General features: G+C 33.6%; 52 protein-coding genes and 1 tRNA gene (2 of these 53 only partly in view). 27 read left to right on the top strand and 26 right to left on the bottom strand.

Annotated features, from left to right (window positions below):
- The 5 genes in view from ACJJV4_RS13730 to ACJJV4_RS13710 are tightly spaced (at most 11 nt apart) and all read left to right on the top strand, a layout consistent with a single transcriptional unit that may run on beyond the window.
- Positions 1 to 468, top strand: the 3' end of a protein-coding gene (locus ACJJV4_RS13730; protein ID WP_405295356.1) for an ABC1 kinase family protein. 843 nt of this gene lie to the left of the window's left edge; 468 of the gene's 1,311 nt are visible here — the last part of the coding sequence; its start codon lies beyond the left edge, outside the window; it ends in the stop codon at positions 466 to 468.
- Positions 469 to 1,083 (top strand): flavin reductase family protein, encoded by a 615-nt coding sequence (locus tag ACJJV4_RS13725; protein WP_405295354.1) that lies wholly within the window; start codon positions 469 to 471, stop codon positions 1,081 to 1,083.
- A 2-nt stretch (positions 1,084 to 1,085) separates the two neighbouring features.
- Positions 1,086 to 1,763, top strand: coding sequence for an SDR family NAD(P)-dependent oxidoreductase (locus ACJJV4_RS13720; RefSeq protein WP_405295352.1), 678 nt, complete (start codon positions 1,086 to 1,088; stop codon positions 1,761 to 1,763).
- A gap of 11 nt (positions 1,764 to 1,774) precedes the next feature.
- Positions 1,775 to 2,260: a hypothetical protein gene (locus tag ACJJV4_RS13715; protein ID WP_405295350.1), complete on the top strand. Its 486-nt coding sequence runs from the start codon at positions 1,775 to 1,777 to the stop codon at positions 2,258 to 2,260.
- On the top strand, positions 2,250 to 3,539 hold the full coding sequence (locus ACJJV4_RS13710) for a cryptochrome/photolyase family protein (protein ID WP_405295348.1): 1,290 nt from the start codon (positions 2,250 to 2,252) through the stop codon (positions 3,537 to 3,539). The genes ACJJV4_RS13715 and ACJJV4_RS13710 overlap by 11 nt, the downstream gene beginning before the upstream one ends.
- 51 nt (positions 3,540 to 3,590) lie before the next feature.
- Here the strand turns inward: ACJJV4_RS13710 and alaS are convergent, their stop codons facing one another.
- Positions 3,591 to 6,206 carry an alanine--tRNA ligase gene (gene alaS, locus ACJJV4_RS13705; protein WP_405295346.1) on the bottom strand — a complete coding sequence of 872 codons (2,616 nt, stop codon included), beginning with the start codon at positions 6,204 to 6,206 and terminating at the stop codon, positions 3,591 to 3,593.
- 194 nt (positions 6,207 to 6,400) lie between these two features.
- On the opposite strand from alaS, the gene ACJJV4_RS13700 reads away from it, so the two are divergent.
- The 5 genes from ACJJV4_RS13700 (at position 6,401) to ACJJV4_RS13680 (ending at position 9,766) form a co-directional block, all read left to right on the top strand.
- A complete protein-coding gene (locus ACJJV4_RS13700; protein ID WP_405295344.1) occupies positions 6,401 to 7,372 on the top strand; it encodes a M23 family metallopeptidase in 972 nt (323 codons plus the stop codon).
- Positions 7,372 to 7,701 (top strand): MerR family transcriptional regulator, encoded by a 330-nt coding sequence (locus tag ACJJV4_RS13695; protein ID WP_405295342.1) that lies wholly within the window; start codon positions 7,372 to 7,374, stop codon positions 7,699 to 7,701. The genes ACJJV4_RS13700 and ACJJV4_RS13695 overlap by 1 nt, the downstream gene beginning before the upstream one ends.
- Before the next feature lie 119 nt (positions 7,702 to 7,820).
- Positions 7,821 to 8,414 carry a LemA family protein gene (locus ACJJV4_RS13690; RefSeq protein WP_405295340.1) on the top strand — a complete coding sequence of 198 codons (594 nt, stop codon included), beginning with the start codon at positions 7,821 to 7,823 and terminating at the stop codon, positions 8,412 to 8,414.
- 47 nt (positions 8,415 to 8,461) lie between these two features.
- Positions 8,462 to 8,902 (top strand): TPM domain-containing protein, encoded by a 441-nt coding sequence (locus ACJJV4_RS13685; protein ID WP_405295338.1) that lies wholly within the window; start codon positions 8,462 to 8,464, stop codon positions 8,900 to 8,902.
- A 9-nt stretch (positions 8,903 to 8,911) separates the two neighbouring features.
- Positions 8,912 to 9,766 (top strand): TPM domain-containing protein, encoded by an 855-nt coding sequence (locus ACJJV4_RS13680; protein WP_405295336.1) that lies wholly within the window; start codon positions 8,912 to 8,914, stop codon positions 9,764 to 9,766.
- A 79-nt stretch (positions 9,767 to 9,845) separates the two neighbouring features.
- Here ACJJV4_RS13680 and ACJJV4_RS13675 read toward each other — a convergent pair whose 3' ends face one another.
- Positions 9,846 to 11,966 (bottom strand): M3 family metallopeptidase, encoded by a 2,121-nt coding sequence (locus ACJJV4_RS13675; RefSeq protein ID WP_405295334.1) that lies wholly within the window; start codon positions 11,964 to 11,966, stop codon positions 9,846 to 9,848.
- A 77-nt stretch (positions 11,967 to 12,043) separates the two neighbouring features.
- Positions 12,044 to 13,351: a ribosome biogenesis GTPase Der gene (gene der / locus ACJJV4_RS13670; protein ID WP_405295332.1), complete on the bottom strand. Its 1,308-nt coding sequence runs from the start codon at positions 13,349 to 13,351 to the stop codon at positions 12,044 to 12,046.
- Positions 13,352 to 13,448: 97 nt separating this feature from the next.
- On the opposite strand from der, the gene ACJJV4_RS13665 reads away from it, so the two are divergent.
- Positions 13,449 to 13,946: a GTP-binding protein gene (locus ACJJV4_RS13665; RefSeq protein WP_405295330.1), complete on the top strand. Its 498-nt coding sequence runs from the start codon at positions 13,449 to 13,451 to the stop codon at positions 13,944 to 13,946.
- Between the two features lie 140 nt (positions 13,947 to 14,086).
- Here the strand turns inward: ACJJV4_RS13665 and era are convergent, their stop codons facing one another.
- Both era and ACJJV4_RS13655 read right to left on the bottom strand, forming a co-directional pair.
- Entirely contained in the window at positions 14,087 to 14,968 is an 882-nt protein-coding gene (era, locus tag ACJJV4_RS13660; RefSeq protein WP_405295328.1) for a GTPase Era, read from the bottom strand.
- Between the two features lie 163 nt (positions 14,969 to 15,131).
- Complete coding sequence (locus ACJJV4_RS13655) at positions 15,132 to 15,857, bottom strand: FKBP-type peptidyl-prolyl cis-trans isomerase (protein WP_405295326.1); 726 nt, start codon at positions 15,855 to 15,857, stop codon at positions 15,132 to 15,134.
- Positions 15,858 to 16,063: 206 nt separating this feature from the next.
- On the opposite strand from ACJJV4_RS13655, the gene ACJJV4_RS13650 reads away from it, so the two are divergent.
- Complete coding sequence (locus ACJJV4_RS13650) at positions 16,064 to 17,344, top strand: D-alanyl-D-alanine carboxypeptidase/D-alanyl-D-alanine-endopeptidase (protein ID WP_405295324.1); 1,281 nt, start codon at positions 16,064 to 16,066, stop codon at positions 17,342 to 17,344.
- 51 nt (positions 17,345 to 17,395) lie between these two features.
- Here the strand turns inward: ACJJV4_RS13650 and ACJJV4_RS13645 are convergent.
- From ACJJV4_RS13645 to ACJJV4_RS13635, 3 genes are all read right to left on the bottom strand, one after another.
- Positions 17,396 to 17,477 (bottom strand) — tRNA-Tyr (locus tag ACJJV4_RS13645).
- A gap of 60 nt (positions 17,478 to 17,537) precedes the next feature.
- The gene (locus ACJJV4_RS13640) at positions 17,538 to 20,288 is read right to left on the bottom strand and encodes a carboxypeptidase regulatory-like domain-containing protein (RefSeq protein ID WP_405295322.1); all 2,751 of its coding nucleotides are present in this window, start codon (positions 20,286 to 20,288) and stop codon (positions 17,538 to 17,540) included.
- A 45-nt stretch (positions 20,289 to 20,333) separates the two neighbouring features.
- Positions 20,334 to 21,185, bottom strand: a complete 852-nt coding sequence (locus ACJJV4_RS13635) for a GLPGLI family protein (protein WP_405295320.1) — start codon at positions 21,183 to 21,185, stop codon at positions 20,334 to 20,336.
- A 164-nt stretch (positions 21,186 to 21,349) separates the two neighbouring features.
- On the opposite strand from ACJJV4_RS13635, the gene ACJJV4_RS13630 reads away from it, so the two are divergent.
- Positions 21,350 to 22,129 carry a hypothetical protein gene (locus ACJJV4_RS13630; RefSeq protein ID WP_405295318.1) on the top strand — a complete coding sequence of 260 codons (780 nt, stop codon included), beginning with the start codon at positions 21,350 to 21,352 and terminating at the stop codon, positions 22,127 to 22,129.
- Positions 22,130 to 22,133: 4 nt separating this feature from the next.
- Entirely contained in the window at positions 22,134 to 22,748 is a 615-nt protein-coding gene (locus tag ACJJV4_RS13625; protein WP_405295316.1) for a deoxynucleoside kinase, read from the top strand.
- Positions 22,749 to 22,798: 50 nt separating this feature from the next.
- Here ACJJV4_RS13625 and ACJJV4_RS13620 read toward each other — a convergent pair whose 3' ends face one another.
- The 3 genes from ACJJV4_RS13620 to ACJJV4_RS13610 form a co-directional block, all read right to left on the bottom strand.
- Positions 22,799 to 23,797 carry an App1 family protein gene (locus ACJJV4_RS13620; RefSeq protein WP_405295314.1) on the bottom strand — a complete coding sequence of 333 codons (999 nt, stop codon included), beginning with the start codon at positions 23,795 to 23,797 and terminating at the stop codon, positions 22,799 to 22,801.
- 72 nt (positions 23,798 to 23,869) lie between these two features.
- Positions 23,870 to 26,278 (bottom strand): sodium-translocating pyrophosphatase, encoded by a 2,409-nt coding sequence (locus ACJJV4_RS13615; RefSeq protein WP_405295312.1) that lies wholly within the window; start codon positions 26,276 to 26,278, stop codon positions 23,870 to 23,872.
- A gap of 127 nt (positions 26,279 to 26,405) precedes the next feature.
- A complete protein-coding gene (locus tag ACJJV4_RS13610; RefSeq protein WP_405295310.1) occupies positions 26,406 to 26,933 on the bottom strand; it encodes an inorganic diphosphatase in 528 nt (175 codons plus the stop codon).
- Between the two features lie 283 nt (positions 26,934 to 27,216).
- On the opposite strand from ACJJV4_RS13610, the gene ACJJV4_RS13605 reads away from it, so the two are divergent.
- Positions 27,217 to 29,454, top strand: a complete 2,238-nt coding sequence (locus ACJJV4_RS13605; RefSeq protein ID WP_405295308.1) for a M1 family metallopeptidase — start codon at positions 27,217 to 27,219, stop codon at positions 29,452 to 29,454.
- Between the two features lie 8 nt (positions 29,455 to 29,462).
- Here the strand turns inward: ACJJV4_RS13605 and ACJJV4_RS13600 are convergent, their stop codons facing one another.
- Both ACJJV4_RS13600 and ACJJV4_RS13595 read right to left on the bottom strand, forming a co-directional pair.
- Positions 29,463 to 30,143, bottom strand: a complete 681-nt coding sequence (locus tag ACJJV4_RS13600) for a response regulator (RefSeq protein ID WP_405295306.1) — start codon at positions 30,141 to 30,143, stop codon at positions 29,463 to 29,465.
- The gene (locus ACJJV4_RS13595) at positions 30,133 to 30,936 is read right to left on the bottom strand and encodes a sensor histidine kinase (protein WP_405295304.1); all 804 of its coding nucleotides are present in this window, start codon (positions 30,934 to 30,936) and stop codon (positions 30,133 to 30,135) included. The genes ACJJV4_RS13600 and ACJJV4_RS13595 overlap by 11 nt, the downstream gene beginning before the upstream one ends.
- 54 nt (positions 30,937 to 30,990) lie before the next feature.
- Between ACJJV4_RS13595 and ACJJV4_RS13590 the strand changes: the two genes are divergently transcribed.
- Positions 30,991 to 31,194, top strand: coding sequence for a hypothetical protein (locus ACJJV4_RS13590; RefSeq protein WP_405295302.1), 204 nt, complete (start codon positions 30,991 to 30,993; stop codon positions 31,192 to 31,194).
- 375 nt (positions 31,195 to 31,569) lie between these two features.
- Here ACJJV4_RS13590 and ACJJV4_RS13585 read toward each other — a convergent pair whose 3' ends face one another.
- The 5 genes from ACJJV4_RS13585 to ACJJV4_RS13565 all read right to left on the bottom strand — a co-directional run bounded on the left by ACJJV4_RS13585 (position 31,570) and on the right by ACJJV4_RS13565 (position 36,253).
- Positions 31,570 to 32,055 (bottom strand): hypothetical protein, encoded by a 486-nt coding sequence (locus tag ACJJV4_RS13585; RefSeq protein ID WP_405295300.1) that lies wholly within the window; start codon positions 32,053 to 32,055, stop codon positions 31,570 to 31,572.
- Positions 32,056 to 32,217: 162 nt separating this feature from the next.
- Positions 32,218 to 32,730 carry a signal peptidase II gene (gene lspA, locus ACJJV4_RS13580; protein WP_405295298.1) on the bottom strand — a complete coding sequence of 171 codons (513 nt, stop codon included), beginning with the start codon at positions 32,728 to 32,730 and terminating at the stop codon, positions 32,218 to 32,220.
- Entirely contained in the window at positions 32,731 to 33,624 is an 894-nt protein-coding gene (gene fabD / locus ACJJV4_RS13575) for an ACP S-malonyltransferase (protein ID WP_405295296.1), read from the bottom strand.
- Positions 33,625 to 33,728: 104 nt separating this feature from the next.
- Positions 33,729 to 35,285 carry an NAD(P)/FAD-dependent oxidoreductase gene (locus tag ACJJV4_RS13570; protein ID WP_405295294.1) on the bottom strand — a complete coding sequence of 519 codons (1,557 nt, stop codon included), beginning with the start codon at positions 35,283 to 35,285 and terminating at the stop codon, positions 33,729 to 33,731.
- A gap of 41 nt (positions 35,286 to 35,326) precedes the next feature.
- Positions 35,327 to 36,253: a dihydrofolate reductase gene (locus ACJJV4_RS13565; RefSeq protein ID WP_405295292.1), complete on the bottom strand. Its 927-nt coding sequence runs from the start codon at positions 36,251 to 36,253 to the stop codon at positions 35,327 to 35,329.
- Positions 36,254 to 36,548: 295 nt separating this feature from the next.
- On the opposite strand from ACJJV4_RS13565, the gene ACJJV4_RS13560 reads away from it, so the two are divergent.
- Complete coding sequence (locus tag ACJJV4_RS13560; RefSeq protein WP_405295290.1) at positions 36,549 to 36,845, top strand: isoamylase early set domain-containing protein; 297 nt, start codon at positions 36,549 to 36,551, stop codon at positions 36,843 to 36,845.
- A 78-nt stretch (positions 36,846 to 36,923) separates the two neighbouring features.
- On the opposite strand, the gene ACJJV4_RS13555 is transcribed toward ACJJV4_RS13560, so the two are convergent.
- From ACJJV4_RS13555 to ACJJV4_RS13535, 5 genes are all read right to left on the bottom strand, one after another.
- Complete coding sequence (locus ACJJV4_RS13555; protein ID WP_405295288.1) at positions 36,924 to 37,748, bottom strand: thymidylate synthase; 825 nt, start codon at positions 37,746 to 37,748, stop codon at positions 36,924 to 36,926.
- 190 nt (positions 37,749 to 37,938) lie between these two features.
- On the bottom strand, positions 37,939 to 39,474 hold the full coding sequence (locus ACJJV4_RS13550; RefSeq protein WP_405295286.1) for a NupC/NupG family nucleoside CNT transporter: 1,536 nt from the start codon (positions 39,472 to 39,474) through the stop codon (positions 37,939 to 37,941).
- Between the two features lie 16 nt (positions 39,475 to 39,490).
- The gene (locus ACJJV4_RS13545) at positions 39,491 to 40,108 is read right to left on the bottom strand and encodes a bifunctional nuclease domain-containing protein (protein ID WP_405295284.1); all 618 of its coding nucleotides are present in this window, start codon (positions 40,106 to 40,108) and stop codon (positions 39,491 to 39,493) included.
- Between the two features lie 110 nt (positions 40,109 to 40,218).
- Positions 40,219 to 41,178: an electron transfer flavoprotein subunit alpha/FixB family protein gene (locus tag ACJJV4_RS13540; protein ID WP_405295282.1), complete on the bottom strand. Its 960-nt coding sequence runs from the start codon at positions 41,176 to 41,178 to the stop codon at positions 40,219 to 40,221.
- 104 nt (positions 41,179 to 41,282) lie between these two features.
- Positions 41,283 to 42,029, bottom strand: coding sequence for an electron transfer flavoprotein subunit beta/FixA family protein (locus tag ACJJV4_RS13535; protein ID WP_405295280.1), 747 nt, complete (start codon positions 42,027 to 42,029; stop codon positions 41,283 to 41,285).
- A gap of 546 nt (positions 42,030 to 42,575) precedes the next feature.
- On the opposite strand from ACJJV4_RS13535, the gene ACJJV4_RS13530 reads away from it, so the two are divergent.
- Positions 42,576 to 43,553: a pyruvate dehydrogenase complex E1 component subunit beta gene (locus ACJJV4_RS13530; RefSeq protein ID WP_304405693.1), complete on the top strand. Its 978-nt coding sequence runs from the start codon at positions 42,576 to 42,578 to the stop codon at positions 43,551 to 43,553.
- Positions 43,554 to 43,703: 150 nt separating this feature from the next.
- On the top strand, positions 43,704 to 46,208 hold the full coding sequence (locus tag ACJJV4_RS13525) for a DUF5686 family protein (protein WP_405295278.1): 2,505 nt from the start codon (positions 43,704 to 43,706) through the stop codon (positions 46,206 to 46,208).
- 87 nt (positions 46,209 to 46,295) lie between these two features.
- Here the strand turns inward: ACJJV4_RS13525 and ACJJV4_RS13520 are convergent, their stop codons facing one another.
- Both ACJJV4_RS13520 and ACJJV4_RS13515 read right to left on the bottom strand, forming a co-directional pair.
- Complete coding sequence (locus ACJJV4_RS13520) at positions 46,296 to 47,546, bottom strand: hypothetical protein (RefSeq protein ID WP_405295276.1); 1,251 nt, start codon at positions 47,544 to 47,546, stop codon at positions 46,296 to 46,298.
- Complete coding sequence (locus ACJJV4_RS13515) at positions 47,536 to 48,837, bottom strand: DUF4270 family protein (protein WP_405295274.1); 1,302 nt, start codon at positions 48,835 to 48,837, stop codon at positions 47,536 to 47,538. The genes ACJJV4_RS13520 and ACJJV4_RS13515 overlap by 11 nt, the downstream gene beginning before the upstream one ends.
- A gap of 248 nt (positions 48,838 to 49,085) precedes the next feature.
- Between ACJJV4_RS13515 and ACJJV4_RS13510 the strand changes: the two genes are divergently transcribed.
- The 8 genes from ACJJV4_RS13510 to ACJJV4_RS13475 all read left to right on the top strand — a co-directional run bounded on the left by ACJJV4_RS13510 (position 49,086) and on the right by ACJJV4_RS13475 (position 56,886).
- Positions 49,086 to 50,072 carry a Kelch repeat-containing protein gene (locus ACJJV4_RS13510; RefSeq protein WP_405295272.1) on the top strand — a complete coding sequence of 329 codons (987 nt, stop codon included), beginning with the start codon at positions 49,086 to 49,088 and terminating at the stop codon, positions 50,070 to 50,072.
- Positions 50,073 to 50,172: 100 nt separating this feature from the next.
- Positions 50,173 to 50,514, top strand: coding sequence for a DUF4907 domain-containing protein (locus tag ACJJV4_RS13505; protein ID WP_405295270.1), 342 nt, complete (start codon positions 50,173 to 50,175; stop codon positions 50,512 to 50,514).
- The gene (locus ACJJV4_RS13500) at positions 50,515 to 51,582 is read left to right on the top strand and encodes a sensor histidine kinase (RefSeq protein ID WP_405295268.1); all 1,068 of its coding nucleotides are present in this window, start codon (positions 50,515 to 50,517) and stop codon (positions 51,580 to 51,582) included.
- Positions 51,583 to 51,593: 11 nt separating this feature from the next.
- Entirely contained in the window at positions 51,594 to 52,319 is a 726-nt protein-coding gene (locus ACJJV4_RS13495) for a LytR/AlgR family response regulator transcription factor (protein WP_405295266.1), read from the top strand.
- A gap of 491 nt (positions 52,320 to 52,810) precedes the next feature.
- Entirely contained in the window at positions 52,811 to 53,935 is a 1,125-nt protein-coding gene (locus ACJJV4_RS13490; RefSeq protein ID WP_405295264.1) for an endo-1,4-beta-xylanase, read from the top strand.
- 10 nt (positions 53,936 to 53,945) lie between these two features.
- On the top strand, positions 53,946 to 55,382 hold the full coding sequence (locus ACJJV4_RS13485) for an MFS transporter (protein WP_405295262.1): 1,437 nt from the start codon (positions 53,946 to 53,948) through the stop codon (positions 55,380 to 55,382).
- 20 nt (positions 55,383 to 55,402) lie between these two features.
- A complete protein-coding gene (locus ACJJV4_RS13480) occupies positions 55,403 to 56,443 on the top strand; it encodes a glycoside hydrolase family 43 protein (RefSeq protein ID WP_405295260.1) in 1,041 nt (346 codons plus the stop codon).
- Positions 56,444 to 56,481: 38 nt separating this feature from the next.
- Positions 56,482 to 56,886, top strand: a complete 405-nt coding sequence (locus ACJJV4_RS13475; protein ID WP_405295258.1) for a hypothetical protein — start codon at positions 56,482 to 56,484, stop codon at positions 56,884 to 56,886.
- Positions 56,887 to 57,336: 450 nt separating this feature from the next.
- On the opposite strand, the gene ACJJV4_RS13470 is transcribed toward ACJJV4_RS13475, so the two are convergent.
- Positions 57,337 to 57,671: the 3' portion of a ThuA domain-containing protein gene (locus ACJJV4_RS13470; RefSeq protein ID WP_405295256.1), read on the bottom strand. 418 nt of this gene lie beyond the right edge of the window; only the last 335 of its 753 coding nucleotides appear in the window; the start codon falls outside the window, past its right edge; its stop codon occupies positions 57,337 to 57,339.

Below are 57,671 nucleotides of genomic sequence, written 5' to 3'. Positions count from 1 at the left end.
CATCCAGGAAATTTTTTGGTATCTCCAGACAACCAACTAATTGCCATCGATTTTGGATGTATGAAAGAAGTACCCCTAGATTTTTATGTGCCTTATTTTGAATTAGCTGAAAAAGAAAATATTGAAAACCCAGTGTTTTTTGAGAAGAAATTATACGAATTAGAAATTTTAAAAGCTACCGACACACCAGAAGAAATAGTGTTCTTTAAAAACCTGTTCCATGAAATGCTATCGCTTTTCACGACGCCACTGCAGCAAGAGATATTCGATTTTTCTAATCCAACATTTTTCAACAAAATAGCAGAACTAAGCACTAAATATGCGCAAAGTACAGAACTCAAAAAAATGAATGGCAATAGAGGCTCTAAGCATTTCATATACATTAATAGAACCTTTTTCGGTTTGTATAACCTTATGCACGATTTACAACCTAACCATATTATAATAAATAATTATAAAACCTTATAAATGTATTTTAGCCGTAATGATATTGATCAATTAGATCATATATACAAAATAAACTTAATCAATAGTATTACAGGCTATAAGCCTGCAAATTTAATAGCTACAAAATCTAAAGCAGGAATAACAAATGTGGCCGTTTTTAGTTCTATTGTACATTATGGTTCTGCCCCACCAATTCTGGGATTTGTTTTAAGACCAACAACGGTTAGACGCCATACTTTCGATAATATCATAGAAACCGGTTACTATACTATTAACCATATTAACGAAGATATTATTGAAGATGCTCATCATACGTCGGCTAAATATCCTCAAGATATTTCAGAATTTAACCAAACCAAATTGGAAGAGGAATACAAAAACGAATTTTACGCGCCTTTTGTAACACAATCTGCCATAAAAATAGGCATGAAATTTTTACAACAATTAGAAATAGAAGCCAATGGCACTATCTTAATTTTAGGTGAAATAACTGATTTATACATTAACGATACATTAATAGAAAAAGATGGATTTGTAGACTTAATGAAAGCAAACACGGCTGTCATTAATGGTTTAGACACTTACGCTATACCAACAAAAAACAAAAGATTAACCTACCAAAGACCAAATAAATAATTATGAAAAAACTAGTCATTATTGGTGGCAGCAAAGGTATTGGCCAAGCCATTATAAACACTTTAAAAGACACGTACAGCATTATAAACATAAGTCGTACTAGTATAGAAACATCTTCTACAATTACTCAGTACAATTTAGATATTTTAGAAGATGATTTACCTGAAATTGACACTATAGACGCTCTAGTGTATTGCCCAGGAAGCATAAACCTAAAAGCACTATCCAGATTAAACATCGACGATTTTAAAAACGATTTCAACATTAACGTTTTAGGAGCTATAAAAACTATAAAACATTACGAAAAGGCTTTAATTGAAGGCCACGGAAGTGTGGTTTTATTCAGTAGTGTAGCAACACAAATGGGTATGCCTTTCCACGCAAGTATTGCAACAAGCAAAGCAGCTTTGGAAGGTTTAACCAAATCGTTAGCGGCCGAATATGCCACCAAAATACGCTTCAATATTATTGCACCAACCATAACAGATACGCCATTAGCCTCTCGCTTATTACGAAATGATAAACAAAGAGAAACCATGAGCGAACGCCACCCTTTAAAATCTATTTTAAACCCAACTGAGGTTGCCGCATTAACCAAATACTTATTATCTAGCGATGCCAAATCAATTTCTGGACAAACTTTCCCCATAGATGCCGGTATTACAAGTCTAAAAATCTAAGTTATATTTTTATGATTACAATAAAAAAACACTCTGGAATCTATACCTTAGAAACAACACAAGAAATTAATATACCAATTCGCGAAGCTTGGTCATTTTTTAGTTCTCCTAATAATCTAGAAAAAATTACACCTTCAGAAATGGGTTTTAAAATCACATCTGAAGTTGATAAAAAAGCTTATGCTGGACAAATAATAACTTATAAAGTTGGTATTCTACCAGGCATAAAATCTAATTGGGTTACGGAAATTACACATGTTGAAAACGAATCTTTTTTCATAGACGAGCAACGTTTTGGCCCATACAAAATGTGGCACCACGAGCATTGGTTTTATAGCCAAACAAATGGAAAAACATTAATGAAAGATAAAATTTCATACAAAATACCGCTCGGTTTTTTAGGGCACTTAGCACAAACCTTGTTTATCAAAAAACAATTAATAACTATTTTTGAACACCGCTTTAAAACATTAGAAACCTATTTCGATGAAAAATAAAATCACAATATTTTGGTTTCGACGCGATTTACGATTAGAAGATAATACAGCCCTACATCATGCATTAAAATCGAGTAATAATGTATTACCCATTTTTATTTTTGATGATGATATTCTAGAGGCACTACCTAAAAACGACGCAAGAGTTTCGTTTATTCATGAAACCCTAGAAAGTATACATAACAAACTTAGCGAATTCGGGTCTAGCTTAATAGTAAAAAGAGGAAATACTCTACAGGTATGGAAAGACCTGGTTTCAGAATATAATATCGAAGGTGCTTTTATTAATAAAGATTACGAGCCTTACGCTATAAAAAGAGATCTAGAAATTTCAGAATTACTAAACTCTCATGGTATAGAAACAAAGTTATTTAAAGACCAAGTTATTTTTGAGGAAAATGATATTCTAAAAAACGACAACACACCATATACCATATACACGCCTTTTAAAAACAAATGGCTGAAGAAATTTGATGAACAAGCAGACCTATTTAACTTTGAAATAGATAATACTAGATTTTATAAACAAAACTCAACTTTTCCTTCTTTAGAAGATATCGGGTTTACTAAAAGCGATATACGAGTAAAACCATATAATTTAACGGCTTTGGATCGCTATGATGAAGTACGAAACTTCCCAGCACAAGACCAAACATCATACCTTTCACCACATTTAAGATTTGGCCTCGTTAGTACCAGAAACATGGTAAAATTAGCGTTAAAAACAAATGCTATATTTTTAAGTGAGCTTATTTGGCGCGAATTCTTTATGCAAATACTTTTTCATTTTCCAAAAGTAGTTACCGAAAATTTCAAACAAAAATACGACGCTATCCCTTGGCGCAATAACGAAGCTGAATTTAAATCTTGGTGCGAAGGCAAAACAGGTTATCCTATGGTAGACGCCGGCATGCGAGAATTAAACAAAACCGGATATATGCACAACCGTGTACGTATGATTACTGCTGGATTTCTATGTAAACACCTCTTAATAGATTGGCGCTGGGGCGAAGCTTATTTTGCTGAAAAGTTACTAGATTACGATCTATCTGCAAATAATGGAAACTGGCAATGGGCCGCTGGCACAGGTTGCGATGCCGCACCTTATTTTAGAGTTTTTAATCCCGCCGAACAGTTGAAAAAATTTGATAAAGAAGCCGTTTACATACGCCGTTGGGTTCAGGATTATGATGAATTAACCTATCCGCAACCTATGGTAGAACACAAGTTCGCAAGAGAACGTGCTATCTCTACATACAAAAAAGCGCTAAACCCTTAATTAAGGCTTAGCGCTTTTTCATTATTAACAATAAATTAAAATAATTCTATTTTATCCAATATAGGCTTTTGCTCCATCTAATGCTTTTGTAATACCATCTGGATTTTTACCTCCAGCAGTTGCAAAAAATGGTTGTCCACCACCACCACCTTGGATATGTTTTCCAAGTTCGCGAACTACTTGCCCAGCATTTAAGCCTTTACTAGCAACTAATTCTTTTGAGATGTAGCAAGATAATAGTGCTTTTCCGTTTTGTTCGGTTGCAAACAATAAGAATAAATTATCAAACTGCGATCCTAAGTCGAAAGCCACATCTTTTAGTCCGCCAGCATCTAAATCTAACTTTTTAGCTAAAAACTGAACGCCATTAATTTCAGCTAATTCGCTTCTTAATTCACCTTTTATATTTTTAGCTTTATCTTTTAATAAACCTTCAATTTGCTTTTTAAGATTGGTGTTTTCATCTTGCAAATTCTGAAGTGCTTTTACAGGCTCTTTAGCGTTGTTAAGCAAATCTTTCATTTCGAAGAATGTTCTGTTATTTTCAGAATAAAAATCTTTTACAGCATCGTTAGTGATAGCTTCAATTCTTCTAATTCCAGCTGCAACAGCACCTTCCGAAACTATTTTAAAATGCCAAATATCACCTGTATTTTTAACGTGTGTACCACCACAAAGCTCAACAGATTGTCCAAAACGAATAGCACGAACCGTATCGCCATATTTTTCTCCAAACAAACTCATAGCACCATCGGCAATAGCTTCTTCCTTTGGAACATTTCTTTTTTCAATTAAAGGTAACTTACCTTCTATTCTAGCATTTACAAAGTTTTCTACATCTTGCAATTCTTCTGTTGTTAATTTAGAAAAATGCGAGAAATCAAAACGCAAATACTTAGAGTTTACAGCCGATCCTTTTTGTTCTACATGAGTTCCTAAAATCTCTCTTAAGGCTTGGTGCAATAAGTGCGTTGCTGTATGGTTACTTTCTGTACGATTACGTTGTTTTGAATCTACTACTGCTTTAAAGCTTTCGTTAATATGCTTTGGTAAATTTTTAGCGAAGTGAATAATAACGTTACTTTCTTTTTTAGTGTCTAAAATATAAACAACATCACCATGAGCATCTTCCAAGTAACCTTTATCTCCAACTTGCCCTCCGCCTTCTGGGTAAAACGGTGTTAAGTTAAATACTAGCTGATACATTTCGCCATCTTTTTTAGAAACAACTTTACGGTATCTTGTTAATTTCACATTAGCTTCAAGAGAATCATAACCAACAAATTCTTCTTCGGAATCGTTACTTAAAATCGTCCAATCATCAGTAGACATTTCGCTAGCTGCACGCGAGCGATTCTTTTGTTTTTGTAATTCTTCATTAAAACCCTTTTCATCTAACTTCAATCCTTTTTCAGAAAGAATAAGCGCCGTTAAATCTATAGGAAAACCATAAGTATCATACAATTCGAAAGCGCGCTCTCCAGAAACTGTATCGCCTTTTGTAGTTTCTACAATTCTATTTAATAAGACCAAACCTTGATCTAAGGTTCTTAAAAATGATTGTTCTTCTTCTTTTATAACATTTTCAATAAGTTGTTTTTGCGCTTTCAATTCAGGGAAAGCATCTCCCATTTTTTCGCTTAAAACGGTAACTAACCTATAAATAAAAGGTTCTTTTTTCTCTAAAAATGTAAATCCGTAACGCACGGCACGACGTAAAATTCTTCTAATTACATAACCTGCACCAGTATTACTTGGCAATTGCCCATCTGCAATTGAAAACGCTACAGCACGAACATGATCGGAAATTACACGAATAGCAACATCTACCTCTTCGTCCTTATTATAAGTTTTATTAGTAACCGCTTCAATTTCGCGAATAATTGGTGTAAATACATCGGTATCATAATTAGATTGCACACCTTGTAAAACCATACAAAGACGCTCAAAGCCCATACCGGTATCAATATGCTTGTCTGGCAAAGCCTCTAAACTTCCGTTGGCTTTTCTGTTATATTGCATAAAAACGAGGTTCCATATTTCCACCACTTGCGGATGATCCATGTTTACCAAATCTTTACCAGAAACTTTAGCTTTTTCTTCCGCAGAACGAATATCTACGTGTATTTCACTACATGGTCCACATGGACCTTGATCGCCCATTTCCCAAAAGTTATCCTTTTTGTTACCTTTTAATATGCGATCTTCAGAAATATATTGTTTCCAAAAATCGTAAGCTTCGGTATCCATACTTAAATTATCGTCGTCATCACTACCTTCAAAAACAGTAACGTACAAAATATCTTTATCTACGCCATAAACATCAACTAAAAGTTCCCAAGCCCAAGCAATAGCTTCCTTTTTAAAGTAATCGCCAAAACTCCAGTTACCAAGCATTTCGAACAATGTATGATGGTAAGTATCGTAACCTACTTCTTCCAAATCGTTATGTTTTCCGGAAACACGTAAACATTTTTGCGAATCGGCAATTCTATTATTTTTAGGCTGCGCATTCCCAAGAAAATACTCTTTAAAAGGCGCCATTCCTGCGTTTACAAACATAAGGGTTGGATCATCTTTTAAAACCATGGGAGCCGATGGCACAATACTATGCTTTTTATCTTCAAAAAAACTTAAAAACTTAGCGCGGATATCTTGAGACTTCATATATAAAATATTCTCTTTTCAGTTATTTTCTATTAATTGCAAAACAATTTTTATCTTTACTTTTCAGTTTTAAAGCTACAAACAGAGGTTTTATTATTCGATTAATAATAAATGATTAGCTTTGTTCGTTCTGTTTTAAAATTTAAAGCACTGAAACAAAAATTGTAAAGCGCAAAAATAGTATAAAAATAGTAATGAGTAAGGTAAAATATTATTACGATTCTGATTCACTTTCGTATAGGAAGATTGAGCGCCGAAAAAGAACAACATTTAAGTATGCATTTATGTTTATTTTGGCATCTGCACTCTTTGGTTTCTTATTTGTTTTTATAGCAAGTCAGTACGTCGAGTCGCCCAAAGAACGCTCACTTGCAAGAGAATTACACAACATGCAATTGCAATATGAATTGCTAAATAAAAAAATGAACGAAGCTGAAAATGTTTTAGCCAACGTTGCTGATAGAGACAATAATATTTATCGTGTTTATTTTGAAGCTAACCCAATTCCGGAAGCTCAACGACGAGCTGGTTTTGGTGGAATTAATAGATATAAAAACTTAGAAGGCTTTGATAACTCTAAACTTATTGTTGAAAGTAATAAGCGCTTAGATATTTTACAGAAGCAAATTGTTGTGCAATCTAAATCGCTAGATGAAATTGCTGTACTTGCTAAAGAAAAAGAAAAACTATTAGCAGCAATACCAGCTATTCAGCCTGTTAATAATAAAGATTTAAAACGTATGGCATCCGGTTACGGTATGCGATCGGATCCTTTTACAAAGGCACGAAAAATGCATTGGGGAATGGATTTTACGGCTCCTCGTGGCACGCCCGTTTACGCTTCAGGCGATGGTATTGTAGTTCGTGCAGATTCTGGTTCTACAGGATATGGAAACCACATTAGAATAGATCATGGATTTGGCTACATTAGCTTATATGCCCATTTATACAAATACAACGTACGCAAAAATCAAAAAGTAAAACGTGGAGATTTAATCGGATTTGTTGGTAGTACTGGCAGATCGGAAGCACCACATTTACATTACGAAATTTTTAAAGATGGTGACCGCATAAACCCAATGAATTTCTACTACGGAAGTTTAACTGCGGAGGAATACAGCAAACTTTTAGAACATGCTTCATTAGAAAATCAATCTTTAGATTAATGCATATAGATTTACCAGAAAAGCGATATTATGCTATTGGAGAAGTGGCCAAAGCCTTTGGAGTAAACACCTCTTTAATACGTTTTTGGGAGAAAGAGTTTGATGTGCTTAAACCTAAAAAAAACGCAAAAGGCAACCGAAAATTCACACCAGAAGATGTTAAAAACTTAAAATTTATTTATCATTTAGTGAAAGAACGTGGTTTTACGCTAGAAGGTGCGAAAACACATTTAAAAGAAGAGAAAAAAGAAGCGCTAAGCAACTTTGAAATTATTGATACTTTAGAGAACATCAAAACACAACTTATCAAAATAAAAGAACATCTTTAACCATTTACGAAAGTTAAAAAAGCATTTAAATAAAATTTCACGTCTTAAAACGGTAACTTTTTAAGAAAGAATGGGTCTAACATATTGAGAACTAAAATCAACATTCAAATTATTTTATCATGAAAAAATTTTTACCATTAATTATAATTGCAATTCTTGCTATTGGGGCATACTCTTGGGGTAAAGGATTTAACAACACCGCTGTTACTTTAAAAGAAACCGCTACTAAAACTTGGGCAAACGTAGAAAGTAGCTACCAACGTAGAAACGATTTAATTGGTAACTTAGTTAAAACTGTACAAGGCGCAGCAGATTTTGAGAAAGGAACATTAGAAGCCGTAATACAAGCAAGAGCAAAAGCAACGTCTATCACCATAGACCCAACAAATATTACACCGGAGCAATTAGCGAAATTCAACCAAGCTCAAGGAGGTTTATCTGGAGCTTTAAAGAGTTTATTAGTAACTGTTGAGCGTTATCCTGATTTAAAAGCAAATCAAAACTTTTTAGAATTACAAAGTCAATTAGAAGGTACAGAAAACAGAATTAACGTTGCTAGAGATCGCTTTAACGCAACTGTAGAGCCATACAACATGCATATTAAAACGTTTCCTAATTTTATATTAGCAGGTTTATTCAATTTTGAACCATTAAATTATTTCAAGGCTGAAGCTGGAAGTGAAAAAGCACCAGACGTAGACTTTGAATTCTAAGAACAGCTTATTATATTTTATATTTCACCGAAGTAAATACAACAACCATGGCTAATAAAGTTGAATCATTTTTAACAAATGAAGAAGAACAAGACATTGTTGAAGCTATTCGGTTAGCCGAATTAAATACATCTGGAGAAATACGAGTTCATATTGAAAACACTTCTAATGGCGATGCTACACATCGTGCTTTAGAAGTGTTTCATTATTTAAAAATGGACAACACAAAATTGCAAAACGGTGTACTTATTTACGTCGCTATAGACGATAAAACGTTTGTAATTTATGGTGATGAAGGTATAAATAAAGTTGTTCCAAAAAACTTTTGGGACAGCACAAAAGATGTGATGCAATCGCACTTTAAATCTGGTAATTTTAAGCAAGGTATTATTGAAGGTATTCAAAAAGCCGGCGAACAGTTAGAATCTTTTTTCCCATGGAAACATGATGATATCGACGAATTATCTAACGAAATTTCAAAAGGATAGTACAAAAACATGCAACACTCAGTATCTAGTATTCGGTCGCAGTTTAAAATGAAAAATCTTTTTTTCGTTGTTTTACTCACTACACTTTTATACACTAATTTTTCTTTTGCGCAATATGAAATTCCTAAAACACCGGATTTTCAAACGAGTGTTTACGATTACTACAATCTTTTAAGTGCATCACAAAAAAGCAACTTAGAGCAAAAACTTATAAAATATTCCGACACGACTTCAACCCAAATAGTAGTGGCTATTATTGCTTCTACCGAAGGCGAAAATATTAACTATTTAGGTGCTAAATGGGGACAAGCCTGGAAAATTGGACAAGAGAAAGAAGATAACGGTGTACTTATTTTACTAGCTCGTGATGATAGACGTATTGCCATTAACACGGGGTACGGCGTTGAGCACTTACTAACCGATGCGATGTCTAAAAGAATTATTAACCTTGATATTATTCCATATTTTAAACAGAATGATTATTACGGTGGATTAAACAAGGGCGCCGATGCTATTTTTGAAGTATTAACTGGCGAATATAAAGGCACAAGACAATCCTCTAACCAAGAAGGTATTCCTGTTGGTTTTATTATGTTATTGGTTTTTATATTTTTTATTATCCTTATCTCTATTTCCAAAAACAAACGCGGAGGTGGCGGCGGAAACAATAGAGGAAATCGATCTGCAGGTTCCGATATACTCGAAGCTATTATTTTGAGTAATTTAGGCCGTGGCAACTACAGAAGAGGCTCTTCTGGAGGTTTCGGCGGTGGCTTTGGAGGTGGAAGTTCAGGCGGAGGTGGTTTTGGCGGAGGCTTCGGTGGCGGAGGCTTTGGCGGAGGCGGTGCTTCGGGTGGTTGGTAAATTTACTCCATAAAAAAAAGGAAGGCATTTATTACCGCCCTCCTTTTCTATATTTATTAAAACAAATAATCTTACTTCTTTAGAAGCCCACATTGTTAATATAAGCATCGACTTCCATATCATGGCCAACGAAATCTGTAAATGCTTTATTCAAATCTACACTATTACCAACAGATAAGATATATTTTCTAAAACGCTCTCCGTTTTCACGATTCATTCCTCCATTTTGTTTAATCCAATCATACGTGTTATAGTCCAATGTTTTACTCCAAGTATAGGCATAATATCCTGCAGAATAACCACCTCCCCAAACATGAGCAAAATATGGCGTATGGTATCTCGAAGGTACTTCGCTAACCAATAATCCATTTTTAGCTAATGCTTCTTTTTCAAACTCTAAAACAGATTTAAAATCCGATTCGTTTTCAACTGTGTGCCACATCATATCAATAACAGAGGCAGCCAACAATTCGGTTACATCGTACCCTTTATTAAACATTTCAGCTTTCATTAACTTATCAATTAAAGCCTGAGGAATGGTTTCTTTAGTTTCGTAATGTATTGCATAGTTTTTTAAAACATCTGGCTCCAAAGCCGCGTGCTCATTTATTTGAGAAGGAAATTCAACATAATCTCTAGGTACGCTTGTACCAGATAAAGACACATATTGTTGGTTAGCAAATAAACCATGTAATGTATGGCCAAACTCATGAAACATAGTATTTACATTATCAAAACTTATTAAACTCGGATTACCTTCCGTTGGTTTTATATAATTGAAGACATTGACAATAACTGGCTTTTGCTTTAAATAATGAGACTGATTAACAAAATTATTCATCCAAGCTCCACCTTTTTTGGTGTCTCGTGTGTAAAAATCTAAATAATAAAGCGCCAAACTAGAACCATCTTTATCAAAAACTTCATAAGTAACCACATCTGGGTTATAAACAGGTAAATCGGTACGCTTTTTAAAAGTAATGCCATACATACGCTCTGCAGCATAAAACACACCATTCTCTAAAACTGAGTTTAATTCAAAATACGGTTCCAGTTCTTTTTGGTCTAAATCGTACTTCTCCTTTTTAACTTGTTCTGCATAAAAATTCCAATCCCAAGGCTCTAATTTAAAACCACCGTTTTGAGCATCTATAATGCTTTGTATATTAGCTGCTTCCTTTTTTGCCTGAGCTACCGATGCTTTACCCAATTCTGACAAAAGATTTAAAGCTCGCTCTGGGGTTTTAGCCATTTGGTTTTGAAGTTTCCATTCGGCATAATTTTTCTTGCCCATTAATTGAGCTTTTTGCATACGTAAAAGAGCCGTTTCTTCTATAACTTTTCTAGTATCGGCATCATTGTTTTTTTCGGCCCTAGTAAATGAAGCTTCAAATAGTTTTTTACGCGTTTCTCTATTTTTCAATACGGCTAGTAAAGGCTGTTGGGTTGTATTAGACAATCCTAACAAATATTTTCCTTCGTGACCAGCTTCTTCAGCTTTAAGCTTTGCTCTTTCAATTTCATCTGCACTTAAACCATCTAGCGCATCAACAGTATCTACAAGTAAAGCGGCTTCTTTACGTGCTTTTAGTAACCTACTATTAAATTCGGTACTTAGCATGGAAAGCTTTTTATTAATCTCCATCATTTTAGCCTTGTCTTCAATAGACAAACTAGCGCCTGCCATTTCAAAACGCTTTAAATAATAATCGACTAGCTTTAATTTCTCTCCTTCTAATGTTGAAAAATCTAAGGCCTTTATTCGATTATAAATTTCCGAATTAAGATAAATTTTATCTGAGTGCGCTGAAAATATTGGTGCGTACTCTTTTTCTATAGCTTGTAATGTTGGGTTGGTACTAGACCCCGTAAGATTGTAGAATACATTTTTTGCTCTCCCCAAAACCTCGCCACTTATCTCAAGAGCTAAAACAGTATTTTCAAAGGTTGGAGATTCTGTGTTATTGGTTATTGCTTCAATTTCAGTATCGTGTATTTTTAAACCTTCTATAAAAGCAGGTACAAAATCTTCATCTTTTATTTTATCAAATTGAGGCGCTTGATACTGTAATGTGCTTTTTTGAACTAAAGGATTCTCGATATTATCCACTTTTTCTTTTGTATTAGAGGTACAAGAAAATAAGAGCGTATTAACAAGAACTAAGCAAATAGCAGGATAGGTTGTAAAGGAATTTTTCATTGTACTAGATTAAGTTATTTTAGTATATAAAAATACACAACTTAATCTAATACAACGATAAAATATATAATTTTGATTTACTTTTTACGCATATAAACGCTTATTGGCACACCTTTAAAATCAAACTTTTCACGGAGTTTGTTTTCAAGAAAACGTTTGTAAGGCTCCTTAACATATTGTGGTAAGTTACAAAAGAAAGCAAACTGCGGTTGTGGTGTTGGCAACTGCATAACGTATTTAATTTTAACGTATTTCGCTTTATATGCTGGTGGAGGGTAGTTTTCAATAAGTGGTAAAAACACCTCATTAAGCTTACTTGTTTTTATCTTTTTCGATCGGTTTTGGTAAACTTCTACAGCCGTTTCAATAGCTTTAAAAATACGTTGCTTTGTTAATACAGATATAAAAACTACAGGAACATCTGTAAACGGCTCCATTTGTTGTTTAATAACACGCTCGTACTCTTTCATAGACTTATGGTCTTTCTCTACTAAATCCCACTTGTTTACAAGAATAACGATACCTTTTCTATTTCTTTGAGCCAACCAGAAAATATTTTGAACCTGACCATCGAAACCACGGGTTGCATCTAAAACTACTAAACATACATCGGCATGCTCAATGGCACGAACAGATCGCATTACAGAGTAAAATTCTAAATCTTCTTTCACTTTAGATTTTCTTCTAATTCCAGCGGTATCTACTAAATTAAACTCAAATCCAAAACGATTGTATTTTGTATCTATAGAATCACGAGTTGTTCCAGCAACATCTGTAACAATATATCGATCTTCTCCTATTAAAGCGTTTATAAATGATGATTTTCCTGCATTAGGACGGCCAACTACCGCAAAACGAGGTAATACTTCCGCTTCAGCTTCTTCTTCCTTTTCAGGTAACGCTTCAACTAAAGCATCTAGTAAATCTCCGGTTCCACTACCATTTATACTTGCAATGGTATAATATTCACCTAAGCCTAAAGAGTAAAACTCTACAGCATCTGCAGCACGTTTACCGTTATCTACTTTATTTACAACAAGAAAAACAGGTTTATTTACTTTACGCAATAATTCTGCAACATCCTCATCCATTCCAGTAACGCCAGTTTCAACATCTACCATAAAAATAATGGCATCGGCTTCATCTATTGCTAATTCAACTTGTTTATCAATCTCCGCCTCAAAAACATCATCACTACCTAAAACGTATCCGCCGGTATCAATTAACGAAAATTCTTTACCATTCCAGTCACTTTTACCGTAATGACGATCTCTTGTAACACCACTAACGGCATCTACAATAGCCTCGCGACGTTGTATTAAACGATTAAAAAAAGTGGATTTGCCAACATTTGGTCTTCCTACTATTGCTACTATATTACTCATAAGTTTTGTTTTTATGCATTACATATCCTGTAAGCGGCTGCAAATATAGTGTTTAGTTCAATAGAAAAGAGTATTTTAACTTCCTAATGAATTTATTATGAATACACCGCTAAACGAAATTGTACTTAGACCTCGATTTAAATTAGAACTACCAAGAACAAATACCTCGGTTTTAAAGGACTTTCACGATAGCAAGACCTCTCAATCTCTTTTTATTGTATCTACGGTAGACGACCACGTTTTTATTAAACTCCCTAAAGAAAAACAACATTTTTGGTCGCCACAATTGCATTTAGAGATTAACGAAGTTGATGAAAGCAACTGTTTAGTACGCGGTTTATTTGGCCCAAGCCCAACTGTTTGGACTATGTTTATGTTTTTCCACTTTGCAGTTGCTATGCTCTTTATTGTTTTTAGTATTTGGGCCTATAGCAATTGGGCTTTAAAAACGCCTTACCAAACACAAATAATAGGGCTTGTTGCTTTAACAGGAATTTGGTTTGCGCTTTACTTTGCAGGTAGAGTAAGTAAGTTTTCTAACCAAACTGAAATGAATGCTTTATACGCTTTTATGAATAGTGTTTGTAAGGCATAAAAAAAGCTCTAATTGCTACCAACCAAAGCTTTTAAACTAAACTAACTCAAACTTTTTCAAAATACCACTTTTTGAATGGCACAAAAATAAACTTCAAGTTTTAACTAAAAGTTACCTAATTAAAAAGATAACGTTAGCTTTTATTGATTGTAACCAAAACGTCTTAACTGCTTTTGGTTACTTCTCCAGTTTTTATTCACTTTTACATACAGTTCTAAGTGAATTTGTTTACCGAAAAACTTTTCTAGATCTTTTCTAGCCTCTACGCCTACTCGTTTCAGAGCTGTTCCTTTATGGCCAATTATAATTCCTTTTTGAGTTTCGCGCTCTACCATAATTACAGATCGCATTCTAATAATTTTTTCTTCTTCAAAAAATTCTTCCGTTTCTATTTCTACGGCGTAAGGAATTTCTTTTTTATAATGAATAAGGATTTTTTCACGAATGGTTTCATTTATAAAAAAACGCTCGGGCTTATCCGTTAATTGATCTTTTGGATAAAAGGCAGGGGATTCTGGTAATAACTCAATAATTCTATGAAATACTTCTTTTACTTGAAAACCTTGTAAAGCCGAAATTGGAATAATCTCTGCACTTGGCACCTTCTCTGCCCAAAGTTGTACCTGAGCTTCTAATTGTTCTTGATCTGATATATCAATTTTGTTTAAAAGTAATAAAACAGGAATTTTAGAAGATTTAATTTTATTAAAAAACGCTTCATCTTTTAAAGCTTGCTCTCCAATTTCCACCATGTAAATTAATACATCCGCATCTTCAAATGCCGATTTTACAAACCCCATCATAGACTCTTGCAACTCGTAAGCGGGTTTAATAATACCAGGAGTATCACTTAAAACCACCTGAAAATCGTCGCCATTTACAATACCTAAAATTCTATGGCGTGTAGTTTGTGCCTTAGAAGTGATGATAGATAATTTTTCACCTATAAAGGCATTCATTAGTGTTGATTTCCCAACGTTTGGATTACCAATAATATTTACAAAACCTGCTTTATGGTTCATAGTCTTCAATTTATTAAGTTGCAAAGTTACAACCTTTATTTTTTTGAATTTACTAAAACAAAAAAGACTGCCGAAAATGGCAGTCTTTTTTATATATTTAAACGTTTCATTCTAATTATAAGTTGAAAATCTCAACACCATAATTAGTAGAATGCATTTTAAATTACTTAACGATTTCTAATAATTCAACATCGAATACTAAAACATCGAAAGGCTTAATTTTTCCACCTCTTGGAGTTGCTCCGTAACCTAATTCTTGTGGTACAAAGAATTTATATTTAGAACCTACAGACATTAATTGTAAACCTTCTGTCCAACCCGGAATAACCTGAGTTACACCAAAAGTAGCTGGAGTTCCACGATCTACAGAACTGTCAAAAATAGTTCCATCGGTTAACGTTCCATGGTAATGTACTTTTACTTGAGAAGCAGTTGTTGGTTTTTCACCTGTTCCTTCTTTTTCAACTATATATTGTAATCCGCTTGCTGTTACTTGAACACCATCTTTAGATTTGTTTTCTTCTAAAAACTTTTCACCAGCAACTTTTACTTCACCAAACTCAGCTTCTGCTTTTTTAGCTGCAGCTTCTTTTTGTTTAGCCATATCAGCTTGTTGTTTCTTTTGGAAATAAGCTTGCACCACTTTTTGAGCATCTGCTTGCTCTATTAACATATCGGTAGAATCAATAGCGTTCATAAACCCTTGGATAAATAAATCGTTATCAAATTCAGTAAAGCTAGTTTTTACATTTCTAGCAACGTCCATACCAATAGCGTAACTTACTGAGTCTAATTCTGTTTTTATAGGCTTTTTTGTAACTCCTGTATTATTACAAGATGCCATTAATGCTGTAAGAGCAACAAGGCTTAAAACTTTAATTGTTTTCATTTTTTTGTGTTAAATTAATTTGAAGCCAAATGTAACAAAATTATAATAGCTACAAAATAGCTTTAAGCTCTATTTAACAAAAAAACATGAAGCAAACATATGGTTACGCTTAAGTTAAGACCACCTAATCCAAATTAAAACCCCTTATTCTTAAAACTATTTATTAATTATATTTGACTATTCTGAAATTTTTACCCATCCAAAAAATGAAAACTATACGCACAACTCTGAATAAATGTTTCCTTTTATTATGCTTTTTAATAGTTTTCTCTAGCTGTAAATCTGCACGAATTACAAAAACAATAAATTCCACTTTAAAGAGTAGCTTTTACAACAACCAATTTACAGGCTTTTTGGTTTACAACCCTAAAACAAAAGACACCATATATCAACACAACGCACACAAATATTTTACTCCTGCTAGTAATACAAAAATTTTCACTTTATATACAGCATTACAGATGCTACCCGATAGCATACCGGCCTTTAAATATAACATCAAACAAGACACCTTAACTCTTGTTGGCACCGGAAACCCAGCCTTTTTACACTCGTTTTTTAACGATAGTACCGCGATACAGATAGCTAAAGCATTTAAAACAATAGCTATTGTAGAAACCAACCTAATAGACGATAAGTTTGGACCTGGTTGGGCTTGGGAAGATTACGACACTTATTTTAGCCCCGAGCGAAGTGCTTTTCCCACTTACGGAAATGTAGTTACCATAAGTAATTTAGATAGCCTATCCGCCACACCCAACATATTTAAGACGGATATTAGTTATGCTACTAAAAAAAAACGAAGAGCATTTAATACCAATGAATTTTATTACAACCCAAAACACACAGATACCATTGAAGTCCCTATGGTTTTAAATCGATTAACATCGGAAAGCATATGGAAAGACTTAACTGGAAACAAAGTGAGATTTACATCTGAAATTCCGAAGCATTTAAACACAGCCTACAGTATCCCATCGGACTCATTATACAAACGTATGATGCATGTAAGTGATAATTTTTTAGCTGAACAGATACTAATTATGGCATCCTCTACACAATCTGACAGTTTAAGCTCTAAAAAAGCTAGAGATTTTATGCTGAACACCCACTTAAACACATTAACCGAAAAACCACGTTGGGTTGATGGCTCTGGCTTAAGCCGATATAATTTATTTTCACCAAACTCCTTCGTTGATGTATTATCTAGAATGTATAAAAGTATAGACGTAACAAGGTTATTTAATTTATTTCCTGCTGGAGGAACATCTGGAACATTAAAAAAATGGTATGCTGGGCAAGAACAACCCTATATCTATGCCAAATCTGGAACACTAGGTAACAATTATTGCTTAAGTGGTTACTTAGTTACTAATAGTGGTGAAACTCTTATTTTTAGTTTTATGAATAACCACTACACAACATCAACCACGCATGTAAAACAAAATATGCAAACTATTTTTGAATGGTTGAGAAATGAATACTAATCTAAATGTAAAGTTTTCAAAATAAAAAAGCCTGCTAAAAAGCAGGCTTTGTGGGGAGAGTAGGATTCGAACCTACGAAGACGTAGTCAGCAGATTTACAGTCTGCCCTCGTTGGCCGCTTGAGTATCTCCCCAAAACTGACCGCAAATATATTACTGTTTATTAATTCTACAAAACAAATTTCAATTCTTTTTTATAATTCGTATCGAATTCTAAATGTTAAGAAGCGTGGCTGTATATAATATTCGGTTGCACTTACCGAAATTGCCCCCGCACTACTTTGGTTTTGAGACCTGGTATTTAATAAGTTAGTTGCTTTTATTTCGTATTCCCACTTACTATTTTCATCTTTTTTATAAGCTAAAGAGGCATCCCAAAATTCGTAAGAGTTTATTGTTTTTTCTTCATCTGAAAAATTATTATATGAATAATCTGTAGTAAAAGTAAAGCTTTTTAATATTAAAGCATCAAATTCTACCGATGGGGCTTTGGTATAAAACTTAGTTCTCTGCATACCTTGATCATTATCTTGAATACTGTAACGATATCCTAACTCAAAATTTGGCGCTTCTTTAAAATTAGTTCGCAATTCTGTTCGATAAGTCTGCGTGAAGTTTTCATTACTAAAAGGCAAATTATTAACAAACTGATTGTATTTAGTATAACTTAAATTACCCGTAGCCGTTGCTCTAAATTTCCCAATTGATTTTTGCACTCTAGCATTAGCACTTGCACTTTCATCGGCCAAATTAGAATTATATGGCGAACTAACCCTAATAACGCTTCCTATAGGTAATTCTGAATTTGTTCTAATACGATCAATAGTTTTACTATAATTTAATCGCGCCGAAACATTCGTGTAATTAAACATATTAAAACTAAAGTAAGAAAGGTTAAAATTGTGAGATAAGGCACTTTCTAATTCTTGATTACCAGAAAAAACAGAACTGTAATCGTTCAACACTAACCCTCTAGCAAGTTGATTAACATCGGTAAAATTAGTTTGCATATCGTAATTAAAAATAATACGTTCACTCTTTTTTAATTGTACTAACACATTAACATCTGGCAGTAACCTAAAAAAGTCATCGGTATAACTCACGTTAAACTGATTGTTTTTTGCACTATAAGCATGTGCAGAAAAACCTGGTGTAAACGTAAAAATACCAGACTTTAAACGGTAATGTGCTGCGGCATATACGTCGGTAAATGTGTAAGCAATATTGTTTGTATCTATACCATCATTTATTGTCGGGATCGATTCGAAATTAGTGTCGTCATCTAAAGTTTGAAATATATTTGAATCGAAATCTTGCTTACTATAAATAGTTCCTAAGGTAAAATTAACATCACTCTTTTGATTTAGAATATTCCAATAATCGACCTTAGCATCCATTTGATTGGATTTTACACGCTTATCTTGATTAATGTCGTATTGAATTTGATCCCTATTGAAACCTAAATTACTAGCTGTATCATCATATGCATCACTTGGATTAACTGGGTCGTCTAAATCATTATCATTATTAGTTGGGTCGTTTTCTAAAATCGCATTGTAAAAAGGGTCTTCATCTTGCCACAAATGTTGTACCTCTAAAGCAAAAATATTTTTTTCGTCTAAAGTATAATAATAATTCAAGTTTTGATTGATACTAAATGGCGATGAGCTTTCTAGCTCACTAACGTTGCCAACTTGAGATGATAATACAAATTGATCCTGCGATTCCTTAGACGTTCTTGCCAACACATCGTAATCTAATTGATTACTTCCATTCGGCTTGTACTTTGCACTAAACTTTAACATAGCCATGTCACTACGTTGGCGTGTGTTACTTTCTTTAGTCTCATCACGAGAGGCATCATCTAAAAATTGTACATCGCTAATTTTAGTTAAATCTGTACGATTACTTAACAGAATTGCAAAACCACTTAAATCTAAAGTAGATTTAGGTGAGTAGCTAAAATTAGCAGCTCCAAATTTGGTATTAATATTTTTCGCTCTATTATTCTGAAGCGATAAAAAACCTAAATTATTACTTCCTAAATCTATGTTTGTTCCACTACTTCTACTTGGCGATCTAAAACCACCTGTGAAGTTAAAATAATCGCGACGTGTAAAAGCTATTTCTCCAATATTGTTTAAGTCACCTATAACGTTTATACTGTATTCTGGGCTGTAGTAAAATAATTTTGGTTGAAATAAATAGAGTAAATCACTATCGGAAGTACCACCACCAGCAGTAACGTTCCCGAACCAAAAATTCTTTTTACCTTGTTTAAGTTTAATGTTTATAGCTATATTATCTTGGTTATTGGTTACACCACTTAACTGTCCAACTTCGGCATAATTTTTAAGAACCTCAACTTTATCAATGGCATTTGCAGGTATATTTTGAGTGGCGAGCTTAGAGTCTCCATCAAAAAACTCTTTACCTTCAACCATAACTTTGCCAACCTTTACGCCTTCTACTTCAATTTCTCCATCGTCATTAATCTCTACACCAGGTAGTTTATCTAATACATCTCCTAATTTTCGTTCTGTACCAGATTTAAACGAATCGGCATTATAAACAATAGTATCGCCTTTAATAGTTACGGGCATTTCATAAATTAATTCTACGGCATCAAGCGTATTATCTTCAACCAAAACAAAATCTTGAATAATTGCAGTTTCTTTGGTAATTACCTCAGCCTGGCCAGTTCTCATACCTATATAACTCACTTGTATGTTATACTTCGCATTTTTTTCTACTGAAAGCTTGTAACGTCCCTCTGGATTAGTAATTCCATAAGCATCGAGCTTTTGTGTATCTTGATTAATAGCTATTACGTTTGCCAACTCTAAAGGTTCTCCAATACTATCTCTAACAACACCTTCCAGCTTAACTTGAGCAAAGGTTGAACTTACCGCTAAAAGCAGCATAAAAACTAATACATTTTTCACAGAATAAATTTTCGATTAATTACTAAACACGCAAGACAGCTATTATTAGCGTCTTCCTCCTCCTCCAGGTCCGCGATTTCCTCCTCTACCGCGCATGGCTTGCATTTCTTCCATTTTTTTCTTTACAATGGCATCATATTCTGCTTGAGTAACTTCCTTACCTTTCGAAGGCACTTTCATTTCATCTTTTTCCGAAGGATTTAAAACAATTTTAGAACATAGAATTGTAGTTTTATCGGCATTAATCTCTAAAATTAAACCAGGCAAACCCCAATATGTATCGGGACCTTGATTTACTGGTATTTGCGGTGTGTACCAAGCTGTGACTATAATTTCTTTAGGCTTATCTTCCTCCTTTTTTTTATCTTCATCATCAGAAGGCCTTTTTCCAAAATTACCAATATCGAACCCCGTAGCTTCTTTTACCGCCGTAGCTTTAAAACAAGTATATTGGCCAATAGTTTTAGTTTCGGAACCTAATTCCCAGTTTAATTCTTGCAATTCATCTTTAATTAAAAACTGTTTGCCAAAAAATTCTTGCTCTTGCAAAAGCTCTTGACTTCTCACATTTTTATATTGATCGCCTCCAGTGAAACTCATGGCTCCAAAACGAGGGCCACGACCTGAACTAGGCGCTTCTAAACGCTCTTCTTCCTTGTATATTGATTCCGATTGATTAAAAGTTAAAATAAAAGTTTTTTCTAGCATACTTTTCATTCGGCTAGCAATTTCCTTTTTTCGCTCTTCACTGAGTTGTCCACCACCAAAATTACTCATATCTACAGTGGTTTTAGACTCGTAGTAAGCCTTACCCTGAAAGTCTTTTTGAGCAAAAGAGAATACCGTTATAAAAAGTAAACATGCTGTTATTGCCGGTTTTAACATTTTAAAATTCATCGTTATTTATGTTTTTATTTTGTTACTAAAATTAAACTTTAATTTTAGCTTAGACTCCAACAAACAACAAATAGTTTAATCTAAAAATGTTAAAATACTCTTAAAAGAAATACGCTTTTTTAATGCCTTATAAATTGGTTCAATTTTTGTAATTTTCCAATCGAATGAAACACCTAACATATATAATATTTTTATTTACCCTTTCGATTTTCTCCCAGGAAACGATTGAAGCGGCGCTAATAAAAAAAACATGGCTTGATGCAGAACATTTGGTTTCGGTTAATAATTTTGGCACCACATTTTATGTAAACAACAATATACTCCATAAAACTCAAGAGGATAAAACACTAACTTACAGCAATCTACAATTAGGAAATCTTAGCTCTGCCAATACGTTTAACCCATTAAAAATTAATCTCTTTTATAAAGATTTTAATACCTTAATAATTTTGGACAACCGCTTATCGGAAATTTTTAAAATAGATTTTAATGCCATTAGTAATTATAAAAATGTTTCTCATACCTCAACAGGGCATGACAATACCGTTTGGATTTTTAACCAAGACAACCAAAAACTAGAACTTTTTGATTATAAATCTAAAACATCTAGAGCGCATGCCCAACCCATACAGAGCGAAGTTCTGGATTTAAAAAGTAACTTTAATTACTGTTGGTTACTCACTAAAAACCAACTATATACTTATAATTATTTCGGGAGTTTAATAAAAAACATAAACAACGATAATTATACATCTATTGCTGTTGATAACGAAAATTTGATACTAAAAAAAGATAACACCTTATTTTACCTTAATAAAAACGACAAACAACCAGTACGCATTCTTCTTCCTAATTTAATAATAAATCAGTTTTTTGTAATCAATGAAACCTTGTATATTTACAGCCAGAAAACTTTATACGAGTTCCATTTAAAAATAACTTAACACTATGCATATTGCTATTGCCGGAAACATAGGCGCTGGAAAAACTACTCTCACAAAACTTTTAGCGAAACATTATAATTGGGAAGCTCAATTAGAAGATGTGGTAGATAATCCTTACCTAGACGATTTTTACAACCAAATGGAACGTTGGAGTTTTAATTTACAAGTGTATTTTTTAAACAGTCGTTTTCGCCAAGTGTTACAAATTCGCCAAAGTGGAAAAGCTATTATTCAAGATCGTACTATTTACGAAGATGCTCATATTTTCGCTCCTAACTTACATGCTATGGGCTTAATGACGAATCGTGATTTTGAAAACTACAAATCGCTTTTTGAACTTATGGAATCTCTTGTTCAAGGACCAGATATATTAATTTACTTGCGTAGTACCATCCCCAATTTAGTATCGCAAATACATAAACGTGGTCGTGATTACGAAAACTCAATAAGTATAGATTATTTAAGTCGATTAAATGAACGCTATGAAGCTTGGATACATGGTTACGATAAAGGCAAACTTTTAATAATTGATGTAGACCACTTAGATTTTGTTGATAATCCAGAAGATTTAGGATATGTAATAAACACTATTGACGCCGAAATAAATGGACTTTTTTAGAACAATATATTGGCGTTTTACGCTATAAATTGATTATGCAAGCCTAAAATCTACAATACAAAACCGCATTGGCGAGCATGCTTAATAGCGTCCTCGCTGGTTTCAACCAATAAAACAGGTGTTGTTTTATAATTATCAAACAATCCAGAAACACGAAGCATTTTCCTTTTATGTTTTACACTACGTAAATAGATTGCTAAAATTCTATCAGGAAAAAACTCTGCAATTTCAATATAAATATCTGGATCGTGCTCTCCACAATCACCAATTAAAATAAACTTTAAGTCTGGGTAAGATTTTAATAAATTAATAATTTCTTTTTGCTTCTCAGGCTTATCATCCTTTGGTTTTCTTTTAAAAACACTAGGAAACTTCCGCAGAATAATAGGTCCGTTGGGAAAATTGTTTTGCTTTAAAAAATAATCTAAATACCTATATAAATTCCAAGGACTGTGACTTACATAGAAAATAGGGTTCGCTTCATGTTCTTTTTTTCCTTCATGTAATAGTTTATAAAATGCAGCAGCACCTTCCAAGGGTAATCGCTTTCCGGCAGATTTTAAAAAGGTATTAAAAAGCACCCGCCATTTAAACATAGAAACAATACCTGTGTGCAAAATAGTATCATCAATATCACTAATAACCCCAAAAGAAGCTCTTTTAGAAGGTATGAGCATATGGGCTGAAAACTTATTTTCCGATTGAATTAAACGCTTAGCAATTTTATTCTTGAAAGAAAACTCAAACCTAACCCAACCTTCGTCATCTTGATATTTACTAATATCATCAATTGTTTCATCGAACAAAAAGTAACCTCTATTATCCGTTTTGGTGTAAAACACGTTATCTTCTCCAAGCTTAACAACAAGTTCTGCATGCTTAACTTCGTCTGTTTCGAAACGTTTCCAAGCATTAATAAGCAATTTTAAAACGCTTTTTTGTTCTAAATTAATGCTTTCATCCTCTATAGCCCGCCCACGCAAATATACACGGTTGCAAGTACCGTAAGTTTGAAATGCTATAATTTGAACAGGGTCTTTTTTAAACATAATAGATTGGAAAAATACAAAAAACCACGTTTCCACGTGGTTTTTCAAAATTACTAAAAAAAGAGGTGTAACCTAATTTAAAACATCTTCTTCAACTTTATTTATATCACTTTCTATTTCAAGCATAACATTTTTTCCATCTGCGCTTAAGGCGGCAAGATTTTTCTTCACTTCAGCTTCGGTACCTTCAAAATTTTCGTATGTGGTAGATCCTTCTCCATTTTTTGTAGTTACCGTTTTTACGATAGCTTTAATAGTACCATCATTATTTTTATGCATCTGTACATTCACTTCTTTTTTAACCTCAACTTGATCTAAAACATTTTTGTTATTTAAATGTGCCACAACACTATCACTAGATAATGCAATACTTGGCGCAATAACTAAAGCCACGACCGACATTAATTTAAGCAGAATATTTAACGAAGGCCCTGATGTATCTTTAAATGGATCTCCAACCGTATCACCAACTACAGCCGCTTTATGAGCATCTGTACCTTTCTTGCCTTGCTCTTCAATAGTTTTTTTTGCATTATCCCAAGCACCACCTGCATTAGACTGAAAAATAGCCATAAGTACACCACAAGTAGTTACACCCGCTAAAAGTCCGCCTAACATTTCGGCGCCACCAATAAAACCAACAGCAACAGGTACTGCAATGGCTAATAACCCAGGGAAAACCATTTCTTTTATAGATGCCTTGGTAGAAATATCTACACATTTATCGTATTCAGCATAACCATCCGCTGCATCGAAAATAGCACGATCTTCTTTGGTAGCCTTCGTCATATCCGAATCGTATTTACGCATCACTACTAATGCCGCTTTTAACTGCGGAATATCTCTAAACTGACGACGCACCTCTTCTATCATGGCCATAGCAGCACGACCAACCGCATTCATTGATAGGGCTGAAAATACAAATGGCAACATACCACCAACTAACAAACCTGCCATAATTGTAGGCCTAGACACATCAATTGCTGTTACGTTAGCCGTTTTCATAAAAGCAGCAAATAGAGCCAAAGCTGTTAAAGCCGCAGAAGCAATTGCGAAACCTTTACCTACTGCCGCGGTTGTATTACCAACAGCATCTAGTTTATCCGTACGATCACGTACTTCACTTGGCAATTCCGCCATTTCGGCAATTCCGCCAGCATTATCACAAATTGGTCCATAAGCATCTACTGCTAACTGAATCCCTGTATTTGCTAACATACCAACCGCTGCAATTGCAATACCGTATAATCCAGCAAAGTGATGCGATACAATAATAGCCGCAGCAATTAAAAGAATTGGAATAGCTGTAGACATCATGCCTACGCCTAAACCAGCAATAATATTTGTTGCTGCTCCAGTTTCCGATTGTTCTACTATAGACATTACCGGTCTTTTTCCTGTAGCTGTGTAATATTCTGTTACTTTACCAACAGCTAAACCAGCGACTAAACCAGCAATAGTTGCCCAAAACACACCCATAGCTCCAAATGACAATCCCTCTACAGATTCAGGCAACAAGGCATTAATAATAAAATAAGATGCTATAACCATTAAACCTGCAGAACCAAATTCTCCAATGTTTAATGCTGTTTGCGGATTTCCTCCGTCTTTAACTTTTACAAAAAAGGTTCCTAAAATTGACATTACAATACCGACGGCTCCAAGAACTAACGGTAAGTAAACAGCTCCTAAGCCATTGAAATCTGGCGTTAAAATAAACGCTCCTAAAACCATTGTTCCTATAATAGAACCAACGTAAGACTCGAATAAATCGGCTCCCATTCCAGCAACATCACCAACGTTATCACCAACATTATCTGCAATAGTTGCTGGGTTTAACGGATGATCTTCAGGAATACCTGCTTCTACTTTACCAACAAGATCGGCACCAACATCGGCTGCTTTGGTATAAATACCACCACCAACACGAGCAAATAAAGCAATAGATGACGCTCCTAATGAAAAACCTGAAAGCACATTTAACACCATAGCTAAATTTTCTGCACCTGGCCATAAGTTTTGGTAAACCATAAATAAGCCACTTAGACCTAAAATACCCAATCCTACAACACCAAGTCCCATAACAGCTCCTCCAGCAAAAGCAACCTCCAGCGCACGTCCTAAAGAAGTTCTAGCTGCTTGTGTTGTTCTAACATTTGCTTTAGTAGCAACCTTCATCCCTATAAACCCAGCTAAAGCAGAACAGATAGCTCCAATAATAAAAGAAACGGCTACTATACCACTCGACCCTACCTCCGATACACCTTTAAAGTATAACAAGATAGCTACTGCCACAACAAAAATTGATAATATTTTGTATTCAGCTTTTAAAAAAGACATAGCGCCATCAGCAATATTTTTGGCAATACGTATCATTTTTTCATCGCCTTGATCCTGCTTAGTCACCCATGCACTTTTAAGAAAGACGAACACTAATGCACCTACCCCGAAGAGCGGTAATAATTTAATTATTAATTCCATAAGAGTTAGTTGATTTTTGGTTGTTATTTTTTTACCAAGCTAAAAATAAGGAAATATAATTAATAAAAAAAGTCACCTTTAATTAAAGATGACTCAGTTATTATGTGATATTTTAAGAATATACTAATTAGATAGTAAAGGTACGCTTTTTCTTGTGCTCACTTTTATCATAACGATCTACACATTCGTGATAAATTTTAATTGCTTGTTCAGCATTACCCCAACCACCTGTATCAACTTTTTTCTTCTCTAAATCTTTGTAAACTTGGAAAAAATGTTCTATTTCTTTTAATCTGTGTGGGTTTAAATCAGCAATATCCATTTTGTTACTCCAAATAGGATCTGATACTGGTACACAAATAATTTTTTCATCTGGTCCTTTTTCATCTGTCATGTAAAACACACCAATTGGACGAACTTCCATTACAACCATTGGGAATGTAGGTTGATGCCCCAAAACTAATACATCTAAAGGATCTTTATCTAGCGCTAGCGTTTCAGGAATGAATCCATAATCGCCAGGGTACATCATTGAAGAAAATAACATACGATCAAAACGAATTTTATGTAACGTAAAATCGTACTCATATTTATTTCTACTTCCTTTTGGTATTTCAATTAAAACATCAAAAGTTAACGGTTGTTTCTTACTCATATTAAATCTTATTTTATTTCCTTCTTAATTAGAAGAATTTTATTTCTATAATCAAGATACAAATGTACTGAACACGAAAGCAGTAAACAAGATAAAAACATCAGTTTTTAACACTAAACTGAAAGCTTAATTCAAATTTCACGTTATAGTTATTAAGAAATAAAAAGAGACTAGTTGTAATTTATTTTCTTATTTATTTCAAATACTAAATTATAAGTCCATAAAAACCATGCATTAATTACGAAACTTATGCATAATTAGTATATTGTATTCTTTTACAACCATGATATCAAAATTATATAATATGCGCTTACTCCCTATACTTATCATCACACTTCTAATTAATTGTAATTTAAATGCTCAAAACCAACCTTGGCAAGGTAAATTTGAACCAATAGACCATTTAATTGCACCTCCAAACACTTACAGAACGGCTAGCGGAGCTCCAGGAAAAGATTATTGGCAACAGCGTGCTAACTATAATATAAAAGCAAGTCTGGACGAAAAAACTAACACCCTTTTTGGAGAAGAAACTATTACGTATTTTAATAATTCTCCAGATGAATTAGCATACCTATGGCTTCAATTAGACCAAAATGTGAATAGAAAAGAAAATGAAGATTTTGGTAGTATCAATAATGACATTAAAGACTTTATTACTACCCGCAAAATGCAATTTCTTACGCGTGCCATTGATTTTCCAGCTGGATACTCCATAAAAGAAGTAAAAGATACTAATAATAGTAATTTGAAAATTATGATTAACAACACCATGATGAAGGTAAAATTAAATACGCCCTTAAAATCTGGTGAGCAAATTAGTTTTTCAATTTCATGGTCTTACCCAATAACAGATAGAAGTATGTTTCCTTTATCTCGTGAAGGTTATGAATATTTCCCGGAAGATGACAACAGCGCTTTTTTAATAGCACATTGGTTTCCAAGAATGGCCGTTTATAGTGATACTGAAGGTTGGCAAAACCAACAATTTCAAAAACTTGGTGAATTTGCCCTGGAATTTGGGAATTATGATGTTGAAATTACAGTACCTGCCGATCATGTTGTTGCTGCAACTGGTACGTTAGAAAACAGCGAATCTGTATTAAACAAAACACAACTTAAACGTTTAAAGCAAGCCAAAACTTCTTTTGAAAAACCAGTAATCATTATTACTGAAGAAGAAGCCGAACTTAATAAGAAAACGAAATCTAGCACTAAAAAAACTTGGAAGTTTAAAGCTGAAAACGTGCGTGATTTTGCATTTGCATCTTCAAGAAAATTTATATGGGATGCACAAGCAGTAAAACTACCAACGCACACTGTTATGGCCATGTCGCTTTATCCAAAAGAAGGTTTACCTGTTTGGGAAGAAGTCTCTACGAAAGCTGTAAAAAATGCTCTTGAAGTTTACTCTAATGCAACTTTTGATTATCCTTATCCGGTTGCTATATCTGTCAACACATCTAATATAGGAATGGAATTCCCGATGATTAGTTTTAATGGTGGCCGCCCTAAAGATGGTAAAATAAGCGAAAAAGCAAAAGCTAGTATGATTGGTACTATCATTCATGAAGTAGGACACAATTGGTTTCCAATGATTGTAAGTTCTGATGAGCGCAAATGGATGTGGATGGACGAGGGTTTAAACACCTTTTTACACCAACGTACCTTAAAAGAGCGCTACCCATCTTACAGCTACGTAACTCCAAAAAAAATTGTTCCGTTTATGACGGGTGATAAAAATGTTCTACGCCCAATCATGACAAATTCTGACAATGAATTATTCAACCAATTTGGTGCTAATTTTTATATGAAGCCAACTGTTGGATTGCAAATGCTACGAAACACGATAATAGGTAAAGATTTATTTGATGACGCTTTTAGAGAATATGCCAACCGCTGGAAATACAAACATCCAAACCCAGGCGATTTATTTAGAACTTTAGAAGACGCCACTGCGACAGACTTAGATTGGTTTTTTAAAGGTTGGTTTTTTACAACCGACCATGTTGATATGCAACTACAAAATGTTAAATGGTTTAAAGTACAAGAAGAAAACCAAAACCAGGAATCGAATGCTAAAACAGACATAACTATTCCAGGTTCTAATGAAGCATTAAAAGATTTCTCTAATGGGCCAGAGATTATTAATATGATTTCTACTCCAGATCGCGATTACGGCCAATTTACTTCGCGCTTAGATGAAGTTGAAATACGCAAACAACTTGCGGGAAAAAACATTTATGAAGTTACCGTTAAAAATTTAGGCGGTTTAGTAATGCCCGTTGTTATAGAATGGATATACTCAGATGGTTCTTCGGAAATTGATAGAATTCCTGCTCAAATTTGGAGACGAAATGAATATGAAATTAAAAAGACTTTTGTAAAAGCTAAAACGGCCGTTAGAGTGACTTTAGATCCTAAATTTGAGCTTGCAGACGCAGATATGAACAACAACACGTTTCCAAAAACAGATTCTAAATCGGACTTCGATAAATTTAAATCCAAGAAAACTAACTAATTTTTTAATTAGTTAAAATCACCATCCAAAGAAATAATTTTATTTTTCAAAGCAAAAATAACGAGTCCAGCAACGTTTTTTACTTCTGTTTTTAAAAGTAAATTATTTCTATGGCCTTCTACTGTTCTCGGGCTTATAAAAAGTTTTTCTCCTATTTCAATAGTTGTAAATTGCTTGCAAATAAGGTACAAAACTTCAATTTCTCGCTTGGTAAAAAAACGTTTATCAAAGCTAGATTTTGTGTTTTTATCTTTCGGGTTTGTTAAACTTTCTTGAATATATGCCATTACCCGATCATCATAATAAAATCCTTTCTCTGCAACTTCCACAATGGTTTTAATCATTAGTGCCGGCGTACTATTTTTTGCTAAATAGGCGACAGCTCCAATAGAAATCATATTTAAAATAAAAGGCTTACTAAAATAGCTTGTAAGTGCAATTACTTTAATCTCTGGAAATTCTTTTTTAATAATTTTAGTAACCTCAACACCGTTTAGACCTGGCATTTTTAAATCAGTAATTACAATATCAGGAAGTACAGTTGCCGTTCTTAATTTATTAATTAAATCGTCGCCATCTTCTGCATCAAAAATAACATCAATATCAGTTTGACTTACCAAAAGCGACTTTAACCCTTGCATAAAAAGCAACTCATCATCTGCTAAAACTATTTTAATTTTACACTTCATATTTACATTGTATTACAAAAAGACTACCATTATTATTAGTACTTTCCATTTTAAAAGTTCCGTTTAAAATTTTCACACGGCTTATAATATTTTGTAAACCTATTCCAGATTTTTTATCTACTTCCTTAACATTAAATCCAACACCATTATCTTGGAAACGCACACTATACCCTAGTGGATTTTGCTCCATATAAATTACTAACTCGCTTGCTTTACCATGCCTAAGCGCATTATTAATTAATTCTTGAAAAATTCTAAATACATGTAATTGATTTGTTTTAGATAGCCTATCCAAATCTTCAATATTATACTCAATATGCAAAAACGTATTTGCAGTAAAAGCTTCAAACAACTCTTCAAGAGCAACTTTTAATCCAAATTTATCTAAAATTGGAGGTAATAAATCGTGAGCTATTTTACGAGAACTCTCCAGGGTTGCCGATGTAATTTCTAGTATTTGGTTTAACGCCGCCTTATGCTTTTTATTTAATGTATCATCTGTTAAAAGCACATTTGTAGACAAGCTAACAATATTGAGTTTAGAGCTTATAGCATCATGCAAATCTTGCGCTATCCGGTTACGCTCTATTTCTTGAATATTAATAGAGTTTTGCAATATTTTTTGTTGATTCTCTAGTTTTAAAGCAGCTTTTTCAAGTTCCTTTTGAACAATTTTTTGCCGAGAGTAATGAAAAAACAAAATAATCCCAGCAGTTATTACCACTAAAAAAACAATACCGTAAGTTAAGGCTTCTATTACGATTTGGTTGTTTTCCATAAACTCACTTTCCATTCAATTAAAATCAATACTAAATAAACCACGTAGAACACTTTATTAAGAAACCATATGTTTATTGATATACTATTACCTATATTATTAATTGATGTTCCCAAAATAAAAATTAAGGTGCTTACCGATAAATATATTAAAACAGATGCATTTACATACATGTATTTACCTGGCTTACCTAAAGCATTAAACAAATGGATTAGCGAATATATCACTAAAGGAAACGAGGTTAATAATATTTCGAGTAAGTTGAATTTATAAAACAAACTAGGCGTTGTACCATATTGCAAACCCAAAACTGCAAAAACCAAACCACTGATAATACGTACAAAAAGCCGTTGCTTTTTACCGAATTGCTCAAAATAAAACAGCGATAAAAAAACAAACTGAAAAATGAAATAAAAGTGAGATAAAAATAAATTATTAGGTTTATCTTTTACCAATAGAACAATTAAAAGACTAGAGGTTAAAATACAAAACATTAATATTAAATATATTACATAATACTTAAGGAGCTTACATCTTTTATTAAATAAATAGCTTTTTGTATACAAACAAGCATTTATAAAAAGTAATAACACACCTATATATGTAAATACCTCACTTAGTGTTTTCATTTCAATTTTTTAATGCCTTTTAAGAATTTAATTCACTGCTGAAATCACAATCACTTGGGCATGGTTTTGTAAAATCATAAACATCAGAATTTGCTTGCTCGGCTAACACCTTAGTTTTCACTTTATCATCACAACTGCAACCACCACAATCAAAAATATCTTTATAAACTATTTTATCGTCTATAATTTTGGGATTAGTGCCAACAACTAAAAGTTTTTCAGTTTGGGCACTTGGCTGTGTTTCTTCCGGTCTATCCGTAGCCATATAAGCACGTATTTTTTCACGGATATTAGATTTTTCTAGCTTATAAATATTCTCTCCTTCAGATACCAAAACTTCCATTTCCAATAAACAATTTAGAAGATCATCAACAGGAATTAAAAATGCTCTCGCATGTATTAGTTCACCAGCGGAGTTTCTTTGATAATTTTCCTTTTGCCACCGGTGTGTCCAAGTTATAGCTTCATTACAAGATACTTCATTTTTTGAGGGATTAATTTCCATAATACTCTAGAGTTTAGATTAATAAACACCTAAATTAGTAAATTAATTGTAAAAAAAATCAGGCAATTACACCTGATTTATATTTAAGCAAAACTACTTGCTAACTTTTAAAAATTATTATTTTAAGGTAAAGCAGATTCTACCTTAGAACTGTAGTCATATTTAATTAACCTCTTTCTTCTTTTTAAAACTCATAAAAACCAAAATAATCATTCCAGTTGTAACTGACAAATCGGCCATATTAAAAACACCTGTTCTAAAAACACCACCTAAATCTATAAAAAAGAAATCGGTCACAGAGCCATAAACTACACGATCGTATACATTAGCAATACCGCCACCTATAATACTTGCAAAAGCAAAAAGCGACCAATTATCCAAACTAGTATCTTTTAAAATATGACGTAAAACAAAAGCTAAAACAACAATGGGTAAAATCAATAATAAAATGATTCTTAAGGTTGGGTTCAAATCGCTACCCATACCTAAAAAGGCACCAGTATTTTCAACATTCATTAAAATAAAAGCATCTCCAATAAGAGAAATACGTTCTCCTGGATGAATGTCTGTACGACCAATAATACTATTTCTAACCCATATCTTAGAGATTTGATCGACAGCGATGGTTAAAACAATAACTAGAATAATGTAAATGGAGCGTTTTGTAAGTTTCATCTAGCTATTTGTATCTAACGTTGCAGAAGCCGTTTCCGAAGCTCTATTTATTTTTTTAACTAGACCTTGTAACACTTTACCTGGACCAACTTCTGTAAACAAGGTAGCACCATCATTTATCATTTGTTGCACAGATTGTGTCCAACGTACAGGAGCTGTAAGCTGAGAAATTAAATTTGCTTTTATTTCCGCCTCATCCGTAACTGCGCTTGCTGTTACGTTTTGATAAATTGGGCAATTTGGCTTACTAAATGTAGTGTTTTCAATAGCTGCGGCTAACTCTTCACGAGCAGGCTCCATCATTGGTGAGTGAAATGCGCCACCAACGGGTAAAACTAGAGCACGACGTGCTCCGGCGTCTTTTAAAGCCTCACAAGCTTTATTTATGGCTTCTACCTCTCCAGAGATTACTAACTGTCCTGGGCAGTTGTAATTTGCAGCAACAACAACACCATCTATAGATTCACACACTTGTTCTACTACAGCATCTTCTAAACCTAAAACGGCAGCCATTGTACTTGGTTGCAACTCGCAAGCTTTTTGCATAGCAATAGCCCGTTGCGAAACCAGCTTTAATCCGTCTTCAAAAGTTAATGCTCCACTAGCTACTAATGCTGAAAATTCACCTAAAGAATGTCCCGCTACCATATCTGGCTTAAAGCTTTCCCCTAAAGTTTTTGCTAAAATAACTGAGTGTAAAAATATAGCCGGTTGTGTAACCTTTGTTTCTTTTAAAGCTTCTGGTGTACCTTCAAACATAATGTCGGTAATATGGAAACCTAAAATATCATTAGCTTTTTCGAATAAACTTTGTGCTAAAGGTGAGTTTTCATAAAGGTCTAAACCCATTCCTGAAAATTGTGCGCCTTGGCCTGGAAAAATATATGCGTTCATAATTGGTTAATTTTTAGAGTTGCAAAAATAACAATTATTAACTATTATCTATAGTTTTAATCATTTTAGCGGGGTTTACATTAAAAAAGAAGATATTTACTAAGCTATAAATTATGCGTTGCTGCTTCTGCACAACGTTCTCCATCCATAGCTGCTGAAACAATACCGCCTGCATAACCTCCACCCTCTCCACAAGGAAATAAATTCAAAATTTGAGGATGCGCCAAATTTTCTTTTCGAGGAATAGAAACTGGAGACGATGTTCTAGATTCTACCCCAACCACGTTGGCTTCTTCGGTGTAATAGCCATTCATTTTTTGTCCAAACGCTTGAAATCCTTTTCGCAATCTACTTCCTATTAGTTTTGGTAAAAGTGAATGTAAAGGTGCCGAATTTAAACCTGGCTGATATGATGTTGCATTTAAGCTTGACGACAATTTACCTTCAACAAAATCGGTTAAACGTTGGGCTGGTGCCACTTGGCTTCTTCCTCCTGCTGTAAAGGCCAAACGCTCCAAATTCTTCTGATATTCTAAACCTTTTAATGCACCAAATTGTTCATATTTAGGTAAATCTCTATGCACATCTATTTCTACTACAATACCAGAATTGGCATATAGATTATTACGCTTAGAAGGCGACATACCATTAACTACAACTTCACCATTTGCAGTTGCAGCCGGCACTATAAATCCACCAGGACACATACAAAAGGAATAAACACCGCGCTCGTTAACTTGTTGCACCAAACCATAAGATGCGGCTGGTAAAAGCTCGTGACGTGGTCCAGAACAATGATATTGTATAGAGTCTATAATACTCTGCGGATGCTCTACGCGAACACCCATAGCAAAAGATTTCGCTTCTAAAGCTATATCTTTTTTATCTAGCAAATAAAAAATATCTCTTGCTGAATGTCCTGTTGCCAAAATAACCTTATCAACAGACATTTCCTCTTTATTTAAAAGCTGAATAGCCGTTATATTATTTTCTTTAATAACGAAATCGGTAACACGTGTTTCAAAATGCACTTCGCCACCATAATTTAATATAGTTTCCCGTATATTTTGAACAACTTTGGGTAATTTATTTGTACCTATATGCGGGTGTGCATCGACCAAAATCTGATCGGTTGCGCCATGAAAAACAAGGTTCTCAAAAATACGGCGAACATCGCCACGCTTTAAACTTCGGGTGTAAAGCTTACCATCACTATAAGTTCCTGCTCCACCTTCACCAAAGCAATAGTTAGAATCTTCGTTCACAAAATGATCTTGATTAATGGCTTTTAAATCGCGACGGCGATCTTTTACATTTTTACCACGCTCTAAAACAATAGGTTTAAAACCCAATTCTATACAGCGCAAAGCAGCATACATACCTGCAGGACCAAAACCAATAATATGTACCGGCTTCCCTTTAGACACATCTTGATAATTAAAGGTGTAATCGGAGGTTTTTGGTAACGCTTCTCGAATATAAACAGCGACCTTATAATTCAACATTATCTTCGCCTTTCGCGCATCGATAGACTTTCGTAAAATCTTTACTCCGGTAATATCTTCACGATCTATCTCTAATTTTAAAGCAGACTCCAAAACTAGAATATCACTACGCTCTTCTTCTTTTAATGTAATACGAAGTTGAATTTCTTTCACCATAAATATTGACGTTCTCTAAAGGGATAAACAAATTTGTTTTACTATTTTCTCTCGTAAGTTAAAAACGTAAATTCATAATCATGCTTATCATCTTTGTTATGAAATTTATGCGCCGTTTCTTTCCAGACTGAAGTATCTACCGTTGGAAAAAATGTATCTGCATCAAAGCTTTCGTGTACACGAGTAAGCTCAATTTTATCGGCTACCTCCATGGCTTGTTTATATATTTCGCCTCCACCAATAATATAAGGCTGAGCATCACTTTTAGAGGCGTCTATAGCTTCCTCCAAACTATTAACTAGTATTACGCCTTCTGGAACTTTATAATCGCTCTGTCTAGTAATTACAACATGTGTACGGTTTGGTAAGGGTTTTGGAAAACTCTCAAATGTTTTACGCCCCATAATAATGTGATGACCATTGGTTAGACTTTTAAATCGCTTTAAATCGTCACTTAAATGCCAAATAAGTTTATTCCCTTTTCCAATAGCATCATTTTCCGCGGCAGCGACGATAATAGTGAGTTCTTGCTTAGCTCTACTTAAAGTTTCTTTTACTTTTTGCTCACTCTTAAAAACCTCACTATTAATTATATGTTTTTCTTCTTTACCCAAATTACTTTTTAAAGCCTCAATACGCGCTTGTTGTTTCGCTACAAGTTTTTCCAATTGTTGTTTTTCCCAAACTTTACCCATAAATTTATGAGTAACAAACACATTAAATAAGTGATATATAAAGAAAAAAGACCAAGCTAAAATGGCATACAAAAACCACTCTTTACCAAAAAAAGTAATCTCTTTTCCAATACCCAAAACCGTGTTAGCAATAATTAAAAAAACGGCTCCAATAAGAAATATAACAAAATGAATATATAATCCTTTCTTTTGTCTAATGCGTTTTTGAGCATTTTCTATAAGCTCTAATTGGTCTTTATCTATTTGTGGAGTGGGTGTTTTTTTTCCGAACATGATGTAAAAATAATAGATGTAAAGTTATAACATTTTAATGATATGCCGAAGTTTATTTAATTTGTTGTATTTTAGAGAGACGTTAGCTTTTAAAACCTCAAAACTGTTTGAAAATCAGCTAAAAAGAGTGTTTTTACATTGCTAATTCTACAAAATTTACGCTTAATTTATTATTTACCGTGAATTTAGGAGAACGCATATTATTAAATTGATAATTTTTTGATGTTAAGGCATCTAAATGATAATGAGTATAATAAACTTTTATAAATTTGTATCATAAACAACATATTTTACTATGGCTATTAAAAAACAATATTTAAAAAGCAAACCAGTTTGTAAAGTAACTTTTACTTTAGAAGCTGAGGAAGCAAAAAAAGTTTCTGTTGTTGGAAGCTTTAATGAATGGAATGAAAAAGCAACCCCGTTAAAAAAACTAAAGAACGGAACATTTAAAGGCACTGTTGATTTAGATGCTGAGAATTCGTATGAATTCAAATATATAGTTGACGGAGATTACGTCAATGATGCTGCTGCAGACTCTTATGTTTGGAGTGAATTCGCTTCTGCTGAGAACAGCGTTGTTAGTGTTTAATAACATAACAATATTTTTTATAAAAAAGGGCTTCTAATATTTTAGAAGCCCTTTTTTATACTTTATACTTTACACATTTTAGATAGCAACTTTACCTTTAATATGTGGATGGGGATTATAATCTTCTAAAGTGAAATCACTAAAATCGAAATCGAAAATATCTTTAATTTCTGGATTCATTTTCATTATTGGTAACGGACGAATATCTCTAGATAACTGCAACTCTAATTGCTCGTAATGATTACTGTAAATATGCGCATCTCCAAAAGTGTGAATAAATTCTCCAGCCTCGTAACCACATACCTGAGCCATCATCATGGTGAATAATGCATACGAAGCAATATTAAACGGCACACCTAAAAATATATCGGCACTACGCTGATACAATTGGCACGACAATTTACCATTAGCTACATAGAATTGAAAAAACGCGTGGCACGGAGGTAACGCAGCTTTTCCGTTCGCTACATTTTCGCTAAACGACTTTGAATTATCAGGCAAAACAGATGGATTCCATGCGGAAACCAACATTCTCCGACTATTCGGGTTTGTTTTTAAACTATGAATTACTTCTTTAATTTGATCTATTTCATCACTATTCCAATTACGCCATTGATGGCCATAAACAGGACCAAGATCACCATTTTCGTCGGCCCATTCATTCCAAATACGCACACCGTTTTCAGTTAAATATTTAGTATTGGTATCCCCCTTTAAAAACCAAAGCAGCTCATAAATTATAGATTTTAAATGTAGTTTCTTGGTAGTCACCATTGGAAAACCTTCACTTAAATCGAAGCGCATTTGGTATCCAAAAACACTTTTTGTACCGGTACCGGTACGGTCTCCTTTTTCATTTCCGTTTTCTAAAACGTGTTTTACTAAGTCGTGATATTGTTTCATATATGTAAATTTTCCACGGCAGTGGAAACTTATAAATTAATAAATAAGAGCAAACTACAATGTAATTTGAGCGCAGACGAAATTAATCAAATTGTTGAAAATGAGGATTATTTCGATTTAAGAAATTATTATAAAGTTATTAACTAAACAGATAGCGTTCCATTTCAAGGAAATGTCCAAATCAACTTATTTACCCAATAATCATTCCTGCAATAGTTGCTGAAATTAAAGAGGCAATAGTACCACCAATAAGCGCTTTCATACCAAATTTAGATAAGGTTTTACGTTGCCCCGGAGCAAGAGAACCAATACCACCAATTTGGATACCTATAGAAGCAAAATTAGCAAAACCACAAAGCATGTAGGTTGCCATGATTATCGATTTCTCGTAACTTAAATGCGTAGCATTTGCCGCATTTTTTAAATCACGTAATTGTATGTATCCAATAAATTCACTAGCAGCCAATTTAATACCTAAAAGCTGCCCCATTAAAGCCATATCTTCTTTAGCCACACCAATAAGCCACATAAGCGGCGCAAAGGCATAACCTAAAATAAGTTCGATAGATAGTTTAGCGTATGATGTGTTACTAGCAATCCAACTGTTTACAGATGTTACATCTCCAACCCAGCCAAGAATACCATTAAACATAGCTATAAACGCCACAAACACTAATAGCATGGCACCAACGTTAACGGCTAATTTTAAACCTTCAGTAGTTCCATTTGCAATAGCATCCAAAAAGTTAGACCCTATTTTTTCTTGAGAAACAGAAACATCGGTATTTACTTCTTCCGTTTGAGGAAATAATATTTTTGAAATTACAATAGCGCCCGGTGCTGCCATAACAGATGCCGCTAACAAGTGCTTTGCGTAAAACAACCTTAACTCAGCATCATCACCACCTAAAAAGCCAATGTATGCAGCCAATACAGCCCCTGCAACGGTTGCCATACCACCAATCATTACCAATAGCATTTCAGATTTATTCATTTTCTCCAAATACGCCTTAATTAAAAGTGGCGCTTCGGTTTGACCTAAAAAGATATTTCCTGCCACACTTAAACTTTCGGCTCCCGAAATTTTTAATGTTTTAGAAAGCAACCAAGCCATAGCCTTTACGACGCGCTGAATGATACCTAAATAAAATAAAACAGATGTTAATGCAGAAAAGAATATAATAGTTGGTAGCACTTGGAACGCGAAAATGAATCCAAAAGTATCCATATCCACCACTAAACCTTCAAAAAGAAACTTACTTCCAGCTCTTGTAAAATCGAGTACGTTTACAAATAAGCCTCCAATAAATTCAAAAATAGTTTTTATGAATTCTACTTTTAAAACACCAATAGCAATTAAAAGTTGAAAAGCTAAACCGACAACAACAATTTTCCAATCTATAGCCTTTCTGTTACTACTAAAAAGAAAAGCAACAAAAATTAGCGTAATCATCCCTAGAATGCCACGCCATAAACTATTTAAAGTAAATCCTTGGCTCGGTATTATAGTTGAAGTCGCTACTTGCGGTTCTGTTCGTATAGGTTTGGAAACTTGTTCTTTACTTAATTCTGATGTGGTAACCACCACTGAATCTGGCATAGCCACGCTAACAGAATCTGCAGTTTGGCTTATTTCAGCAGTTATTGTTTCGTTTACATCCTGTGCCGTTAGTGTTGTAGTTAAAACTAAAAAAAAAGCAACAGTAATCAAAAACAACTTTCTCATATTATAGACTTAGGTATTATTCTCTTTTGGAAATTTCATCACGAATATGTGCTGCCTTTTCATAATCTTCATTCGAAACGGCTTCTTCTAATAAATTGTGAAGTTCTTCGATAGATTTTGCTTTGTAGTTTTCACCAGGCTCTTGAGGCTCTAGTTCATTTGCAACCAATTCATCCATCAAAATATTGTCTTCCGTTTCTTCATCTTCTTTTTTAGGATTCACTTTTAAGTAAATACCTGCTTTATCAAGAATGTTTTTAAACGTAAAAATAGGGGCTTGAAAACGAAGCGCTAAGGCAATAGCATCACTGGTTCTGGCATCTATAATTTCTTCAATTTTATCGCGTTCGCAAATTAAACTTGAATAAAAAACGCCATCTACAAGCTTATGAATGATAACTTGTTTTACAACAATATCGAAACGGTCTGCAAAATTTTTAAACAAATCATGTGTTAAAGGTCTTGGAGGACTAATTTCTTTCTCTAAAGCAATAGCTATAGATTGCGCCTCGAAAGCTCCAATAACTATAGGGAGTTTGCGATCGCCATCTACTTCATTTAAAATTAATGCATACGCACCATTTTGGGTTTGACTATAGGAAATTCCCTTTATGTTTAATCTTACTAAACTCATAATTAATAAAAACGCAAAGAACTGTTTAAATTAGGACTTTACCAACTGCATGATGGATAAATTCTAATTTAATCAGTTCTGAATAACATTACAATTTAAAAAAAAATAATTTATTGTTGCGCTTTAAAAGCTTTTAATTTCTCGATGAGTTCTGGAATAACTTGAAAAGCATCTCCAACCACTCCATAATCCGCCGCTTTAAAAAACGGTGCTTCTGGATCTGTATTAACAACAACCTTAACTTTAGAGGCGTTAATGCCTGCTAAATGTTGAATAGCTCCAGAGATTCCGATAGCGATATACAGATTAGATGCTACAGGTTTTCCTGTTTGCCCCACGTGTTCACTGTGTGGTCTCCACCCTAAATCTGACACTGGTTTAGAGCAAGCTGTTGCTGCCCCTAAAACATCCGCCAATTCTTCAATCATTCCCCAGTTTTCAGGACCTTTTAATCCACGACCACCAGAGACTACAATTTCTGCATCTGCAATAGTTACCTTATCTGTGGCTTTATCTACAGACACAACGTTTACAGCAAATTCGGGAATGGCTGGCGAAAAATCTTCCGCGGAAGCGCTAGCACTATTTTCTACTAATCCAAATGCATTATTAGAAACTCCAATAATTTTAACTTCGGTGTTTATTTGCGTGTTTTCGAAAGCTTTATTTGTAAAAGCTGGGCGTTTAACAGTAAACGGACTTGTGCTAGATGGTGCTGCTACAACATTAGAAGCGTAGCCTGCATTTAAACCAACTGCTAAAAGTGGCGCTAAATATTTACTATCGGCACTAGAGCTGATAATAATAACCTTAGCGCTTTCCTTTTCGGCTGCTTGCTTTATAACATCTGCATAAGCATTGGCATTAAAACTATTTAATTTATCATTATTAACATGTAACACTTTATCTACTCCGTAATTCCCTAAAACAGATGTATCTGCGGCATTTACACTAATAGCTGTAACAGTTGTGCCTAATTGGTCTGCAACGGCTTTTGCATAAGAAGCAACTTCTAACGCTGCTTTTTTAAAGTGACCTTGTTCTGATTCTGTATATACTAAAACTGACATAATATATTCTTTGTTTTTTTAATTTCCACGGAAGTGAAAATCTCATTAATGATTTTGTAAACTTGAAAAGACTCTGAAATTAAACTCAGACTAAATCCTTTTCTCTAAATAACCTTAGCTTCATTATGAAGTAAGCTTACCAACTCGTCTAAATTATCTGGAGAAACCAAAGTAACGGCGCCTTTTGGAGCTGGTTTTTCAAAAGAAACGGATTGTGTTTCATCTGAAGCTTCTACAGGTTCTGCTACGGTTAATGTTTTTTTACGAGCCATCATAATACCACGCATATTTGGAATACGTAAATCACTTTCTTCTACCAATCCTTTTTGTCCACCAATTATTAATGGTAAGCTTGTAGAAACGGTTTCTTTACCACCATCGATTTCTCTAACCGCAGTAGCATTTGTACCTTCTATTTCTAGACCAATGCAACTGTTTACAAAATTAGCCCCAGTTAAAGCCGCAAGCATACCAGGTACCATACCGCCATTGTAATCGATAGATTCACGACCAGCAATAACTAAATCGTAACCACCGTTGCTAACAATACTGGCCAATTGTTTCGCTACAGAAAAAGCATCGGTAGCCATTGTATTTACGCGTATTGCAGCATCTGCTCCAATAGCTAGTGCTTTACGTAAGGTAGGCTCGGTTTCTGGGCCACCAACGTTTACAACATCTACACTTGCACCTTGTTTTTCCTTAAACCACATGGCACGTGTTAAGCCAAATTCATCGTAAGGATTTATAACAAATTGAACGCCATTGGCATCAAACTTCGTATTATCTTCTGTAAAATTAATCTTAGAAGTGGTATCGGGAACGTGGCTAATGCACACTAATATTTTCATAATAATCGCTATTTAGTAAGAATATGTTTGTTTGAGTTTACGAAGTTAATTATTTTATTTCTAAAAATACTATGCATGCATAATAAATTTTTGTTTTTATTTACTAAATATCACCCATTATATATACGTATATAGAAAAATAAATCTCTCAAAAAACGAGTAAAATAAGCCTCTTCAGCAACTTATCGCTTCAACTTTTTAACGCCAAAAAAAGATTCAACTTAATACATGGCCTGACTAAGCAATTGACTTATAAAGTAGTACAAAAGCTACTAATTGCAATAAAAAACAATCTTTCAACAATTCAAATTCAATCATCCGTGTCTAACATTTGAAGAGCAACTAAAGCTACTAAAATTACTAAATAGCTAAGAAACCACTTTTTTTATTCTTGAGTTTCTCCCAAAATGGAATTTCTACTATTAATTTGATAAAAAAACGTCGTACTTACCTAAGACATGAAAATTTACATAAATCAAAGTGTAAAAAAGCATATTTTTCTCGTATAAAATTTTTAATTTAGCAACTTGATTTAAAATAGATAGAATGAAGACAATTCAATTTAGAGAAGCTATTTGTGAAGCCATGAGCGAAGAAATGCGTCGCGATGAAAGTATTTACTTAATGGGTGAAGAAGTAGCAGAATATAATGGTGCTTACAAAGCATCTAAAGGAATGCTAGATGAGTTTGGAGCAAAGCGTGTTATTGATACGCCAATTGCAGAGCTTGGTTTTGCAGGTATAGCAATTGGTTCTACCATGACAGGTAACCGCCCGATTGTGGAATACATGACATTCAACTTCTCTTTAGTTGGAATTGATCAAATTATTAATAACGCTGCAAAAATCAGACAAATGTCTGGTGGGCAATTTAACTGCCCTATTGTTTTTCGTGGACCAACAGGTTCTGCTGGACAATTAGGAGCAACACACTCACAAGCTTTTGAAAACTGGTTTGCTAATACTCCAGGTTTAAAAGTTGTTGTTCCATCTAATCCTTATGATGCAAAAGGACTTTTAAAAGCTTCTATTCGTGATGACGATCCGGTTATTTTCATGGAAAGTGAGCAAATGTATGGAGATAAAGGTGAAGTGCCAGAAGGTGAATACATTATTCCTCTAGGTGTTGCCGAAATTAAACGTGAAGGTACAGATGTTACTATCGTATCTTTCGGAAAAATTATTAAAGAAGCTTACAAAGCTGCAGACGAATTAGAGAAAGAAGGTATTTCTTGCGAAATTATCGATTTACGTACAGTGCGTCCGATGGATAGAAAAGCTATTGTAGAATCGGTTAAGAAAACTAACAGATTAGTAATTTTAGAAGAAGCGTGGCCTTTTGGAAGTGTTGCTACAGAAATTACTTATTTAGTACAAAGTGAAGCTTTTGATTATTTAGACGCACCAATTATTAAAATCAATACGGCCGATACACCTGCGCCTTATTCTCCCGTTCTTTTAGAAGAGTGGTTACCGAACAAAGACGAGGTTATTAAAGCTGTAAAAAAGGTTTTATACAAATAAAAACACATATTTTACGTTATAAAAACTTCATTAGCACAATTGTTGATGAAGTTTTTTGGTATAATAAAATAACCTATTCGCTTTTATGAAAGGAAAACTGTTATAAACAGACTATTAGCTTCCTTTCTTAAAACATATTAAATGCCCCGAATGAAAATAAAATTAGTTTTAATATTTTTCTTTTTTGGATTCCTTTCAATTGTAGCACAAACTAAAGTAAGCGGTTATATTATTGATGAATATAAACAGCCCGTATCTTTTGCAAACGTATTATTTAAAGGTTCAACCCAAGGAACAATAACAGATGAAAACGGTAAATTCTATTTAGAATCCGACGAAACATGGAGTAACCTTATTGTATCCTTTATAGGATATGAAACTCTAGATGTACCTTTAACAAAAAAAGTTAATTACGATTTAAGCTTTACCTTAAAAGAAGAAGCCTCTGCCCTAGACCAAGTATTAATTGTTACAGGAAAACAATCTAAAAAAAATAACCCTGCGATAGATTTACTTCGAAAAATATGGGAAAACAAAAGAAGTAATGGGCTAAAGCAATTTAAACAATATAAGTACGACAAATACGAAAAAGTAGAATTCGACATCAATACCATAGATAGTGCACTTATAAAGAGTAAACTATTTAGAGGTATGGAATTTGTTTTCGACCAAGTAGACACTTCTAATGTTACTGGTAAAACCTATTTACCCATGTTTATAAACGAAGCCGTTTCTACCGTTTACGGCGACAATATTTTAAATAAAGAAAAAGAAGATTTAAAAGGAAATAAAAACTCAGGCTTTAGCGATAACCAGATGATTATTGACTTTGTAGACGATCTATATAACGATTTTAACGTCTATGATAATTATTTAAAGTTCTTCGATAAAAGCTTTGTTAGTCCATTATCAAAAACAGGAATAAACACATACAACTATGTGTTATCCGATAGTTCTTTTATAGATAACAAATGGTGCTACAACATTATTTACTACCCGCGCCGTAAAAACGAACTGACTTTCAAAGGTGATTTTTGGGTTGCTGATACCACCTATGCTATTAAAGAAATTAATTTACAAGCTTCAAAAAGCGCGAATATAAACTGGGTAAAAGACATTTACATTGAACAAGAGTTTGAAGTACTAAACGATTCACTATTTTTAGTAAAACGCGATTACATGATGAGTGATTTCGCGTTTAGTAAAAAAGAAAAATCTCGTGGCGTTTACGGAAAAAGAACCTCTTTGTATAACAATTACATATTTGACGTAGAAAAGGATAAAAAATTCTACGACGTTGAAGTGTATAATTACGATAAAGATGTTTACGATCGTGACGATACCTTTTGGGCGGAAAACCGCTTAGAAACCTTAAACAAAGATGAGCAAGGTGTTTACAAAATGCTTGATACTTTAAAAACAGTTAAGAAGTTTAAACGCCTCTACAATTTAGGAAGCATTTTAACCTCTGGTTATATTGAATTTAATTCCTTACCCTTAGATTACGGACCTATTTTCTCAACCTTCGGGTTTAACGAAGTTGAAGGCTTACGCTTGCGTGCCGGCGGTAGAACGTATTTTGGAAAAAATGACTTATGGCGTTTAGAAGGTTTTATGGCTTATGGTTTTAAAGATGATAAATTTAAATATGGTATTTCTGGAAAATGGTTGGTTGATAAAAAGAGTCGATTAATTATCTCTGGAGGAAACCGTAGAGATGTAGAACAAATTGGAGCTAGTTTAACCACGAGTTCGGATGTTTTAGGGCGAAGCCTAGCATCATCGTCTGTAGTTGGTACAAGCACAAATGATAAGCTAACCTCTATAAACTTAACTAGTTTAGCTATTGAAGCCGAGCCATGGCGCAATGTTATTTTTAGATTAGGCGGTAATTATCGCACCTTAGAATCTGCATCACCAACTTTTAGTTTAGACTATAATACGCCGGATGGTTTAGAATCGGAAATTAAACAATTTGAATCTTCCTTATCTCTATCTTATTTTCCAAAACGTAAAATGACAGGCTTTGGAGTAGAACGTCAAAATGCTAACGATGATTATGCCCGTATTTTTGCCCAAATATCGAGAGGAGATAAAGCTATATTCGATGGTGATTTTAACTACACTAAACTTCAATTTTCGTATATTCAGCCATGGCAAATTGGAGGTTTCGGTCGCTTAACCACAACCGTAGAAGCTGGTAAAACGTTAGGTGAAGTTCCACTTGGTTTACTAAGTGTTATTCCCGGAAACCAATCGTATTTCTCAATATACAACACCTTTTCTCAACTAGATTTTTATGAGTTCGTTTCAGACACTTATGGTTCTGTACATTTAGAGCATAATTTTAATGGCCGTTTGTTTTCTAGAATCCCATTTTTACGCAAATTAAATTTAAGAGAGATTGTGAGTTTTAGAGGTGTTATAGGCGAGCTATCTGATGAAAACCTAGCATTGAGTAATACAGGGCTACCAAATAGTATTCCCCTAGCTGCGCCATCTAAAAAGCCTTATTATGAATATGGTTTTGGAATTGGTAACATTTTTAAAGTATTTAGAATAGACTTTAATTTTAGAGGAAACTACTTAAATGAAATAGATTACCCAGACGCTCGTAAATTTGGAGTTACAGGTAGTTTTGGGTTTAACTTTTAAAGTTATTCAAAACAAAAAAGCACAAAGACAACAATTGTCTTTGTGCTTTTTTTGTTTACGCTAAGCTTAATTTACAATTTTATCTTTTTAGTAAATTTTACGTTTCTGAAACCAAAGCCCTTCTAAACTCAGGTTTATAGAAAACAGATGATAATTCTCTTTTATTAACCCATTGGATATTGTCCCTTTATTTCCATAAGAATAACTAAAGTTAATCATAGAACTTGTATCACGTTTTAAAGGAATACCTATACCAAGATTTAATGCAGAATTACTGATTCTGGTATTATCTATTTCTATATTTCCGTTATCATAATTAAACCCTGCGCGGTACTCCAACCTATTAAAAAACTTTAATTGATTTCTAGTACTTTTAAATTGCACACCGGCTCCAAAGAAATTCTGATCTACAAAAGTTCCTATTTGATCGGATTGATTGGTATCATCCCAAAAACTTTTCTTGTAATCTAAACTTATCGTAAAAGCTTGTTTAAGGGTAGTTTGTAAACCAAAGCCAAACTCTAAGGGAAGTTTAAAATCATCAATAGTAGAATCGGTTTCATAAACTTCGGCGGTAACGTCGGTGGAGATGGTAGTTGTTCCAATTTTATCCCCGCTTAGGGTTGCAGGTAAATTAACCACCCCACCAACGGAGAGATTATTCACGATATCGTATTGAAAACCTGCCCCTAAACGCAATCCTGAATAACGACTATCTTCCTCTATTAAAATGGAACTATAACTATCGGCAAAAATATAATTGGTTTCTGTCTCCGTGATTTTTCCAAAAAGCGCAGACGCCGTAATACCCAACCTAAAATTCTCCGTCAAAGCGTAACCATAATTAAGTTTTAAATCGTTTATTCCACCTTCACCTTCAATAGCTGAACTAAATAAATTAGAACTGCCTTCAATATAACTTTCTATTCCAGAAATAGTATAGCCCACGCTTGTAAACGGGATTAATGTTGCCGCAAAGCCCGACTTTTCGTTAATAGGAAAGGCTATACCAATATTAGAAAAATTGGCTATTATATTAGAATTAGAAGTTCCTCCTTCCGCAGAAGTATTTGTTTCAGTTTTAAAACCAAAATCGTAAAAAAACGAATTTTGAGGAATAGCTCCAAACGATGCCGGATTAGAGTTATTTATAAACGTACTCGATGGCATGGCAATACCAGATTTACCTAAACCATTTATTTTACCGGTACCAATATCATTTGTTAAGCCCAAACCATAAAGGGAATATGGAGAACTCGATAAGGCATTAGACTGCCCTAAAACTGTACTTGAAACAACAAGTAAAACGGCACAAAGTGTTATATATTTAATCTTCATAAATGGCATAAGTTAATTCTAGTTTCAGTTTTAAATCACTGCTTGGAGATCCTTCTCCATTAAAAATATAGCGATCTACAGATTGGTTAAAACCCTGACCGTAAATAGCTAAATACAAATTATCACTGTATGCCGCTTCTAACTTCAAGTTTAAAAAGTACGTCGCCGGAATGGAATACGTTAAAGTTTTAAATTCCTCATCGATTTCTTCTAAAATACCATAAACAGTTTCTCCTACTGCATTAGTAAGCGTACTATAAACATCACCTTTTCTATCGATTAAAAAGACACTTAACGAATCGCGGATAGGTAAGTTTTCGGTAGATGAGTTTTGTTTTATAGACAATTTTAAATTCGCATTTAAAATGCTACCATTTCCTGCAATATCATTAATACGCTCTACATAAGGAATATCGATTCGAGTCGCTAAACCAGTTCCCGATTGCATAAAGCTATTATCGCCGGTATCGGTACTTAAAAGTTGTGTTTCTTCACTTTCTAATGTATCAAAATAAGTTCCAGAATAATCACTAGAAATGTTGTGAAAACTGTTGGTGCTATTTAAAGAGAACTCAATAGTCTCACTGTCTTCAACCTCAACCTCATCATCTACAGAATAATATAATCGTAAAAAACTACTAGTAGCAAAACCTAAAACACTTGTATTATTTTCGTCTGGTTTTACTAAAATACCCTTATAAAGATTTAAAAAATCATCACTAGTTGTAATTTCATTGTCTTGTATTCTTTGGTATAATTCTTTACCAAAAACATCGCTAATAGTGATATGAAGCGAATCTTCTTTTATTGGGTAAGCTTGAAATGTTTTAGAACCAATAGTTGTTTCACTAACATCAAAATTTGTAGTATTATAAAAATAATCATCGTCACTTTTAATATCATCTAAAATATTAAAAACGTTAATGGTTTGGGTTTGCGTAGTATCATTATAAAAGTAGTTATCATACTTTAAAATTAAGGCAATTGAGTCGTAAACGGCATCGTCATCAATACTCGAGAAAGGATATGCCAATTGCATATAACTTTTTGCGGTAGTTTTCCCAAAAACCGCATCGGTATAAGTACCAACTAAAAGTCTACTGGTATTTGAAACCGCAATAGAATCGAACTTAAAGGTAGAGGCATTAACAGTCAAAGAATCGATAAAATAGACTTTGGTATCTACTGTAATCCAATCTTCTCCTACGGGAACTGCAGTATCATCTCCTTCACAAGCCATAAAAAATGCTATGCTCAGAAAAAGTAGTATCACAGAAAATATCTGTTTCATATTCATATAAAATCTTTTTTTATGCGAACCTAAATAAAGACTTCATTTAAAAGAAACAAGTTATACAAAGGGCTTGTTTTAGTATGCCAAAACCGCTATTTGCACGACCAACACGATAGATGTGGTTTGGTATGGAAAATACCCTTGTTGGTATAGACTAATCCCGAGAATATCAATTATGTTTTTATATCGCATTGTTAACAGATAGTTTTGCTCAAAAGATTAATAAAAAGAAGAGATAACGAATTATGAAAAATAAACTAAACATCCTTTTAGGTTTAAGCGTTTTTTTAGGTCTATTTGTAAGCTGTAGTAGTGATGACGATGATGACGAACGCGGTAACTGGATAGAGCGCTCAATTTTTGATGGCGTTCCAAGAAGTAATGCCGCAAGTTTTGTGATAGACAATTTAGGATACATGGGTACCGGATATGATGGCGACGATTATTTAAATGATTTTTGGCAATATAACATTGAAGAAAATTATTGGTCTCAAAAAGCAACTTTCCCGGGTAGCGCACGCAGTTCGGCTTCTGGAATGAACATTGACGGTGATGGATATATTGGTATTGGTTATGATGGTCTTGATGAATTAAGCGATTTTTGGAAATACGATGTTTCTGCAAACTCTTGGTCTCAAATAGCAGATTTTGGTGGTGGTGTTAGACGTGCAGCTGTTAGCTTTGGCATTAACGGTAATGGCTTTGTTGGCACAGGTTATGATGGTGATAATGATTTAAAAGATTTCTGGAAATATACCCCAGGAACGGATACATGGAGCGAACTTGTTGGTTTTGGAGGAGATAAAAGAAGAGATGCCACGACGTTTACCATAGACGGTAAAGTTTACTTAGGTACAGGTATTAGTAATGGTGCTTATAAAACAGACTTTTGGGTTTTTGATCCAACAACTGAAGTTTGGTCTAGCTTAACTGATTTAGATGACGATGATGATTATAATGTAGTACGATCTAATGCTGTAGGTTTTAGCATGGATGGTTTAGGATATATTGCTACTGGCTATTACGGTGGTGCCATGACATCTATTTGGGAATACGACCCAATTAATGACGACTGGGAAGAAATTACTAACTTAGAAGCCACAGCTAGACAAGATGCTATAGCTTTCTCTACAGGAAGTCGCGCTTTTGTAAGTTTAGGAAAAACAGGTACTTTGTATTTAGATGACACATTCGAAGTGTTCCCTCAGGATGACTATGATGATGAAGATTAATAGCATATTCCATTTCATCCTTTAATCACAAAAAGCCAAAGCAATTATGCGCATTAATTTGTAGCGGTTACTTTGGTTTTTTCTTGTTAAAAAAACATAAATGATGTTTAAAAGAAAATTAATAGTAGTTTTAGCAATAACTTTGGTGTCGATTAGCGCTTTATATCTCGCTAATTCCGATATACTTAAAGCACCTAACCCTTATAAAACAGAGGTTTTTAAAGTTAAAAACGGCTTTGGATATCAAATAAATTACAATTCAAAATTACTAATTAAGCAAGATTATATTCCGGCTATAGAATCGAACCAAACATTTTGCACAATCGAAGATGCTAATCGTGTGGCACATTTAGTGAGTACAAAACTATTCAATAAAGAAAACCCTAAAATAACGCTAGAAAACTTAAACCAGTTAAACATAGCTCTTAACTGCAACAATTAAATGGAAACAACAGTTCAACCTTCTTTTTTTGGTATAAAGAACAGAAAGCAAATTTTGCTTCATGTGTCTATATGGACCATATTTGTCTTTATGCATTTAATACAAGCTAGACCTGGGCAAGATTTAATAAATTTTAGTAATAGCTCACTTTTTGTAATAAATATTATATTATTTTATCTCAACTATTTAATATTAGTTCCTAAATTATTACTTCAGAAAAAAACAGGGTTATATGTTTTCTGTGCTATTGTGTTTATTGCATTTTTTACTTTTTTATTTAAAGAACTAAGCTTTGAACTCAATAAAACATTTAATTTTTTCGATAAAGACCTTATGCAGTATAGAGGTCCAAGACCAAAACATTTTTTTTGGGGACTTAAAGGTGCTATGATTGCAATTAACAGCTTTTTGATATTAGCGATTGGTACTATAATTAGAATGTACACCGAATGGAGTAGCAATGAAATAACTAAAAAGCAAATTGAAGCACAAAAATCCTCATCGGAATTACACTTTCTAAAAAATCAAATTAGTCCACATTTTCTATTTAATTCCTTAAATAGCATCTATTCACTTACTACAAAAAAATCTAACGACGCACCAGAGGCTGTTATTACACTTTCGGAATTATTGCGTTACATGCTATACCAAACCAATCAAGATTTTGTATTGCTAAGCAACGAACTCGATTATGTTCAGAATTATTTAAAACTTCAACGTTTACGCATTGCTAATAATGAACACGTCACTATAAATATTCATGGAGGCATAAATAGCCAGAAAATAAGACCTCTTTTACTTATTTCTTTTATTGAAAATGCGTTTAAATATGGTACCGATTTTAAAGGCCACACTAAAATAAAAATTGAAATTTATGTTAAAGATGATGAACTTCAATTTACATGTGTTAACTTGATTGGCAGTAGAAAGAACGATAAAACTAGTTCTGGTATTGGATTACAAAACACTAAAGACCGCTTAGAATTGTTATACCCAGACAGCCATTGGTTAACAATAAAGGAAATCGACAATGAGTTTGTTGTAAACTTAACGTTAAAACTCGAGTAAAACATTAGAAGATGAAATGTGTAATTATAGACGACGAACCTTTAGCTATTGATGTAGTAGAATCTTATGTACAGCAAGTTGGCGGTATCGAAATTGTTGCAAAATGTACAAACCCGCTAGAGGCTATTATTCTTTTAAACAAGCACCAAGTAGATTTAGTGTTTTTAGATATTGAAATGCCAAACTTAACCGGTATCGATCTTGTAAAAACGATTGATAATATGCCGCAATTTATATTTACAACGGCATATCCAGAATACGCTTTAGATGGTTTTAACTTAAACGCTACAGATTACTTAGTAAAACCAATTCCCTTTCATAGATTTTTAAAGGCCATTTCTCGCGCAAAAGAAAAATATGAGTTGGAAAATAAAGTAGTTATAAGTCCGCAGATAACAGATACAGCAGCACCTATTGCAGTTGACAATTTTATTTTCGTTAAATCAGAATATGAAAACATTAAAATAAACATAGACACTATTGTTTACTTACAAGGCTTAAAAGATTATATTAAAATTTACACTTCCGATACTCAAAAGCCTATATTAACCTTATCTAGTTTTAAGGATATATTAGATAAACTGCCCCCTTCAAAATTTATAAGAGTTCATAAATCTTATGTTGTAAGCATCGAACACATAAAAGCTATTCAAAAATCTAAAATTTTAGTAGCAGATATGCGTATTCCTGTTGGAGAAACTTATAAAGATACCGTTATGAAACGATTAGGCGTTTAATCCAAATAAACTAAAAGCAAATCACTTACCTGGTTAGCAAGGACGTTTAAAGTTTAATCCCGATAAATTCAATCTTATTCATATCAAATAACACCAAAACAAATCATATTAAAAATGATTGGCATTGAGTGTCATTCCATGTAAAAAAAAATCAAATTTTCAACCCTTACATAAAAGTTTAAACCATATAAATTTTTAGTGTAATGGTAATTCTAGCTATACAGATACGATGCCTAATTTCTATTATTGCATCTTCAATAATGGTAATCAAAAACCTCTTTAAGCACTTCACTTAAAAAAATAAAAACAAGCAAGATTGGTAAAGATTCTATTAAAACAACCCTAAACAACCAGTAAATACAATGGAATGCAACAATTGTTTTAAAATTGGTCGATTTTGTTTCATTACTCTAAACGGCTTAGAACTACTTTTATTAAAAATAATATCACTACAAACTTGGTTTAAAAACTAATTAAAAAATCACATAATTATGACCAATAAATTATATAAACTATTTTTTACACTAATCGCTGTTATAGCATTTTTCAACTGTAATAACAATACAAAAAAAGAGGACTCTACTACTCTTAAAGAATCATTTAAAAACGACTTTCTCATAGGAACCGCCCTTAGTAATCTTCAAATAAATCAAACCGATTCTCAGTTAGCGTCACTTCTTAAAAAAGAATTTAATGCTATTACTCCAGAAAATGATATGAAGTGGGAACAAATTCACCCACAAAAAGACACATTCTATTTTGATGTTGCCGATAAATATGTAGAACTAGGAGAAAAATACAACATGCATATTGTTGGCCATACTTTAGTTTGGCACAGCCAGTTGGCTCCTTGGATGCAAAATGTAAAAGACAGCATTACCCTGGCAAACAACATAGAGAATCACATAAATACTATTGTAAAAAGATATAAAGGCAGGATAGAAACTTGGGATGTGGTAAACGAAGCTTTGAATGAAGATGGTAGCTTTAGGACTTCGAATTTTCATGAAGTTATGGGCGATAGTTTTATAGCCCATGCTTTTAAATTAGCAGCAGCAGCAGATCCTGATGCGAAATTGGTCTACAATGATTACAATCTTTGGAAACCAGAAAAAAGAGCTGGCGTAGTAAAACTTGTTAAAAACCTACAAGCCCAAGGTATTAAAATAGATGGTGTTGGCATGCAAGCACATTGGAGTTTAGAAGGTCCCTCTATCAAAGATATTGAGAATAGTATTATAGCTTACTCAAATCTCGGTGTTAAAGTTAGTTTCACTGAATTAGACGTAACCGTACTTCCAAACCCATGGGACTTAGATGGTGCGGCCGTTGAACAAAGCTATGAACAATTTGAAGGAGATCCTAAAATGAACCCGTACCCTGTTAAACTTACAGATTCAGGACAAACTCAATTAGCAAAACGTTATGAAGATATTTTCAACCTTTTTCTTAAGCATAAAGATAAGATAGACAGAGTAACATTTTGGGGAGTTAACGATGGGCAAACTTGGTTAAATAATTGGCCTATAAACGGAAGAACCAATCACCCCTTATTATTCGACAGAAATTTTGAGCCTAAAAAAGCTTATAACAGTGTATTAGCTCTAAAAAAATAATTAAAAAATTATGAGCACAAATACACAAAAATTATTAATATCAGAGAAAGTTGGATATGCTTTAGGTGACCTCGCTGCCAATTTAGTATTTCAAACGTTAGTTACATATTTAGCTTTTTTCTATACTGATATTTACGGTCTTGAAGCTAACCATGCTTCTGCAATTATACTAACGGTTGGACTTGTAGCTGCATTTGGGTTTAACCCCATAATTGGAGCTATTGCAGATAGAACAAACTCTAAATGGGGAAAGTTTAGACCATGGATTTTATGGACCGCAATTCCGCTTGGAGTTGTTGCGCTCTTAGCCTTTAGCACACCAGATTTTGAGTATAAAGGCAAAGTTATTTATGCGGTTGTCACGTACACATTATTACTTTTGCTTTATGCAGCAAACAACTTACCATACTCTGCTCTAAGCGGAGTAATTACAGGTGATATGGGCGAACGAAATAGTATATCTGCTTATCGCTTTGTTGCTGTAATGTTCGCACAGTTCTTTGTGCAAGTGTTTATGCTACCCATAATTGAATCTGCTGGAGGAGGAGATAAAGCGGTTGGAATAGAAATAGTAATGACATGGCTTGCCATTATAGGAACCCTTATGTTACTTATCACGTTTTTCACCACACGAGAGCGTATTATACCAAAACCCGAACAAAAGTCAAGTGTTAAAGAAGATCTATCAGATTTATTTAAAAATAAACCTTGGGTAATTATTTTAATCGTTACTACTCTAGTTTTTGTTACACTAGCGATGAAAGGAGGTTCTTATGTATATTATTTCAAAAACTATGTTGATGCCGATAGATTGACAAATTTTATAAGTCCGCTATTGGATTTTCTATCAAATATCGGTATAAATTTCTTTGGTGAAGATCCTGTATCTGCAGGGTTTGGGTTATTTAACGCTGGCGGCATTATTTTCATGATAGTTGGTATTGGTTTATCTAAAAAATTAGCCGATAAATATGGAAAAAGAGATGTTTTTATGACGTTTTTATTTATTTCAACCTTATTTATCATCTTCTTTTATTTCTTTTCACCAACATCTGTTGAACTCATGTTTGCATCACAAATTTTACATGGCTTTTTCTATGGCATCACAATTCCTCTACTTTGGGCTATGATTGCAGATGTTGCAGATTATTCTGAATGGAAAACCAATCATAGAGCAACAGCTATTATTTTCTCTGCAATGATGGTAGGCTTAAAAGGTGGCTTAAGTATTGGCTCTGCACTCTTAGCATCTATTCTAGCAAGTTATGGCTACAATGCAGACCTTACGCAACAAACAGAAATTACAATTACGGGAACTAAAATGCTTGTAAGCATATATCCTGCAATTCCATTTTTAATAGGCGTAGGTTTACTCTTCTTTTATGAAATTAATAAGAAAATGGAAGTGCAAATTGAAGATGAATTAAAAGAACGACGACAAAGTTAAAACTAACAAAACATAAAATTATGCCTGAAGAAAGTATCGAAAATATCAATTTTGATGATCTAAATAAACGTGCTATTTCACAACCATTAGTAACCAATATCTACACAGCAGATCCATCTGCCCATTTTTTTAATGGAAAAATATATATTTACCCATCTCACGATGTTGATGCTGGAGAAGCTTTTGACGATTTAGGAAGCCACTTCGCAATGGAAGACTATCATGTAATCTCAATGGATTCTATCGATAGTGAAGCCGTAGACCACGGTGTCGCTTTGCACGTAGATGATGTGCCTTGGGCAAAAGAACAAATGTGGGCTCCAGATGCCAATGAAAAAGACGGTACATATTATTTATTTTTTCCCGCGAAAGCTCATGATGGCACTTTTAGAATTGGAGTCGCCACAAGCAACTCGCCTATAGGACCATTTAAAGCGCAACCAGAAGCTATTAAAGGCAGTTTTTCTATTGACCCTGCAGTTTTTAAAGATGACGATGGGAGTTACTACATGTATTTTGGAGGTCTTTGGGGCGGACAATTACAACGCTGGAGAAGTGGAGAATTTAATGCAGCTCAACCCGATAGCCCAACGGCATTTCTTCCTGAAGATAACGAACCTGCATTACTCCCTTATGTGGCAAAAATGACGGACGATTTATTAGAATTCAGCGAAAAACCAAAAGCTATAGAAATTTTAGATAAGAACGGAAACTTACTGTTAGCGGGCGACAATAATCGTCGTTTTTTCGAAGCAGCCTGGTTACATAAATATAACGGCAAATACTATTTCTCTTATTCTACCGGAGACACACATTTTATCTGCTACGCTATTGGAAATAACCCTTATGGGCCATTCACTTATGGCGGACGTATTTTAAATCCTGTAGTTGGTTGGACCTCTCACCACTCTGTTTGCAAAGTTGATGAAAAATGGTATTTATTTTATCATGATTCTAGTTTATCTAAAGGTGTAACGCATTTAAGGTCTGTTAAAGTTGCTGAAATTACGCATAGGGAAGATGGAAGTATTGAAACTTTAAATCCGTATAGTAAAAAGTAATTTTTCAACCAAAACAATAGTTCAAATAAATTTAAAACATGAAATACACATTATTACTCGTACTATTTTTTCTTCAACACCTTGCTTATTCACAATCAAATAAGATAGAAGTTGCTTCTGAAAAAGGTGATGACAAGTTGATGTTAACCATATTTTTGAAACATGATCAAAGTATGAATTTAAATGAGATTGAACAGATAAGAACCGATCAAGGTTTTTATCAAAATTTCCCGCCAGAAGGGGTTTCAGTAATAAACTGGTATGTAGTTATGGGTATAGGTCAAATGGTTGTATTAGAACTTCCTGCCTCTAAATTATCCGCCGTAAATTTAGCAATTGAAAGAACAGCATGGAAAGCTTTTAAAACAGAAATTTATCCAACTTACAATCTTTACCCAATTATAGAAAACAAATTAAAGAATAAATCAAAGGTAGTTTACTAGAATTTACTTTACATTTTATTTAATCGTTTCAAGAATTGTTTGTCTAGCCAATTAAGATTAGAAACTTCTATTATTTAGAAGAAGTTAATTAGTTTTGTCTGGTATTAAATCGTCGTTTTTTTAGATATACCATCATGCACTCCCCAAAATAATTTTTAAAAAAAAGAATTTATTTTAAAACTAGCTTTTAGGATTGTAATGTTATTTTGAATGTACTTTTTTGAAATACATGAACTTAGTTTACTGCTCTATATTATAATAGACCGTAGAAACACCAAAATTCAAATAAACAACGATAGTTATAACCACTTTCATAACAATTCTCCGTTGTATTGTAAAAAGCCAGATTATTCAACTAGTTTATCTTTAATTTAAAAAATTGATTTGGTTAAACATTACTAATATTTACGTAGATGAAAACTCTTTTAATTTTCTTTATCTCTAATTGAATTAATCACCCTTAACCCAATAAATGGCTCCTAAAATGTGATTCAAAAAGTTTTCGTCTTTATAAGATTCAGGTTTATGACCTATGGCTGTATAAAATGACTTTCCTCCTTCATACTTTTGATACCAAGCCATTGGATGCATTTCACCCATGCCTTTTAACGGAATATCATCATAACCTGCGGTAAAATCATAAGAAGTTTCATCAACAGTCAATAGAATATTGAGTTTATCTAGATTAATCCCTTCAAAGTTATACCACTCATCACTACGTAGCCACTTTTTTGGTAGATGCCATGTTGCTGGAAAATCATTATTTTCAACTTTTACTATTGCTG

It is taken from the genome of Algibacter sp. Ld11 (assembly GCF_045066735.1).
GTDB lineage: Bacteria > Bacteroidota > Bacteroidia > Flavobacteriales > Flavobacteriaceae > Algibacter.
Note: the sequence above shows the minus strand (reverse complement) of the source record. Positions and strands in the feature narration are given on the sequence as shown.

Coding starts and splice junctions, on each gene's coding strand:
- ACJJV4_RS13725 (WP_405295354.1), top strand. CDS start 469: ATGTATTTTAGCCGTAATGATATTGATCAATTAGATCATATATACAAA.
- ACJJV4_RS13720 (WP_405295352.1), top strand. CDS start 1,086: ATGAAAAAACTAGTCATTATTGGTGGCAGCAAAGGTATTGGCCAAGCC.
- ACJJV4_RS13715 (WP_405295350.1), top strand. CDS start 1,775: ATGATTACAATAAAAAAACACTCTGGAATCTATACCTTAGAAACAACA.
- ACJJV4_RS13710 (WP_405295348.1), top strand. CDS start 2,250: ATGAAAAATAAAATCACAATATTTTGGTTTCGACGCGATTTACGATTA.
- alaS (WP_405295346.1), bottom strand. CDS start 6,206: ATGAAGTCTCAAGATATCCGCGCTAAGTTTTTAAGTTTTTTTGAAGAT.
- ACJJV4_RS13700 (WP_405295344.1), top strand. CDS start 6,401: ATGAGTAAGGTAAAATATTATTACGATTCTGATTCACTTTCGTATAGG.
- ACJJV4_RS13695 (WP_405295342.1), top strand. CDS start 7,372: ATGCATATAGATTTACCAGAAAAGCGATATTATGCTATTGGAGAAGTG.
- ACJJV4_RS13690 (WP_405295340.1), top strand. CDS start 7,821: ATGAAAAAATTTTTACCATTAATTATAATTGCAATTCTTGCTATTGGG.
- ACJJV4_RS13685 (WP_405295338.1), top strand. CDS start 8,462: ATGGCTAATAAAGTTGAATCATTTTTAACAAATGAAGAAGAACAAGAC.
- ACJJV4_RS13680 (WP_405295336.1), top strand. CDS start 8,912: ATGCAACACTCAGTATCTAGTATTCGGTCGCAGTTTAAAATGAAAAAT.
- ACJJV4_RS13675 (WP_405295334.1), bottom strand. CDS start 11,966: ATGAAAAATTCCTTTACAACCTATCCTGCTATTTGCTTAGTTCTTGTT.
- der (WP_405295332.1), bottom strand. CDS start 13,351: ATGAGTAATATAGTAGCAATAGTAGGAAGACCAAATGTTGGCAAATCC.
- ACJJV4_RS13665 (WP_405295330.1), top strand. CDS start 13,449: ATGAATACACCGCTAAACGAAATTGTACTTAGACCTCGATTTAAATTA.
- era (WP_405295328.1), bottom strand. CDS start 14,968: ATGAACCATAAAGCAGGTTTTGTAAATATTATTGGTAATCCAAACGTT.
- ACJJV4_RS13655 (WP_405295326.1), bottom strand. CDS start 15,857: ATGAAAACAATTAAAGTTTTAAGCCTTGTTGCTCTTACAGCATTAATG.
- ACJJV4_RS13650 (WP_405295324.1), top strand. CDS start 16,064: ATGAAAACTATACGCACAACTCTGAATAAATGTTTCCTTTTATTATGC.
- ACJJV4_RS13635 (WP_405295320.1), bottom strand. CDS start 21,185: ATGAATTTTAAAATGTTAAAACCGGCAATAACAGCATGTTTACTTTTT.
- ACJJV4_RS13630 (WP_405295318.1), top strand. CDS start 21,350: ATGAAACACCTAACATATATAATATTTTTATTTACCCTTTCGATTTTC.
- ACJJV4_RS13625 (WP_405295316.1), top strand. CDS start 22,134: ATGCATATTGCTATTGCCGGAAACATAGGCGCTGGAAAAACTACTCTC.
- ACJJV4_RS13620 (WP_405295314.1), bottom strand. CDS start 23,797: ATGTTTAAAAAAGACCCTGTTCAAATTATAGCATTTCAAACTTACGGT.
- ACJJV4_RS13615 (WP_405295312.1), bottom strand. CDS start 26,278: ATGGAATTAATAATTAAATTATTACCGCTCTTCGGGGTAGGTGCATTA.
- ACJJV4_RS13610 (WP_405295310.1), bottom strand. CDS start 26,933: ATGAGTAAGAAACAACCGTTAACTTTTGATGTTTTAATTGAAATACCA.
- ACJJV4_RS13605 (WP_405295308.1), top strand. CDS start 27,217: ATGATATCAAAATTATATAATATGCGCTTACTCCCTATACTTATCATC.
- ACJJV4_RS13600 (WP_405295306.1), bottom strand. CDS start 30,143: ATGAAGTGTAAAATTAAAATAGTTTTAGCAGATGATGAGTTGCTTTTT.
- ACJJV4_RS13595 (WP_405295304.1), bottom strand. CDS start 30,936: ATGGAAAGTGAGTTTATGGAAAACAACCAAATCGTAATAGAAGCCTTA.
- ACJJV4_RS13590 (WP_405295302.1), top strand. CDS start 30,991: ATGTTTATTGATATACTATTACCTATATTATTAATTGATGTTCCCAAA.
- ACJJV4_RS13585 (WP_405295300.1), bottom strand. CDS start 32,055: ATGGAAATTAATCCCTCAAAAAATGAAGTATCTTGTAATGAAGCTATA.
- lspA (WP_405295298.1), bottom strand. CDS start 32,730: ATGAAACTTACAAAACGCTCCATTTACATTATTCTAGTTATTGTTTTA.
- fabD (WP_405295296.1), bottom strand. CDS start 33,624: ATGAACGCATATATTTTTCCAGGCCAAGGCGCACAATTTTCAGGAATG.
- ACJJV4_RS13570 (WP_405295294.1), bottom strand. CDS start 35,285: ATGGTGAAAGAAATTCAACTTCGTATTACATTAAAAGAAGAAGAGCGT.
- ACJJV4_RS13565 (WP_405295292.1), bottom strand. CDS start 36,253: ATGTTCGGAAAAAAAACACCCACTCCACAAATAGATAAAGACCAATTA.
- ACJJV4_RS13560 (WP_405295290.1), top strand. CDS start 36,549: ATGGCTATTAAAAAACAATATTTAAAAAGCAAACCAGTTTGTAAAGTA.
- ACJJV4_RS13555 (WP_405295288.1), bottom strand. CDS start 37,748: ATGAAACAATATCACGACTTAGTAAAACACGTTTTAGAAAACGGAAAT.
- ACJJV4_RS13550 (WP_405295286.1), bottom strand. CDS start 39,474: ATGAGAAAGTTGTTTTTGATTACTGTTGCTTTTTTTTTAGTTTTAACT.
- ACJJV4_RS13545 (WP_405295284.1), bottom strand. CDS start 40,108: ATGAGTTTAGTAAGATTAAACATAAAGGGAATTTCCTATAGTCAAACC.
- ACJJV4_RS13540 (WP_405295282.1), bottom strand. CDS start 41,178: ATGTCAGTTTTAGTATATACAGAATCAGAACAAGGTCACTTTAAAAAA.
- ACJJV4_RS13535 (WP_405295280.1), bottom strand. CDS start 42,029: ATGAAAATATTAGTGTGCATTAGCCACGTTCCCGATACCACTTCTAAG.
- ACJJV4_RS13530 (WP_304405693.1), top strand. CDS start 42,576: ATGAAGACAATTCAATTTAGAGAAGCTATTTGTGAAGCCATGAGCGAA.
- ACJJV4_RS13525 (WP_405295278.1), top strand. CDS start 43,704: ATGAAAATAAAATTAGTTTTAATATTTTTCTTTTTTGGATTCCTTTCA.
- ACJJV4_RS13520 (WP_405295276.1), bottom strand. CDS start 47,546: ATGAAGATTAAATATATAACACTTTGTGCCGTTTTACTTGTTGTTTCA.
- ACJJV4_RS13515 (WP_405295274.1), bottom strand. CDS start 48,837: ATGAAACAGATATTTTCTGTGATACTACTTTTTCTGAGCATAGCATTT.
- ACJJV4_RS13510 (WP_405295272.1), top strand. CDS start 49,086: ATGAAAAATAAACTAAACATCCTTTTAGGTTTAAGCGTTTTTTTAGGT.
- ACJJV4_RS13505 (WP_405295270.1), top strand. CDS start 50,173: ATGATGTTTAAAAGAAAATTAATAGTAGTTTTAGCAATAACTTTGGTG.
- ACJJV4_RS13500 (WP_405295268.1), top strand. CDS start 50,515: ATGGAAACAACAGTTCAACCTTCTTTTTTTGGTATAAAGAACAGAAAG.
- ACJJV4_RS13495 (WP_405295266.1), top strand. CDS start 51,594: ATGAAATGTGTAATTATAGACGACGAACCTTTAGCTATTGATGTAGTA.
- ACJJV4_RS13490 (WP_405295264.1), top strand. CDS start 52,811: ATGACCAATAAATTATATAAACTATTTTTTACACTAATCGCTGTTATA.
- ACJJV4_RS13485 (WP_405295262.1), top strand. CDS start 53,946: ATGAGCACAAATACACAAAAATTATTAATATCAGAGAAAGTTGGATAT.
- ACJJV4_RS13480 (WP_405295260.1), top strand. CDS start 55,403: ATGCCTGAAGAAAGTATCGAAAATATCAATTTTGATGATCTAAATAAA.
- ACJJV4_RS13475 (WP_405295258.1), top strand. CDS start 56,482: ATGAAATACACATTATTACTCGTACTATTTTTTCTTCAACACCTTGCT.